At 70.0% G+C, this 57,518-nt stretch carries 53 protein-coding genes and 1 tRNA gene; 9 read left to right on the top strand and 45 right to left on the bottom strand.

The features are described from left to right. Positions 1 to 88 precede the first annotated feature (88 nt). The 4 genes from GT042_RS04695 (at position 89) to GT042_RS04680 (ending at position 2,981) form a co-directional block, all read left to right on the top strand. The gene (locus GT042_RS04695) at positions 89 to 568 is read left to right on the top strand and encodes an Lrp/AsnC family transcriptional regulator (protein WP_161307426.1); all 480 of its coding nucleotides are present in this window, start codon (positions 89 to 91) and stop codon (positions 566 to 568) included. Between the two features lie 149 nt (positions 569 to 717). Then, a complete protein-coding gene (locus GT042_RS04690; RefSeq protein ID WP_161307419.1) occupies positions 718 to 1,314 on the top strand; it encodes a helix-turn-helix domain-containing protein in 597 nt (198 codons plus the stop codon). Between the two features lie 75 nt (positions 1,315 to 1,389). After that, positions 1,390 to 1,611 (top strand): hypothetical protein, encoded by a 222-nt coding sequence (locus GT042_RS04685; RefSeq protein WP_161307418.1) that lies wholly within the window; start codon positions 1,390 to 1,392, stop codon positions 1,609 to 1,611. Further along, complete coding sequence (locus GT042_RS04680) at positions 1,608 to 2,981, top strand: MFS transporter (RefSeq protein WP_161307417.1); 1,374 nt, start codon at positions 1,608 to 1,610, stop codon at positions 2,979 to 2,981. Before GT042_RS04685 ends, GT042_RS04680 begins: the two co-directional genes overlap by 4 nt. Here the strand turns inward: GT042_RS04680 and GT042_RS04675 are convergent. The 4 genes from GT042_RS04675 to GT042_RS04660 all read right to left on the bottom strand — a co-directional run bounded on the left by GT042_RS04675 (position 2,920) and on the right by GT042_RS04660 (position 8,314). After that, on the bottom strand, positions 2,920 to 3,708 hold the full coding sequence (locus GT042_RS04675; protein ID WP_161307416.1) for a S16 family serine protease: 789 nt from the start codon (positions 3,706 to 3,708) through the stop codon (positions 2,920 to 2,922). The genes GT042_RS04680 and GT042_RS04675 overlap by 62 nt on opposite strands. A gap of 114 nt (positions 3,709 to 3,822) precedes the next feature. Continuing rightward, the gene (locus GT042_RS04670) at positions 3,823 to 4,464 is read right to left on the bottom strand and encodes a helix-turn-helix domain-containing protein (RefSeq protein WP_161307415.1); all 642 of its coding nucleotides are present in this window, start codon (positions 4,462 to 4,464) and stop codon (positions 3,823 to 3,825) included. A gap of 440 nt (positions 4,465 to 4,904) precedes the next feature. Then, on the bottom strand, positions 4,905 to 6,692 hold the full coding sequence (locus GT042_RS04665; protein WP_161307414.1) for a DEAD/DEAH box helicase: 1,788 nt from the start codon (positions 6,690 to 6,692) through the stop codon (positions 4,905 to 4,907). A gap of 164 nt (positions 6,693 to 6,856) precedes the next feature. Then, positions 6,857 to 8,314, bottom strand: a complete 1,458-nt coding sequence (locus GT042_RS04660) for an MFS transporter (RefSeq protein ID WP_161307413.1) — start codon at positions 8,312 to 8,314, stop codon at positions 6,857 to 6,859. Positions 8,315 to 8,528: 214 nt separating this feature from the next. Between GT042_RS04660 and GT042_RS04655 the strand changes: the two genes are divergently transcribed. Next, positions 8,529 to 8,600, top strand: a tRNA-Cys gene (locus tag GT042_RS04655). 82 nt (positions 8,601 to 8,682) lie between these two features. Here GT042_RS04655 and GT042_RS04650 read toward each other — a convergent pair. The 15 genes from GT042_RS04650 to GT042_RS04580 form a co-directional block, all read right to left on the bottom strand. After that, the gene (locus GT042_RS04650; protein ID WP_161307412.1) at positions 8,683 to 9,966 is read right to left on the bottom strand and encodes a site-specific integrase; all 1,284 of its coding nucleotides are present in this window, start codon (positions 9,964 to 9,966) and stop codon (positions 8,683 to 8,685) included. Positions 9,967 to 10,051: 85 nt separating this feature from the next. Next, a complete protein-coding gene (locus GT042_RS04645; protein ID WP_161307411.1) occupies positions 10,052 to 10,267 on the bottom strand; it encodes an excisionase family DNA-binding protein in 216 nt (71 codons plus the stop codon). Positions 10,268 to 10,756: 489 nt separating this feature from the next. Then, a complete protein-coding gene (locus tag GT042_RS04640) occupies positions 10,757 to 12,232 on the bottom strand; it encodes an ATP-binding protein (protein WP_161307410.1) in 1,476 nt (491 codons plus the stop codon). A gap of 2 nt (positions 12,233 to 12,234) precedes the next feature. Beyond that, a complete protein-coding gene (locus GT042_RS04635; RefSeq protein ID WP_161307409.1) occupies positions 12,235 to 13,083 on the bottom strand; it encodes a bifunctional DNA primase/polymerase in 849 nt (282 codons plus the stop codon). Between the two features lie 182 nt (positions 13,084 to 13,265). Further along, positions 13,266 to 13,556 carry a hypothetical protein gene (locus GT042_RS04630; RefSeq protein ID WP_161307408.1) on the bottom strand — a complete coding sequence of 97 codons (291 nt, stop codon included), beginning with the start codon at positions 13,554 to 13,556 and terminating at the stop codon, positions 13,266 to 13,268. 18 nt (positions 13,557 to 13,574) lie between these two features. Further along, complete coding sequence (locus GT042_RS04625; protein WP_161307407.1) at positions 13,575 to 14,042, bottom strand: hypothetical protein; 468 nt, start codon at positions 14,040 to 14,042, stop codon at positions 13,575 to 13,577. Positions 14,043 to 14,062: 20 nt separating this feature from the next. Then, positions 14,063 to 14,257: a hypothetical protein gene (locus GT042_RS04620; RefSeq protein ID WP_161307406.1), complete on the bottom strand. Its 195-nt coding sequence runs from the start codon at positions 14,255 to 14,257 to the stop codon at positions 14,063 to 14,065. Positions 14,258 to 14,274: 17 nt separating this feature from the next. Continuing rightward, complete coding sequence (locus tag GT042_RS04615) at positions 14,275 to 14,526, bottom strand: hypothetical protein (RefSeq protein ID WP_161307405.1); 252 nt, start codon at positions 14,524 to 14,526, stop codon at positions 14,275 to 14,277. A 141-nt stretch (positions 14,527 to 14,667) separates the two neighbouring features. Beyond that, positions 14,668 to 16,896 carry a cell division protein FtsK gene (locus tag GT042_RS04610; RefSeq protein WP_161307404.1) on the bottom strand — a complete coding sequence of 743 codons (2,229 nt, stop codon included), beginning with the start codon at positions 16,894 to 16,896 and terminating at the stop codon, positions 14,668 to 14,670. 157 nt (positions 16,897 to 17,053) lie between these two features. After that, complete coding sequence (locus GT042_RS04605; RefSeq protein ID WP_161307403.1) at positions 17,054 to 17,395, bottom strand: RRQRL motif-containing zinc-binding protein; 342 nt, start codon at positions 17,393 to 17,395, stop codon at positions 17,054 to 17,056. Continuing rightward, positions 17,392 to 18,006: a GGDEF domain-containing protein gene (locus GT042_RS04600; RefSeq protein ID WP_161307402.1), complete on the bottom strand. Its 615-nt coding sequence runs from the start codon at positions 18,004 to 18,006 to the stop codon at positions 17,392 to 17,394. The genes GT042_RS04605 and GT042_RS04600 overlap by 4 nt, the downstream gene beginning before the upstream one ends. Beyond that, entirely contained in the window at positions 18,003 to 19,133 is a 1,131-nt protein-coding gene (locus GT042_RS04595; protein ID WP_161307401.1) for a conjugal transfer protein, read from the bottom strand. The genes GT042_RS04600 and GT042_RS04595 overlap by 4 nt, the downstream gene beginning before the upstream one ends. Further along, a complete protein-coding gene (locus tag GT042_RS04590) occupies positions 19,130 to 19,420 on the bottom strand; it encodes a hypothetical protein (protein ID WP_161307425.1) in 291 nt (96 codons plus the stop codon). The genes GT042_RS04595 and GT042_RS04590 overlap by 4 nt, the downstream gene beginning before the upstream one ends. 94 nt (positions 19,421 to 19,514) lie before the next feature. Further along, entirely contained in the window at positions 19,515 to 19,964 is a 450-nt protein-coding gene (locus tag GT042_RS04585) for a transcriptional regulator (RefSeq protein WP_161307400.1), read from the bottom strand. Between the two features lie 53 nt (positions 19,965 to 20,017). After that, a complete protein-coding gene (locus GT042_RS04580) occupies positions 20,018 to 20,830 on the bottom strand; it encodes a DUF4097 family beta strand repeat-containing protein (protein WP_161307399.1) in 813 nt (270 codons plus the stop codon). 477 nt (positions 20,831 to 21,307) lie between these two features. Here GT042_RS04580 and GT042_RS04575 point away from each other — a divergent pair, with 477 nt between their 5' ends. Then, positions 21,308 to 22,102 (top strand): GntR family transcriptional regulator, encoded by a 795-nt coding sequence (locus GT042_RS04575; protein WP_161307398.1) that lies wholly within the window; start codon positions 21,308 to 21,310, stop codon positions 22,100 to 22,102. Beyond that, complete coding sequence (locus GT042_RS04570; RefSeq protein WP_161307397.1) at positions 22,099 to 22,857, top strand: glycosyltransferase; 759 nt, start codon at positions 22,099 to 22,101, stop codon at positions 22,855 to 22,857. The genes GT042_RS04575 and GT042_RS04570 overlap by 4 nt, the downstream gene beginning before the upstream one ends. 78 nt (positions 22,858 to 22,935) lie before the next feature. Here the strand turns inward: GT042_RS04570 and GT042_RS04565 are convergent, their stop codons facing one another. From GT042_RS04565 to GT042_RS04490, 16 genes are all read right to left on the bottom strand, one after another. Continuing rightward, on the bottom strand, positions 22,936 to 23,541 hold the full coding sequence (locus tag GT042_RS04565; protein ID WP_237530458.1) for a hypothetical protein: 606 nt from the start codon (positions 23,539 to 23,541) through the stop codon (positions 22,936 to 22,938). Positions 23,542 to 23,590: 49 nt separating this feature from the next. After that, positions 23,591 to 24,514, bottom strand: coding sequence for an FkbM family methyltransferase (locus GT042_RS04560; RefSeq protein WP_345943680.1), 924 nt, complete (start codon positions 24,512 to 24,514; stop codon positions 23,591 to 23,593). 361 nt (positions 24,515 to 24,875) lie between these two features. Next, positions 24,876 to 26,141 carry a DNA sulfur modification protein DndB gene (locus GT042_RS04555; protein WP_161307396.1) on the bottom strand — a complete coding sequence of 422 codons (1,266 nt, stop codon included), beginning with the start codon at positions 26,139 to 26,141 and terminating at the stop codon, positions 24,876 to 24,878. A gap of 764 nt (positions 26,142 to 26,905) precedes the next feature. Then, positions 26,906 to 27,562, bottom strand: coding sequence for a hypothetical protein (locus GT042_RS04550; RefSeq protein WP_237530457.1), 657 nt, complete (start codon positions 27,560 to 27,562; stop codon positions 26,906 to 26,908). A 17-nt stretch (positions 27,563 to 27,579) separates the two neighbouring features. Further along, positions 27,580 to 29,898, bottom strand: a complete 2,319-nt coding sequence (locus tag GT042_RS04545; RefSeq protein ID WP_161307394.1) for a DUF6571 family protein — start codon at positions 29,896 to 29,898, stop codon at positions 27,580 to 27,582. Between the two features lie 12 nt (positions 29,899 to 29,910). Continuing rightward, on the bottom strand, positions 29,911 to 30,390 hold the full coding sequence (locus GT042_RS04540; RefSeq protein WP_161307393.1) for a hypothetical protein: 480 nt from the start codon (positions 30,388 to 30,390) through the stop codon (positions 29,911 to 29,913). Between the two features lie 45 nt (positions 30,391 to 30,435). Beyond that, complete coding sequence (locus GT042_RS04535; RefSeq protein ID WP_161307392.1) at positions 30,436 to 31,605, bottom strand: glycoside hydrolase family 3 N-terminal domain-containing protein; 1,170 nt, start codon at positions 31,603 to 31,605, stop codon at positions 30,436 to 30,438. A gap of 89 nt (positions 31,606 to 31,694) precedes the next feature. Next, a complete protein-coding gene (locus tag GT042_RS04530; protein WP_161307391.1) occupies positions 31,695 to 34,004 on the bottom strand; it encodes a xanthine dehydrogenase family protein in 2,310 nt (769 codons plus the stop codon). Further along, complete coding sequence (locus GT042_RS04525; RefSeq protein ID WP_345943678.1) at positions 34,001 to 35,491, bottom strand: 2Fe-2S iron-sulfur cluster-binding protein; 1,491 nt, start codon at positions 35,489 to 35,491, stop codon at positions 34,001 to 34,003. Before GT042_RS04525 ends, GT042_RS04530 begins: the two co-directional genes overlap by 4 nt. Next, a complete protein-coding gene (locus tag GT042_RS04520; protein ID WP_161307390.1) occupies positions 35,488 to 36,384 on the bottom strand; it encodes an FAD binding domain-containing protein in 897 nt (298 codons plus the stop codon). Before GT042_RS04520 ends, GT042_RS04525 begins: the two co-directional genes overlap by 4 nt. Before the next feature lie 331 nt (positions 36,385 to 36,715). Then, positions 36,716 to 38,347, bottom strand: coding sequence for a beta-N-acetylhexosaminidase (locus GT042_RS04515; protein WP_161307389.1), 1,632 nt, complete (start codon positions 38,345 to 38,347; stop codon positions 36,716 to 36,718). 80 nt (positions 38,348 to 38,427) lie between these two features. Beyond that, entirely contained in the window at positions 38,428 to 39,267 is an 840-nt protein-coding gene (locus GT042_RS04510) for a carbohydrate ABC transporter permease (protein ID WP_161307388.1), read from the bottom strand. Next, the gene (locus GT042_RS04505; protein ID WP_161307387.1) at positions 39,264 to 40,259 is read right to left on the bottom strand and encodes a sugar ABC transporter permease; all 996 of its coding nucleotides are present in this window, start codon (positions 40,257 to 40,259) and stop codon (positions 39,264 to 39,266) included. Before GT042_RS04505 ends, GT042_RS04510 begins: the two co-directional genes overlap by 4 nt. A gap of 5 nt (positions 40,260 to 40,264) precedes the next feature. After that, positions 40,265 to 41,566, bottom strand: a complete 1,302-nt coding sequence (locus tag GT042_RS04500; protein ID WP_161307386.1) for an extracellular solute-binding protein — start codon at positions 41,564 to 41,566, stop codon at positions 40,265 to 40,267. Positions 41,567 to 41,830: 264 nt separating this feature from the next. Next, on the bottom strand, positions 41,831 to 42,130 hold the full coding sequence (locus tag GT042_RS04495; RefSeq protein ID WP_161307385.1) for a DUF3039 domain-containing protein: 300 nt from the start codon (positions 42,128 to 42,130) through the stop codon (positions 41,831 to 41,833). A 134-nt stretch (positions 42,131 to 42,264) separates the two neighbouring features. Next, positions 42,265 to 42,825, bottom strand: a complete 561-nt coding sequence (locus tag GT042_RS04490) for a YqgE/AlgH family protein (RefSeq protein ID WP_161307384.1) — start codon at positions 42,823 to 42,825, stop codon at positions 42,265 to 42,267. A 262-nt stretch (positions 42,826 to 43,087) separates the two neighbouring features. On the opposite strand from GT042_RS04490, the gene murA reads away from it, so the two are divergent. Continuing rightward, a complete protein-coding gene (gene murA, locus GT042_RS04485) occupies positions 43,088 to 44,428 on the top strand; it encodes a UDP-N-acetylglucosamine 1-carboxyvinyltransferase (protein WP_161307383.1) in 1,341 nt (446 codons plus the stop codon). Positions 44,429 to 44,702: 274 nt separating this feature from the next. On the opposite strand, the gene GT042_RS04480 is transcribed toward murA, so the two are convergent. The 8 genes from GT042_RS04480 to GT042_RS04445 form a co-directional block, all read right to left on the bottom strand. Further along, complete coding sequence (locus GT042_RS04480; protein WP_003954777.1) at positions 44,703 to 44,984, bottom strand: HU family DNA-binding protein; 282 nt, start codon at positions 44,982 to 44,984, stop codon at positions 44,703 to 44,705. Between the two features lie 385 nt (positions 44,985 to 45,369). Beyond that, entirely contained in the window at positions 45,370 to 46,812 is a 1,443-nt protein-coding gene (locus tag GT042_RS04475; RefSeq protein WP_161307382.1) for an NAD-dependent malic enzyme, read from the bottom strand. A gap of 483 nt (positions 46,813 to 47,295) precedes the next feature. Then, positions 47,296 to 49,749: a UvrD-helicase domain-containing protein gene (locus GT042_RS04470; protein ID WP_345943682.1), complete on the bottom strand. Its 2,454-nt coding sequence runs from the start codon at positions 49,747 to 49,749 to the stop codon at positions 47,296 to 47,298. A gap of 152 nt (positions 49,750 to 49,901) precedes the next feature. Beyond that, entirely contained in the window at positions 49,902 to 50,855 is a 954-nt protein-coding gene (locus tag GT042_RS04465) for a zf-HC2 domain-containing protein (RefSeq protein WP_161307380.1), read from the bottom strand. Continuing rightward, a complete protein-coding gene (locus GT042_RS04460) occupies positions 50,852 to 51,469 on the bottom strand; it encodes a sigma-70 family RNA polymerase sigma factor (RefSeq protein ID WP_161307379.1) in 618 nt (205 codons plus the stop codon). The genes GT042_RS04465 and GT042_RS04460 overlap by 4 nt, the downstream gene beginning before the upstream one ends. A gap of 99 nt (positions 51,470 to 51,568) precedes the next feature. Then, a complete protein-coding gene (locus tag GT042_RS04455; protein ID WP_161307378.1) occupies positions 51,569 to 52,168 on the bottom strand; it encodes an ABATE domain-containing protein in 600 nt (199 codons plus the stop codon). Positions 52,169 to 52,278: 110 nt separating this feature from the next. After that, positions 52,279 to 53,418: a uroporphyrinogen-III synthase gene (locus tag GT042_RS04450; protein ID WP_161307377.1), complete on the bottom strand. Its 1,140-nt coding sequence runs from the start codon at positions 53,416 to 53,418 to the stop codon at positions 52,279 to 52,281. A 216-nt stretch (positions 53,419 to 53,634) separates the two neighbouring features. After that, the gene (locus tag GT042_RS04445; RefSeq protein WP_161307376.1) at positions 53,635 to 54,207 is read right to left on the bottom strand and encodes a TetR/AcrR family transcriptional regulator; all 573 of its coding nucleotides are present in this window, start codon (positions 54,205 to 54,207) and stop codon (positions 53,635 to 53,637) included. A gap of 240 nt (positions 54,208 to 54,447) precedes the next feature. On the opposite strand from GT042_RS04445, the gene GT042_RS04440 reads away from it, so the two are divergent. Continuing rightward, positions 54,448 to 55,983, top strand: a complete 1,536-nt coding sequence (locus tag GT042_RS04440; protein WP_161307375.1) for an MFS transporter — start codon at positions 54,448 to 54,450, stop codon at positions 55,981 to 55,983. 45 nt (positions 55,984 to 56,028) lie between these two features. On the opposite strand, the gene GT042_RS04435 is transcribed toward GT042_RS04440, so the two are convergent. Continuing rightward, positions 56,029 to 56,214 (bottom strand): hypothetical protein, encoded by a 186-nt coding sequence (locus tag GT042_RS04435; RefSeq protein WP_161307374.1) that lies wholly within the window; start codon positions 56,212 to 56,214, stop codon positions 56,029 to 56,031. A gap of 166 nt (positions 56,215 to 56,380) precedes the next feature. After that, a partial coding sequence (locus tag GT042_RS04430; protein WP_161307373.1) for an acyltransferase occupies positions 56,381 to 57,518 on the bottom strand: 1,138 nt, incomplete at its 5' end.

Below are 57,518 nucleotides of genomic sequence, written 5' to 3'. Positions count from 1 at the left end.
GAATGACGGGGCGATCTGCACAGAGTGACCATGGAGCGGCCATGGAGCGGCCATGGAACGGCCATGGTTCGACCTCGGGGAGACGGTCTTGGGTATCGACGGGCTCGACGGCAGGCTGATCGTGCTGCTGGCGCGGGAGCCCCGGATCGGGGTGCTGGAGGCCTCGCGACGGCTCGGGGTGGCGCGCGGGACCGTACAGGCGCGGCTGGACCGGCTCCAGTCGCAGGGGGTGATCCGGGGGTTCGGCCCGACGGTGGATCCGGCGGCGCTCGGCTACCCGGTGACGGCCTTCGCGACGCTGGAGATCAAGCAGGGGCAGGGCGCGGACGTTCGGGCCCACCTGGCGACCGTTCCCGAGGTGCTGGAGCTGCACACCACGACGGGGCAGGGCGACATGCTGTGCCGGCTGGTGGCGCGCTCGAACGCGGATCTCCAGCGGGTGATCGACCGGGTGGTGGGGTTCGAGGGGATCATGCGGGCGTCGACGGCGATCGTGATGGAGAACCCGGTGCCGCTGCGGATCATCCCGCTGGTGGAGCAGGCGGCGGGGGATTCGGCGCTCGACTGATCGGTGCACTCGGCCGATCGGGTGCACCGGCCGATCGGGTGCATCGGTCGACCGGGTGCATCGGTCGACCGGGTGCAAAGGAGTGGCTGCAAAAGATTGGTTGCAAAGAAACCCTTGCATCGAGTTCTTTGCATGTCTATCGTGGAGGCATGTCAGAAGCTCAGCAGCCCCCGGCCGGTGGCGACGTCCACGACCTTGATCCGCGCAGCCTGCGTGGACTCGCCCATCCGATACGGATGCGTCTGCTCTCCACCCTGCGACACCAAGGTCCCGCCACCGCCTCCCAGTTGGCCGAGCGGCTCGGCGAGTCCAGCGGTGCGACCAGCTACCACCTGCGGCAACTGGCGACGTACGGATTCGTGGAGGACGTGCCGGAGCTCGGCAAGGGTCGGGAGCGCTGGTGGAAGGCGGCCCGGCGGGGCGTCACCTTCGACCGCTCGCTCTACACCGATGTCGACCCGGAGACCCGTACCGCCCTGGAGGTGTTCCTCCAGGAACTGGCGAACTCCCACACCAGGGAGTTGTCCACCTGGATCGGCTCCATCGGTGACTGGCCCGTCGAATGGCACGGAGCCGCGAACGTCAGCGATTACACACTGCGGCTGACGCCCGAGCTGGCGACGGAGATGAACGCGAAAGCCCACGCCCTCATCGAGAGCTACCGGGACCGTGCCGTCCCGGAGGACGCAGAGAACGTGGCACAGGTGCGTGTCCATCTCCACGCGCTGCCGCAGACCGAAGACTGACGAGACCGTACCGACCGTTCCTCACGGCGCCGGGCACCTCGGCGCCCTTCATCGATCGCGACCCGGGGGTTCCTCATGCATGCCGACATTCACCTGATGCTGCACAGCGAGCACTCCACCGAGCTACGCGGGCAGGCCGACGAGAACCGGCGTGCCATGGCCGCCGCGCGCGCCGCCTCACCCGGGGAGCCGGACCCCGCGTCGCACGATCTCCGGGCACGGCTGGGCTGGACGATGGTCGAGCTGGGGCTGCGCCTCGCGAGCCGTCCCCCCGCGCGAGAAATCCCCCTCGCGTGAGCCGCCGGGAGGCGGCGCCCGCGGCCGGGTACGACAGGCGACCGCTGGCCGCGGTCCTCGCCGCCAACACCGTCTCCATCGCCGGGAGTTCGCTGACCCTGATCGGGGTCCCCTGGTTCGTCCTCCAGACCACGGGCAGCGCGGGGCGGGCCGGGATCGTCGCCTTCTGCGCGACGCTCCCGGTGGTGATCGCGGCCGTGGTGCTCGGCCCGGTCATCGACCGGCTGGGCCGGCGCCGGGTGTCCATCGCCTCCGACCTGGTGTGCGCGGTCGCGGTGGCCGCCGTCCCGCTGCTGCACTTCGCGGGGGTGCTGGAGTTCTGGATGCTGTGTGTGCTGATGGCCCTCAGCGGTCTGGTGCACACGCCCGGCCTCACGGCGCGTTCCGTCCTCGTCCCCGACCTCGCCGAGCGCGCCGGGACGACCATGCCCAGGGCCGCCAGCCTCCTCGACGCCGTCTCGCGCGGGGCCCGCATGCTCGGGGCGGCGCTCGCGGGTGTCCTGATCGCGTTCCTCGGCGCCGAGACGGTCCTGCTCCTGGACGCGGCGACCTTCCTGGTCTCGGCGGGGCTGACAGCCGCCGGGGTACGGGGCGTGCGCGCGGCCGAGCCGCAGCGCCTGGCACCCGTCTCCGTGAAGCGGTACCGCACGGAGCTGCGCGAGGGCTACGCCTTCCTGGTCCGCACGCGCCTGCTGCTGGGGATCACGGTCATGGTGATGATCACCAACGGTATCGACCAGGGCTGGGGCGCGGTCCTGCTGCCGGTCCACGCGCGGGAGGAACTGGGCGGCCCCACCGATCTCGGGCTGCTGACGGCCGTGTTCGGCGGGTGCGCGCTGCTCGGGGCCCTGCTGTACGGGGCGTTCGGCGACCGCTTCCCCCGGCGCGTGGTGTTCGCGGTGGCGTTCCTCATATGCGGGGCGCCCCGGTACGTGGTCGGGGCGCTGGTGGACGGGACGGTGCCGCTGGCGGTGACGATGGCGGCCGGCGGGCTCGCGGCCGGGGTGCTCAACCCGATCCTGACCACGGTCATCTTCGAGCAGGTGCCGGCGGAGCTGCGCAGCCGGGTGTCGGGGGTGACCATGGCGGGGGTGGAGATGACCATGCCGCTGGGCGGGCTGGTGGCCGGCCTCCTGGTGGACCGGGCGGGGCTGGGCGACGCGATGCTGGCCTTCGGGGGGATCTACCTGCTGGCGACGCTGAGCCCGCTGGTCTTCCCGGCCTGGCGGGACATGGAGCACAAGCCGGAACGGGACCGGGCGGGTGGCACTTCCGAGGAGGTGGCGGGCGCCGCCCCGGCCGCCGGGGTCAGCAGCCCGGGACCGAGCCGCCCTTCTCCAGCGCCCGCAGGGCCGACACCGCGCCCTTGAGGGTGGTGACGGGCACGAGCCGCATGCCCTTGGGCAGTTCGGCCTTGGCGTCCCCGCACTCGGCCTTCGGTACGAGAAAGACCGTGGCCCCGTCGCGGCCCGCGGCCTGGGTCTTCAAGGACACCCCGCCGACCGCGCCGACCTTGCCGGTCCCGTCGATCGTGCCCGTACCGGCGATGACACGGCCCCCGGTCAGGTCGCCGCCCGCGCCGTCACCGTCCAGCTTGTCGATGATGCCGAGGGCGAAGAGGAGCCCGGCGCTGGGGCCGCCCACGTCGGCGAGGTGCAGGCTGACGTCGACCTTCGCCGGGTCCTCGCCCAGGAAGCCGAGGGCGGCCTCGGTCGCGGAGTCCTGCGAGTCCACCATGTCGCGGGTGTTGTGCTGCTGGATCTCCCGGTCGGACTGGCCCGACGGGTAGACGGCGTCACGCGGCAGGACGGCCTCGTCGGTACGGAACCAGCCCTTGGCCACGTCCGCCAGGTCGACGTCGGCGGACGGGCCGGTCGCCACGATGGTCGTCAGCCGCAGCTGCCCCTTCGTCGTGCGGGTGGGCGCGCCCTTGATGGTGATGACCTCCTGCCCCTGGTCGGACCCGAGGACGTTCGCGGTCAGTCCGGGCTGCGCCACGGCGTACGGCAGCGGCGCGGCGCCCGCGACGGCGAGCAGCGCGACCACCGGGAGGGCGCAGAGACCGACACTGAGGGGGCGCGAGAAACGAGGAGGCACGCTGCCAATGTATCGGCCATCGCGGTGACGGGTTCGGGGTGGCCGGGGTCGGGGCGGGTCCGCCCCGTACCGGCCCGCCGCTCGCCCGCCACTCCCCCGGCGCTCCCCCACCCCTCAGCGCAGGGCGTCGGCCACCTCGCGGGCCGCGTCCACGACGCGCGGACCGACCCGTTCCGGCACGGAGTCGGCGAGCATCACCACTCCCACGCTGCCCTCTATGCCGGTCACCCCGATCAGCGCGGCGGCGGCGCCGCTGGCGCCCGCCTCCAGCTCGCCCTGGGTGAGGGTGCAGAGGGGCTCGGTGAGCGCGTTCTGCCGGGCGGCGAGGATGGCCTTGCCCGCGGCGCCCCGATCCAGGGCGTGCCGGAAGCCGGCCCGGTAGGCGACGTGGTAGTCGGTCCAGGTGGGTTCGACGACGGCGACGGCCAGGGCCTCGGCGCCGTCGACGAGGGTCAGGTGCGCGGTGGCCCCGATGTCCTCGGCCAGGGAGCGCAGGGCGGGCAGCGCGGCTTCCCGTACCAGCGGATGGACCTGGCGGCCCAGGCGCAGCACTCCGAGGCCCACCCGGGCCCGGCCGCCCAGGTCGCGGCGGACCAGCGCGTGCTGCTCCAGCGTGGCGAGCAGGCGGTAGACGACCGTCCTGTTGACGCCGAGCTTGTTGGACAGCTCGGTGACGGTCAGGCCGTGATCGGTGTCGGCGAGCAGTTTGAGGACACGCAGTCCCCGGTCGAGCGTCTGGGATGTCTCCGCGGTCACGACGCCCTCTCCTTCGGAGTGAGTGGCGACGGCTCTCTCATGGTGTGACGGCACCGGTCCCATCGGCGACGCACGGAGAGGCCGGCGGCGAGCCTTGGCGCACCGGCTGCGCTCCGAGGCGGTCTTGCCACGGGGCGTATGCATTGCGGGGACAGTAGCGATCGGCACCGCTGAGCGGAAGACCTCGTCCAGAATCCGGTCACGGGAGGTGAGTTACGCCGCGTTCCGCACCCAAAACGGAATGAAAAAGCACTTCTGAGGAACAGTCGGCTTATATCGGGCGCGGGATCGCACACCCTTCCCCGGCGCGGTCCTCGCACCGGGGAGTGCTCCTACCGGGGTGTCCTCGTAGCGGGAAGTCCTCGTACCGGGGTGTCCTCGTAGCGGGAAGTCCTCGTACCGGGGTGTCCTCGTACCGGGGAAGGGAACGGGCGGCGGAGTCACCGCATCCGGGTGGCCCACTCCTGGACCTTCTTGACCCGTTCGCGCAGCTGGCCGGCGGTCGCCTCGGCGCTGGGCGGTCCCCCGCACACGCGGCGCAGTTCGGTGTGGATGACGCCGTGCGGCTTGCCGCTCTGGTGGACGTACGCGCCGACCATGGTGTTCAGCTGCTTGCGCAGCTCCAGCAGCTCCTTGTGGGAGACCACGGGCCGCCGCTCGGCGGGCAGTTCCAGCAGGTCCGCCTCGGTGTCGGGCTTCTTGCGGCTGTGCGCGATCTGCCGGGCCTGGCGCTTCTGGAGCAGCATCTGCACCTGGTCGGGTTCCAGCAGTCCGGGGATGCCGAGGTAGTCCTGCTCCTCCTCGCTGCCCGGATGCGCCTGCATGCCGAACTCGGCACCGTCGTAGAGGACCCGGTCGAAGACGGCGTCGGACTCCAGGGCCTCGAAGGGCAGCGACTCCTGCTCGCCGGTGTCCTCGTCCTGCTGCTTCTCGGCCTCCGCCATCTCCTTCTCGGACTCGGCGTACGGGTCGTCCTCACCGGCCTTCTTCGGCTTGTCGAGGACGTGGTCGCGCTCGACCTCCATCTCACCGGCGAAGCCGAGGAGGTTCGGGATGGTCGGGAGGAAGACGGACGCGGTCTCGCCCCGGCGCCTGGAGCGCACGAAACGGCCGACGGCCTGGGCGAAGAAGAGGGGCGTGGAGATCGTGGTGGCGTACACGCCGACGGCCAGGCGCGGCACGTCGACGCCCTCCGACACCATGCGGACGGCGACCATCCAGCGGTCGCCGCTGTGGGTGAAGTCGTCGATGCGCTTGGAGGCGCCGGTGTCGTCGGAGAGCACGACGGTCGCCTTGTCCCCGGTGATCTCCCGGATGAGCTTGGCGTACGCGCGCGCCGAGTCCTGGTCGCTCGCGATGACGAGCCCGCCCGCGTCCGGGATGCTCTTGCGCACTTCGGTGAGCCGCTGGTCGGCGGCGCGCAGGACGTTCGGCATCCAGTCGCCGCGCGGGTCGAGCGCGGTGCGCCAGGCCTGGGAGATCGCGTCCTTGGTCATCGGTTCGCCGAGCTTGGCGGCGATCTCGTCGCCGGCCTTGGTGCGCCAGCGCATGTTGCCGCTGTAGCTCAGGAAGATGACGGGGCGGACGACGCCGTCGCCGAGGGCGTTCCCGTACCCGTACGTGTAGTCGGCGGACGAACGGCGGATGCCGTCGTTGCCCTCCTCGTACGCGACGAAGGGGATGGGGTTCGTGTCGGACCGGAACGGCGTACCGGTGAGGGCGAGGCGCCGGGTCGCGGGCTCGAACGCCTCCAGGCACGCTTCGCCCCAGGACTTGGAGTCACCGGCGTGGTGGATCTCGTCGAGGATGACGAGCGTCTTGCGCTGCTCGCACTTGTTGCGGTGGAGCATGGGCCGGACGCCGACACCCGCGTACGTGATGGCGACGCCGTCGTACTCCTTGCTCAACGGACCGGCGCTGTAGTCGGGATCGAGCTTGATCCCTATCCGCGCGGCCGCCTCCGACCACTGCTTCTTGAGGTGCTCGGTGGGCGCGACGACGGTGATCTGCTGGACCACGTGGTGGTGCAGCAGCCAGCTGGCGAGGGTCAGCGCGAAGGTCGTCTTCCCGGCGCCGGGCGTCGCGACGGCGAGGAAGTCCCTGGGCTGCTCCTGGAGATACCGCTCCAGCGCCCGCTCCTGCCAGGCACGCAGCTTGTTGGCGGTACCCCAGGGGGCCCGGCCGGGGAAGGCGGGTGAGAGGTGGTGGGAGGAGGCGGTAGTAGTCACGGTCTCCGGTTCGGACGTGGGTGTACGGGCGATCGCGCCGCGCGGGGCTCGCCCGACCGGCTTACGTACGACAACCGGGCCACCCTATCGGGGGCCCGGGGAGATCCTCGTACGAACGGGGGCCGGGTCGCACGGGTGCGGCGAGGGTCACACCCGCGGGCCCCTCAGGCCCGTACGGGACGTACGCGGGTCGCCACCCACACCCCCACCAGCGCCACCGCGGCCATCGGCAGGAAGACCGCCGCGAACGCCGTCGGGTGGGAACCCGTCGCGGTGGAGACCGCGTGGCCGCTCATGGAGCCGCCGCCCAGTGCGGCGAACGCCGCGCCGCCCACCGCCAGCAGCAGCACGTTCGACAGGCCGTCGGCGATCTGGAGCGCGGCCGAGTTGAGGCCCGCCTCCTCCGGCGCGGAGAGCTTGAGGAGCAGCACGCTCGTCGAGGCGAGGACGAGGCCCATGCCGAGGCAGCCCACCCCCCACGCCACGCCGACGATCCAGACGGGGACGGACTGGATCAGTACGGTCGGCGCGGTCGCGATCGCGGCGGCGACCAGCACCATGCCGCCCGTCATGAGCCGCACCCGGTACGGCTCCGCACGCGGCCTGGACTGGATGTACGAACCGAGCGCCCAGGTCAGGCCGCCCACCGCGAGCGAAAGGCCGGCCATCGTCGGCGACAGTCCGCGCTCGGTGACCAGCATCAGCGGTACGAAGCTCTCGGCGGCGATGAACGACCCGGCGGACACCCCGCGGAGCAGGATCACGGCGGGCAGACCACGAGTGGCGCGCCAGGTCCCGGCCGGCAGCAGCCCGAGAACGGCGGGGACCAGAAAGGCCGTCCCGGCCACGGCGGGAAGGAGCGACAGAGGACGCAGATCCTGGGCGGCGTACTGAAGGAGCGCGGCGCCGAGCGAGATCCCGAGCGCGAGGCGGATCCGGCGGCGGTCGAAGGCGGGCGCGGGCCCGGAGGCGTCGGCGGGCCCGGAGGCCATGCGCCGTATCGCGGGCAGGGCGAGGACCAGCGGCAGCACGATGAGGACGGGAATGCCGAGGAAGACCCAGCGCCAGCCGAGGTGCTCGGTGACGGTGCCGGAGGCGAGCGGCCCGACGACGGAGGGGATCACCCAGCTCGCGGCGAACGCGGCCATGATCGCGGGCCGCAGCCGTTCGGGGTAGGCGCGGCTGATGGTGACGTACAGCGCGACGATGACCAGTCCCCCGCCGAGCCCCTGCACGGCCCGGCCAAGGATGAACAGCGCCATCGTGCCGGCCGTGCCGGAGAGCAGCAGCCCGGCGGCGAAGGCGGAGATGCCGGTGGTGAGGGGGGCGAGGGGCCCGTTCCTGTCGGCCCACTGACCGGACAGGACCATCGCGAAGAGGCTGGTGGTGAAGTACGACGAGAAGGCGAAGGCGTACAGCGAGATCCCGTGCAGCTCCCGCGCGGCCACCGGCATCGCGGTCCCGACGGCGGTCGCCTCGAAGGCGATGAGCAGCACGACGGACACGATCCCGATACTGAGCGCCCGGTGAACCGGCCCCAGCACCCCGTCCTGCCCGGGAAGCTCTCGTGCGGGCAGGTCGGCGGAGGCGACGGCGGCGTCGCCGGGTTCCAGGGCGGTCATAAGGCCAGGGTAAGGGGCATGAGCCTCATTGATACCTGTCGGAGGACGGATCCCCCTGGTCCCTTGGTCGTACACCCACACCCCCACCTCCCCACCCCACCCCGCCCTCCCCTCCCCACCCCGCATGAACGGAGTGTGGCAGTCCCGTTGCACACCCCCCACGCCCCTTGAGCGTGACGACGCGCACGCCTACGGTCATCACCAGTGAGAGCACGGCCGTGTGCCCGAGTGGTTCAGGGGCTCGCCTGCAAAGCGAGTTACGTGGGTTCGATTCCCGCCACGGCCTCAAATGACCTGACCAGGCAAAAGAAAAGGGCGGCACCCATCCGGGGTGCCGCCCTTTTCAGTGGTCCGTCTCAGTTCCCGTCTCAGTTGGCCGGTACCAGGGCCCCGGCCGCACCGTCGTCGTCATCGTCCGGCCGGCGCGTCTCAGGCTTCCAGATCAGACCATCGACCTGCCGCGCGATGTCGGTCCGTACAGCGTCCACCATGTGCTGATACCGGGCGGCCATGGCCGTGGTTGACCACCCCATGAGACCCATGACGGCGCGCTCGGGGACACCGAGGATGAGCAGGACCGTGGCGGCCGTATGGCGCGCGTCGTGCAACCGACCGTCCCGTACGTTCGCCTCCGTCAGGAGAACCTTCCACTCACTCCAGTCCCGACGATGGGACGGACTACGCCCGTGCTCGTCCGGGAACACCAGGCCGTTCTCCTCCCATCGCTTCCCGGCCGCGCCGCGCTCGGCTTCTTGCGCCCTCAGGTGGGCCCGGAGCAGGTCAACGAGCTGTTCGGGAAGTCCGACCGCCCGACGGCCGGCGCGCGACTTGGTGACGGACAACTCCGGGTTGATCCGGCGTTTCTGCGGGCAGTACCCGGCGGCCTTGCGTCCGCAGGGCTCGGGGCACCCGTGGGCGTACTGCGGACGGTGGCGACTACGGCGGACCACAAGAAACCCGCCGTCAAGGTCCACGTCCACCCACTGCAACGCCAGCACTTCCCCTTGGCGCAGACCGAGGGCGAGAGCGACGGCCCACCGCGCGGAGTTGCGGCGTTGGCCAGCGGCCTTCAACAGCCGCTGAACGTCTTGGACGCTGTAGGGCTCCACCTCGTAGTCCCCGGTCTTCGGCGCCTTAGCCAACTGAACCGGGTTCTTGCCGAGATGACCGCGCCGCACGGCCTCGTTCAGCGCGGTACGGAAAGTTCGATGCACCTGGTGAGCAGTCGCAGGCTTGCTGCCGTTGGCCTGCATCTTGGCGTAGAACACTTCGATGTGCTCGGGCTTGAGCCTGTCGAGACGGTGGGACCCCAAGCCGGGAATGAGGTGCTTCCGGACGGCCACGCCGTACCCGACCATCGTGTTGTCGTTAACCGCGAGGGGCGCGACGTTCTCGATCCAGTGCGTCAGCCACGCCTTGACCGTCCATGCCTTGCCGGGCTTCCGCACGGTCTTGGCGTCACGCTGTTTCTCCAACTCGCTTACGGCGGCTGTTACTTCGGCGCGCGTCTTGCGCTCGACATGACGGCGGTCCGGCGAGCCGTCGTCGCGGACGCCTACGGTGACACGGCCGTGCCATTTGCCGTCCTTACCGAAGTAGATCGAGCTTCGGCCGTTGGGCTGGCGAGTGCGCTTCTTCTTGTCCTCTGCCACTGGCAGGCTCCTGTTTCTTGGGTGTCGGGATGGGGACCGGGGCGGCGGGCTGTCCTGTCCGGGAGTGCTGCCGCCCCGGGCGTGGTCAAGCGGCTCGTTTGGCCGCACGTCGGCGGGCGAGGTATGCGGCCGGTGCGTCTGCGGGGACGCGACGGAGACGGCCGATGTCGATGGACTCCAGTTCGCCGGCGCGGATGAGCGCGAAGCACGTGGTGCGGCCGATGCGGAGTCGGCGGGCCGCCTCCTCGACCGTGAGCAGTACGAGGGTGTTGTCGAATGCGTCGGCAGGGGCCGTGTCCATGCGAGATCTCCCAGGGGGCGAGGAGCGGACTTTCGGGGGCCTTGCGGAGGTGGCGGATGACGCCTCTGTCCGAGGTGCGGATTTCTGCGTCATTGCGTCATCCGCGTCATTCGGGCTTCTGACCTGCGGTTTTAAGTGACGCAGGAGGCGAGTCCTGCGTCATGGGTGCGTCATGGGCTGCGTCATCCGTGACGCAGCCCATGACGCAGATGACGCAGGATGACGCAGGCACGGCCGTCTGCGTCATGGCTGTAGCCGCAGCTCAGGGGCCGTTTCCCGGCTCGCATGACGCAGATGACGCAGCGTCTTCCCTCTTAGGAAAGAGAGAGGGGGTGTCTGCTGTAGTGCGGTGCCGCTCAGAACGTGAAGAAGGTGCCGCTACGCGGCGCGACCTTGGCACGGCGCACGGCGCCGAACAGCAAGAAGAGCACCCCGTCGGGCTGGGCGATGGTGCTCTTCTTGCTTGTCCGCGTGAGCGTGGGGGCGGGGTCAGTACATCCGCTGTTGCTCGTGTGGGGACGCCGGGGCGGGGCGGGTCATTTCCAGGTATCGGCCCTCGCTGGTGCGGCCCGTGTCGATGAGGACGCCCCGGGCAGCGAGAGTGGGTTGTAGGCGCTTGAGACGGTCGGAGAGCACCTTGCCCGTGGTCGGCCAACCCTTGGGCAGCGGGCGGCAGTCGTCGCCGCTGTACAAGCGACTGAGACAGCTGAGCCACTCCGTGGACGTCATCCGCTGCACCGTGCCCGGCTCGATGGTCTCGGCGTGACGGAGGACAGTCTGTGCCAACAGGTCGCCCTCGATCACGTCGTCGTTCAGATCGTCCAGCCTGGCCCGGTACGCGGCCAGAGCCCCGAGCCCGGTGGCCGCATCGAGCTGCGCGCACAGATGGGCGAAGTCGGCCATCCGCAGGTCGGTGGGGGTCTCCGCCTGCGCCGCGCGGACCCTGACGGTGAGGTCCAGCAAGGACCCGAGCACGACGGGCAGCACTTCCGCGTACTCCGCCCACAGTTCGGCCTCGGTCCGCCTCACCTTGGGGCGTTCCAGGCGGAGCGGTAGGAGGCGTTCGGCGAGGTCGGGACGGATGACGCCGACGTCAATGCCGGTCAGGAGCAGCGGGCGGCGGTAGCCGACGCGGAAGACGTCTCCGTCGGTGAACAGGGCGCGCTTGACGCTCTCGGCCCCGGTGACGATGCAGCACATGGCGTCGGACAGGTCCGGCGTCATGTGCGAGAGGTTGTCCAGGGCGGTGACCCATCCGGCCGCCACCGCCGCGATCAGGTTCTCCTCATCCTTCGGGGCCCTGCGCAGATCACCGCTCATGCCCTCGATGATCCGCACGAGCATCCGGCCGCCCGTGGACTTCCCGGCGCCCTGGGGGCCGGTGAGGAACGGGGCGGGGACGGGCACGGACGGACCGAGACAACCGATCAGCCACGCAATGGCCAGGCACTCGGTTTCCGCGCCGGCGAAGTTGCACAGCCGCATCAGCAGATCGATGCCCTTGCCGTTCGTGTCCTTGACAGGCAGAGGGAGCTCCCCGGTGAGCTGGGTGCGCCGCCAGCACACCTCCTGCGGGTTGGGAGTGACGATGTCCCATCCGGTGGGGTGGATGCGGACGGACTGCCCGTCGTCGCGGCCCAGGTCCAACCAGGTCGCCCCGTCGAATCCGGGGGCGACGCGGATGTGCACGGGCTGCACGTCCTCGGACAGCGCGAGCGCCTCGATCAGGTCCAACGCCTCTTTCAGCGCGGTCCCGTTGAACACGCCTCGCCCGTCGCGGAAGAGACCGACCATGAGTTCCTGCCGGTGACTGCCGGTCGTGCCCTGGGAGCGGATCGGGCGGGCAACGGGCTGGCCGTTCTTCTGCGCGTATACGGTCCCGTCCGGCGTACGGAAGTACCGGAAGTGGGACTGCGCGTAGTCGGTGATGATCTCGCGGGCCGGGTTCTTCTCGTCGTCAGCCATGGTCACAGTCCCAACCTGGTGAGGGCGTTGGTCCACGCGTCCGTGCAGTGCCGGGGCGATTCGCCTTTGGCCTGCGCGGCGGCAAACAGCCGGGCGACGTGCGTGTCGGTGAGGCAGCCGCACTGCCCGTGCGTGGCCAGCACCGCGAGGAACGTCCGGTACACAGTCGCGTGCACCGCCTCCCGGGCGCCGGTAATCTGCCGCTCCGCCATCGCAATGCCACGATCCAGGAACACGGACGTACGGTGTCGGCACTCCCCGTTCCCGCCCCCCAAGGGCACTGAGACGGCCTGTGGCGCCCTGCGGGCCGGAGGGGGGTCCGTTAGTGCCAAGGCGCGCACAGAGTCCGGGAGAGCGGCCATGGCGCCGACGCCCCATCCGAGCCAACGGGCGTATGCCATAAGGGACTTGATGTCGACCCCGGGCCGTACGGCGTTGGCGGAGGGCATGGCGCCCCGGTAGATCCAGTGGTCCCCCCGGGTCGTTGCCACGGTCCGGGTCGCGGGCAGTGTCGCGCGGGCCCACGCGACGGCCGCCGCGTTGTCGAGGTCGACAACGGTCAGCCCGGCACCTCCGGGGTGGTAGGCGACCGCCGCCGCCTGCCGCCATGCGGCGCCCCACTGGGGCGAGTTGAGGACGTGCGGGTCGGTGGTGGCGGCGGCCCACGCGTGGCACGGCGCGGGGCACCGGCAAGGGCCCGCCAACTTCATGTTGGGCCGCCCACCGCAGGCGCCGTCCTTGCAGGAACGGCAGTTACCGAACGGTACCTTTCCCGCCCGCAGGGGCAGGACCGGGATACCGGCCGCCGCGAGGGCGAGGGCGGCACGCGCTGTGTTCGTGGCCGCGTTCACGAGAGCAGATCCAGAGGACGTGAGCGAAGCACTCGCCCCGTTCGAGTGGCAGGGGCGAAAGCGTCCTCGCCGATAACGCGCTGTTGCGTCATGCTGTAGGTCTCCTGTCTGCAACGTCGGGATACGGAGACCGTGGGCGGCGGGCTGTCCTTGTCCGGGAGTGCCGCCGCCCACGGGCAGAGCTAGAAGGGCGGTTCGTCGCTGTAGCCGCCGGTCCCCCACGGGTCACGGCCGCTGTGACGGCGGCGCAGCCACCGGGGCCGGCGCGGGAGCGGCAGCAGAACCATGTGCCACTCCGTCCAGCAGTGGCAGGTCTCCCACTCGGTGCCCTCGTACTCGCCGGTCTCGGGGTGGCCGTAGTCGTGCGGGATGCCACCCACGCCGTCGCAGTCACGGCAGTCCGGGCGGGGCGCGTCGGTCAGGGCCAGCGCGCGGCGCGGCCAGTCAATGACCTTGATGCGCAGTCGGATCACGGGTGTTGGACTCCCTTATCAGCCGTAGAACTTGTTCCGCTTGATGACGGCCTTGCGGATGTTGACCGTGGTCCCGCCGCAGTGGCCGCGCACGCCGAAGACCTGCACGGCGATCCAGCCGCCGAAGATGACGGCGGCGAGGATGACGAGTTGGGTGATCAGGGCGGTGAGGGCGGTGATGAACGCGGTGAGCATGAGCAGTCCGCCGCACACGGCGAGGAACCCGACGCCCCCGAGCGCGATGTTCACCACCGCCCGCGAGACAGCCGGCTTGGCGGCGAGCGGTTCGGGCTGGGCGGGCTCGATGGCGTAGCCGGTGACGACGCGGCCGTCAGGGAGGACGATGGTCGCCACGGTCGGGACGGTGTCCGGCTGTACGGGCATGAGCGGAGCCGTGCGGGCGGGGACGATCGGGGTGGGTGTGTGGACTTCGACGGCCGCCGTCTCGTGTCCGGTCGGACGGCCGTACGCGGTGGGTTCGTTCACGGTGCTGGTCTCCCTTGGGGTCAGCGGCCGATGCCGGGCACGGCGTGGGTGAAGTCGGTGACGAGCTGGTTGACGGTGTCGGCCGCGTCGGTACCAGCGAGGTAGAAGCCGAAGAGCGCGACAACCACGGCCGCACCGGCGCCCACGGCCTTGAAGCGCAGCAGCAGCACGACGACGACGGCGAGCAACACAACGAGCGAGATGGTGATTTCCACGGGGCCTCCGGGTGGGGTCAGCGGGTGCCGGCGCGGTAGGTGCGCGCGGCACGGTTGTAGATCCAGCGGCCAATGCGTATGCGCTTGCCGGTGGCGTCGCAGCGGCGGCAGTCACGGCCGCGCTTGGTCTTGCCCTTGCGGTCGGTCTTGAAGTCGTGGCCCATGCCGTCGCACTTGCGGCAGTCCCCGAAGGGGCTCAGCCAGCACTTGACGACGTAACCGAGGGTGACTATCAGCAGGAAGGCGACAGCGAGCGCGACAAGGCTCATCAGGGGGCCTCTCAGGGGGTGGGAGGGGGTTTCCGCAGGTCGGCCGCTATGCGCTAGCGACCTGATCAGGGGCGGTTTGGGTCGCTAGCAGGGTTGCTACCGGTAGCAACGTCCGCCGCTACCGGTAGCAGGTTGCGAGACCTATCCGGCGTCCCGCTTCTGGTTGCGCTGCGTAATGGCAGTGGCGATGTCGTCGCGCTTGATGCCGCGCTTGTTGACCTGCTCGCCCTCGATGCGCCGGCTGATCTGCATCGTGCCGATGCCGTGCGGCTTGAGCGCGGCGGTGAGTGCTTCCGCCTTGGGCTTGGGCTCCAGCTCCGCCCACGGGCCGTAGACGTCCGGGCGCAGGTCGGCGAGCCGGTCCACGATCGTCTCCGACCACACCTTGGCCTCGCCCTTGCCGAGGACGGCCGCTACGTCGTCAAGGATCGTCGCGGACGTCTCCGCCGCCGGGACCTCGCCGACCGCGTCGCCCGACAGGGTTCCCTCCGCCTCGCGCAACGCGGCGGCCCGGGTCAGGACACGTTCGGCGTCGCGGCCGTCGGCGAGGTAGGTGCGCACGATGCCGGAGTCGTCGGACATGCCCTTGAGCAGACCGACACCCTTGTGGGACTTGAGCAGCTTGGACGCGTCCAGCCCTTCCGAGTACGACCCCGCACCGAGGATCGTGTCCGATACCTGGTAGGCGCCGACCCGCAGGGCGAACCGGGCCTGATGCTGGTCACGCAGCTCTGACGGGCACGCCTTGTCGTCCGGCTTCTGCGTCGCCGTCATCACGGACACGCCGACGGCGGGGGCGACCCGGGCGAGGTAGACCATCAGGGACAGGATCTCTTTGCCGTGCTCGGGGTGGGTCAGGTACTCCTGCACCTCGTCCACCACGAACAGCGTGAGGGGCATGTTCAGCTTCTTGTCCCGGCTGATCTCCGGGGTGAGCTTGCCCTCGGGGCAGACGTGCAGGGGCAGTTCCGAGAGCCGGTGGTACCGGTCCTCCACATCCGCCTTCAACTCCCGCAGGGAGGCGAGCAGATGCCCCACTGGGTCGATCCCGTTCTTGGGGACGATGCCGAACCCGATGCGGTGCGCGACCAGCGCGAACTTGCGCCAGTCCGGCGACGCCTTGCCGTCGAACAGGTACAGGCGCACGTACGGGTCCAGCGCGGCGGCGAGCGCGATCGTGCGGGCGGAGAACGTCTTGCCCTGGCGCGGCACGGCGCCTACCAGCAGGGACAACCACAGCATGGTGGCCATGACCGGGTTGCCGCGCTCATCCACGCCCCACGGGAACGGCTTCCAGAAGTCGACCCGCGTGGCTCCCAGCAAGGGCGACTTGCCCGACGGCACGGCGAGCGGGTCACGGTCGGCGATCCAGTACGACACCCGCCGTCCGCTCGTCTCGTCCTTGTCGAGAAAGAGTTGAGTGGGGGCGATGTCCATACCGGAGGCGAGACGGGCGTGAGCCTTCATCGCGTCCTCGAACGTCTTGCCGTACGGGAGATCCACGACCACACGCCAGCCGTCCCCGTCCCGGCCGATCGGCCGCGGAAAGGCAATCGTCTGATCCTTGGTAGTCAGTCCGGACGCCTCGTGTGCGCGGATGACGATGTCCGACGACAGCTTCCGCTTGCGGAACGTCACCTTGGCCAGGTCGATGAGCGGCCGGTCCGCCGGCGCCCCCACCACACCGAGGGTGGTGGCCAGCGACGCCATGGCCAGCATGAGCAGCCACGACGGCGCCATCACGTACAGGGTCAGCGCGGCGGCCAGACCGACGAAACCGGCGACCGTCGCGACGATCCCCCGCATCCGGACGCGGTCGTTGCGCTGCCGGGACAGCTTCAGGTACTCCGCCGCGTCCTCGTTGGCCACGGAGGCGAGCCGCAGGCCCTTGCCTTCCGCGTCGAAGACCCACCGGCCGATCGCGGTCGACCACCGCCACGCGCCACGCGGCGAGTACATGCAGATCTTCGGCGTGTAGACCAGCGGGAGCCGGACCGCGTGGTAGCCGACCACGGCCGAGTAGTGCCGGACGGCCCACTTGCGGACCGCCGTGCGCTGGTCAGGGAGCTTCACCCAGTCCGGCAGCACCGGCAGACGGGCCTTGTCCTTGCCCTCCATCCATTCGGCGACCGAGGGCGGGTAGACCTCGCGCGGCGGGTCGACCGGCGCCCCCTCGCTCAGCCCTTCGGCCTCCGGGTCGTCAGTGTCGGGGAGTTCGGCCTCCCACTCCCCCGGCTTCACCACACCCTCACCCGGGGCGGTCGGGTCGGAGTCGGTCTCCTTCTTCAGCGGGAACGGCACGATGTCAGCCGTCGGCTGTTCGGCGCCCTCCGGGTCCCCGGCGGGCGTGAACGTGGTCGTCTCGGTCACGATGTACGTACTCCTTCGGGAGTCGAAGGGTCCGGCCGGCTTGCTGTGGAAGGTCGGGCGGCCGGACCCGGTGCAGAGATGATGAGGGCTCTACTGCGCGGTAACGGGTACAGTCCGTACCCCTTCGCGGAGGGGTACGGTTTGTACCCCTCGCAGGTCAGGCAGCGCGCTGTTCTTCGGGATAGGCGCAGGTCACGCAGGTCCCGAGCGTGGGCGGGATGACGTATCCGGCGTCCCGTTGGCACTCGGGGCAGGTACGGCGGGCGCGCATCATCGCGGCGTGGGCCCGCCACCGGCCCGGCGTCATCGGCCGGACCGGTTGGGCGAGGTCGACGCGGTACAGATAGGCGACCAGCGGCGGACGCCCCCGCCGGCGGGGGCGTTCGAGCTGCGCGGCAACGTCTTGCCCACCGGGGCGCAGGTCGCGGGCCCGCAGTTGGCGGCGGGTGGCGTAGCCGTCCGGGGCGAGGTGCCACCGGAAAACCGGCAGCGTGCTCATGCCGCGCCGCGCCGTCCGGGACGACGGCCGGCCACCGACCCGAGCAGCCGCCCGAGACGGGCCCGGCGAGGACCGGACCGGCCGGACCGCTTGGCCGCGTACATGGCCTCATCAGCCCGGCGCAGCAGGGCGGACAGGTCCTCGCCGGGGTGGTCGGCGGCCCGTACCCACCCCAGCGACACCGTGGTGTGCACCTCCGAGGTGCTGTCGACCGGCCGGGCGAGGACGCGGGTCAGGGTGTGCAGCCGGTCGGGCATCGTGCCGCCGCGGTCGATGACGACGGCGGCGAATTCGTCCCCGCCGAGCCGTCCCACGACACCGCCGGGGGTGGTGCCGTGGGCGAGGCGGGCGGCGACCGTGGCGAGCAGCACGTCACCGGCGGCGTGGCCGTGGGTGTCGTTGATCTGCTTGAAGTGGTCGACGTCCGCCAGCACGACGACGGCGCGGGGGTCGCGCAGCAGGCGGCGGGCCCGGCGGGTGAACGCGTCCCGTGTCCACAACCCGGTGAGCGGGTCGCGACGGGCGGTGGTCAACCGGCTGTGGAGCCATCGGGCGTGGACCGCCCATCCGAGGGCGGGCAGGGCCGGTAAGAGCGCGGCGAGGGTGTTCACGGTGTCACCGCCGTGGTGGCGCGTTCGGCGAGCAGGGCGTCACGCAGCTTGCGGGCGTTGGCGGGCGAGGTGCGCAGGGCCCGGCGGATGCCCTCCCCGGTCACCTCGCCGTCCGTGAGGCCGGCCGTTGCCTTGCGCGCTTCCGCCATGAGCTGTTCGGGAGTGCGGCGGGTGCGGGTCGACTTGGCGGCGACCGGGACGCGGCCCGTCGCCCGGCGCGGCGCGGTCGACGCGGCGGGAACCGGACGGGAGGGTGCCGGGGCGATCGGGACCGGCTTCACCATGGGAATGGCGGCGTACATCGGCTTCATGCCGATACCCGACTTTCCGAGATCGACCGGCGCAGGATCGGGCACCGCAAGCCGCGTCAGCAGGACCGTGGGAGTGCTCGATACACGCAGGTCAGAGGTAGACCGTTCTCGACTACTTCCAGTCGATTCCTCCGCATTTGCGGCGACGTCGGGAACCGGGGCGAGAACGGGGGTCGTGCCGCCGAACATCGAGGCGAGCGCGGCATCCGCCCCGTCCGTGATCCGGTCCCGCTGGACATCGAGCAGCCTCGATCCGAGGGCGGCGTCCCCGGCCCCGACCTTGCGGGCCAGACGCCACGACGCCCGATCCGAACGCTTCCGCACCCGGTCGACCGGGTGGTGCGCGGCGCGCGCCCGGTGGTAGGCGAGGGCCTGCACGATGTCGGCGGTGTGCCGCTCGTTCTCCGCGTCGCGGCCGTCGGTGTGGACGACGATCCGGCGGGCGAGGAAGGCCATGCCCTCGGCAGAGACGGACATGCCCATCGGGGTCAGCGCGTAGACGACCGTACGGCCCGGGTCCGGCGCGGCCATGGCGCCCATGACGGCGGCGGCGGCCGGCAGGGCCCACAGTCCCGCCCGCACGACGCGCGGCGAGGACTGGCCCAACATGGTCAGCCCCAGCAGGACCAGGGCGAGAACGGCCGTGGCGCCCTCACCGGCACCGAGCGCACCGAGCGCGGTCCCCGTGCCGTAGGCGTGACCGATGTTGCTGTACGTGCCGATCCCGCCGACCACGCCCGTAGCGAGCATCGGCACGAACGCCGTCGTCAGCACACCGACCTGAATCCTCGTCAGAGGCTTGCGGGTCTCGCTCATGCCGCTTCCCCCGTCCCCGCCCGGTGTGCGCGAACCGAGCGCAGGAACGGAATGGTGTGGGTCAGCGCGTCCGCGTACAGGGCGTCCCAACCGGCGACCTCGTCACCAGCCTCCGCCTCCGCACGCAGGTCGGCGAGGATGTCACGGGCCGCGTCCTCACGGGCGGCACGCTCGCCGTCCGTCTCGAACTCCAACGACCCCCGGAACAGGTCGACGTCGATACCGAGCGCCAGTTCCGCGAACTCGAAGTCGCCGTGCGCTTCCTGGCCGGCGACGTACATGCGCATACGCATGGTGGATCTCTCCTTGGATGCGTCGGGATAGGCGCGGGGCGGTCGGCTGTCCTGTCCGGGAGTGCGACCGCCCCGCGAAGAACGGGGGTCAGACAGAGGCGATGATCAGCGCGGCAACCAGCAGCCACAGGTAATGGAAGGACTGGTCAAGCGCGTAGGCGCCGGTACCGATGTGCGGGTTGTCGTCGCGGCCGGCGCGCGGGGCACCGAGCCGGTAGAACTCGCCCTTGCCGGTCACCCGGGCCAGCCACGCGAGCGTGGTGCGCCGGTCGGCCCACCCGTGCGAGGCCGCGTCGACCGCCAGGCCGACAACGACGCCGGGCACCGTCAGGTGCAGTCCCAGCAGCGCGGCGGCCGGGATGAGCACGGCCAGCTTGGTGAGCGTCAGGGTGGCGACGTGCCGCGCATCCGCGAGACGGCCGACCCAACCGGGACGACCCTTGTGCGCGGACTGATGTGAGGTCTGAACCCAGTGGTCACCCACGCTGTGGGCGACGTACAGGGCGATGAACACGGCGGCGAACGTGGCAGCGGGCATCGGCGGCGGACTCCTGTCCGGAAGAAGGGAAGGGGCGCGGTCCGGGGCGGGTGCTAGCTGATCTGCACGTGGCCGCTGGTCACCCGGCGGCGGACGTCCAGGTGACCGGCGCCGGTGACGCGGACGCTGCCGGAGGTGGCGTTCACGGACAGACGGCCCGTGGCCTGCGAGGTCGCGGCCATACGGACGCTGCCCGAGGTGAGGTTCAGCCGGGCGTTGTGGCCGCTGTAGGCGCCGACGTTGACGCTGCCGGACGTGAGGTTGATGTCCAGCGGACCGCTCACCTCGCCGACGATGACGCTGCCACTGGTGACGGTGGCTTCCAGGTCGCCGACCCGCTCAGCGGTCAGCGTCCCGGACGTGCCGTCGTACTCCAACCGGGCCAGCGAGCCCGTGACGACGGTGTTCGCGCTGTTCGTGCTGATGGCGGCCACCGAAAGCTTGGGCAGGTATACGACGGCGCTGATCGGCGTCACCGCGTCCCCGGCCGGACCGGTGGCGGTGACCTCGCGGCCGTTGACGAAGACCTTGCCGCCACCGTGGCCGGTGATGTGGACGTTGCCGTTGACGATCTGCACGCCGTTGCCACCGGAGAACGTCATGGTGTTGCCACCCATGCGGATGGTCGTGCTGCCACCGACGCCGCCGGCGACGTCCGGGACGCGAACCCTGAGGTTCAGTCCGGTAAGGCTGACGGTGGTGTCGCGGATCGCGTCGGCCGACGGGCCGGAAGCGGCGTCCGTCGTCAGCACTATGCGCGCCTGCTTCAGCGCGGAGTCGACAACGACGCGGATGCTGCCGGTGTTCATCGTCAGGTCCAGGGCGATCGGACCGGCGATGTCCACAGGAATGATGCGCTCGGTCATTCAAATACTCCTGACTGCGTCGGGATGGAACTTCGGCGCGGCGGGCTGTCCTGTCCGGGAGTGCCGCCGCGTCCGAAGATGAGGGCCGGCGCCGCACGTCGCAGCGGGCCACGTGACCCCGGGCGGAAGTCGACTCCGCGCCCTCGCGGCTGGATACCGGGGCCGACGGACCTCACCCGGCCGTCACGGGGACGGGGTCGAGCCCCGTCAATCTCAAAGCACTCTGTTGAGTTCTCAAGGAACGAGCGCTTCCTTCGGGCTCACTCCCGCTCTTGGCGGGACCCTCGGGGCGCTTGCTCGGTACACCCAGCCGCGAGAGCGGGCATAAATGAGAGACCACAGACGCTCATAATGAGGTCCTGTCCTCAACTCCTCCTTAGGAGTTCCATGACTATGACGGTTCCACCCGGGAGTCGTCAACACCTCATGAGGACTTATGCTGAGCAGGCCCGATCAACCAGGGACGGTGAGCACTACATGGCCAAGCGCTACGAGCGGATCGCTGACGCACTTCGCTCCGAGATTCGTGCAGGTCAACGAGTTCCAGGGGAGCGCCTGCCCTCCGAGACTGCGCTTGCGACGCAGCACAAGGTGAGCCTGCCAACGATCCGGCAGGCGCTTGGCGTGTTGCAGGTAGAGGGGCTTGTTGAGAAGCGTCACGGGCGCGGCAACTTCGTTCGTAAGCCCCGGAAGCGCGTGGAGCGGACCAACGAGCGTCACCAGTGGGAGAAGGACCGCGCGCGGGGCTCCGTGGAGGTTCGGCAGACGACCGGGGCAACCGAACACGACACCGGGCTGACGATCAATGACCTGGTGTTCCATGCCGAGTACGGCAAGGTGGACGCCACCGAGGAACTAGCCGAGATCTTCGGCGTGCCTACCGGGACTCCGCTGCTGGAGCGGCTCTACCGAACCAGGTACCGCGAGGAAGACTCGCCCTTCAACCTCGTACGGTCGTACCTCGTCCACGACGTGGTCGCGCGCAATCCGGAACTGCTCGACGCCAGCAAAGAGCCATGGCCCGGCGGTACACAGAACCAGTTGCACACGATCGGCATCGAACTTGAACGGATCACCGAACGATTCACTGCGCGCCCTCCCACCGTGGAAGAGACCGAAGCTCTCGGCCTGACGGCCGGCGTCTCGGTGCTCATCCTCTGGAAGACCTCGATCGACGTCACCGGGCGGGTGGTAGAGGTATCGCACGTGACTCTGCCCGGCGACCGTACAGAGTTGGTGTTCACCACTCCCCTGAACAGGTGGCAGTCATGACCGGTCTCATCACCGTCGTCACCGCAATGCACGAGCCAAGTGCCCACTTCCTGCCCGCGGCCTACTCGTCTCTGCGTGAACAGAAGCTCCCGGACGGTTGGGAGTGGCAGTGGCTCATCCAAGAAGACGGGGAATCCGCGGGGGTCTCCCCGCACGTCCCTGACGATCGCCGAATCAGCTTTGAACAGGGCCGCTCCGGTCGTGCCGCCATGGCCCGCACCATGGCTCTCGCCCGCGCTGAAGGCCAGTACGTGAAGGTGCTTGACGCGGACGACAAGCTCACCCCGGGATCGCTCGCGCGGGACCTTGCGGCGCTGACGGACAACCCCGACGTCGGTTGGGCAACGTCCCGTGTGCTTGATCTTCTGCCGGATGGTTCGACGCTCGGTTTCGACCAAGACCCCCCGCAGGGCGTCTTGGAGCGAGGCACCGTTCTGACGCACTGGAAGGCACACGACTTCCGTGCTCCGGTCCACCCCGCCACGCTGTTCGTCCGGCGGGATCTCCTCCTAGCCCTAGGCGGCTGGATGGCATTGCCGGCCTCCGAGGACACTGGACTGTTGCTCGCACTCGACGCGGTAAGTCGGGGATGGTTCACGGCGGAGACCGGCCTTCTCTACCGGAAGTGGCCCGGCCAGGTGACGGGTCAGGCCGCCCATACCCACAAAGGTGAGCGCGAAGCTCGCATGGCGGTTGTCGAGGCGAGAGCAAAAGCTCTTGCAGCGCTCAAAGGTTGGCGCTTCAAAGCGAACTGAATGCAGACAGTCAGGGGCGTGCCGGGCCAGTCAAATTCCGGCACGTCCCTTTTGTATGTACCGAAACGGGTCTGCGGCTCAAACGCCCTCATCCCTCCTAGGGCCAGGAAGGATCAAATCCTTGGAGGAGTGCTGGTCGCCGTGAAACTTCCCATTGACGCCGAGATCATCACGCGCGGCCTCGTGGAAACCGTTGATAGCAGCAAAGGCAACCTTGTGCAGTTCCCGCCACTCCTCCAAGGTTCCCTGTGTCGCCCCGCGTGCACGCCAGTCAATAGCAAGCGAAGCGGCGTTAAGTTTATGTGCCGCTTCGATCACCCCATCTTCAGCCAGCAACATTACGCGCTCGAAGGAACGAGCGCGACCGCCCTCAGCTTCAGCAAGCTCAAGCGTCAATTCGTGTTCGCCGCGCTCGATCGCTCTCATGTTGTTTTGAACCTCATAGAGGAGCACTGCCGCATAAATACAAGTGCGGACCCTGTCGATGTATTCCGCGTAAGAATCAAGCTTCTTTTCATCCCAGCGCGTGAGTAGGGCATCACGCTTGCGCTGGCGCTCCATCAAGTGGTTGGTGACGTGCGTCGTGATCGCACCAAGAAGGACAGCGGCGATCGTGACAAGCTGACCGAGGATATCCAACAGTCCCCCTACATAAGGCACTTCGACTAGCGACTGCCTGATCATAGAGGGCCCGGCACTGTTGGCGGGAGACCACCCCTCGCGGTAGGCGAGGTCAGGGCAGAGTGTCAGCATCCACCCGGGAGAACACCAGGTCGCTTTCCTCCACTACCGGCCCGCGCCACCTAACAGGGGCTAGAGAGGCTCGTCGGAGAGTTGCCGGATAGGCCGATGCGTCGTAGTCATTGGCGAGCCGGTATACGTGAAAACCGCGCCCCTTGAAGGCGTCGATCAACTCCGTAACGGAATATCCGAGTTCCGCCATTCGACTGGGCGTTACCTCGACCACAATTTCAGCATCTGACCGCAAATGGTCGAGAATCGGAAGAAGACCTCTTACAGCAGCCCCTTCGGCGCCCTCGACATCAATCTTCATGACGCGAATTCGGGCCACTTCTTCGCTGGTGAGGATTTCCGCCAATGGGTGAGCATCGATTCCGAAAGTGGATTCTATGGGGCCGTCGTACGGCACAATGCTATTTGCCCCCATATTCCGCGAGCTGGCGAGCGTAAATCGCAAGGTCTCCGATTTATCTGACACACCGCAGTTTACAGCGCGAATATTCTCGCACTCGTTCAAATGAGCCTGAATAAGCAGCCGCCGGTGAAACTCAGGTGACGCCTCGACCGAGACGACCTTTCCACTCGCACCAACAAGCCGCGACCCAAGAACGCTGAAATAACCAATGTTGGCCCCAACGTCCACGAACACGTCGCCCGGCCGCAAGCGAGCCCGAAGCCAATGCGATAGGTGCGGTTCCCACACACCGAACATGTAAATGAAACGCTGGATCAAGTCCACCGTATCGACAGCAAACCGGTCACCGAAGACAGTGCGTGCCACAGCATGCCGTGGCTGTTCCCGTAGGCCGACGTTCAAGGACCGCGCGATCAAGGGGGCCTTGCCGAGCGTCCCCGGCACGTAGCGAACGTACCAACGACCCAAGCCGAGGGCGGACCGCGTAAGTGAGAGCGTCACGCCAATCACGGTACTCGCCGGCTGGGAGGGCGGATGACAGCCTCATAGTGCGGGCCAGGGGCGAGGCGAGCCGCAGGCCCTTGCCTTCCGCGTCGAAGACCCACCGGCCGATCGCGGTCGACCACCGCCACGCGCCACGCGGCGAGTACATGCAGATACCCCGAGCCTCGGTACGGTCGGCGCCCATGGCAGACCGCGTGGCCGTCTCAGATTCCATCGCATTCGCCCGCGGTCCAGAGCTACCCTAGACCGTCTAGCGGGCCGCTTGGTTGAGCAGATGCCGCGTAGCGGGACGTCCCATTACATGACGAAGGGCGTCGCTCCTGAAGTCGGAGGACGCCCTTCGTCATGCACCCCTCAGCTAGAGGGCCGCGGGGGCCTTCTTGTACCAGCTGGCGATGACCCCTACCAGGTGGACGATGTTCTGGGTGCGCATGATCGGTGCAGCGGCGTTCGGCTCGAAGTCGTCGTTCGCCGCGGTGATGCGCCAGATGCTGGTCTCGGCGATGGGCGAGGCCATGTGCGGGTCGAGGCGCTTGAAGAACTCGGTGATGTCGTCGAGCTCGACAGGGTTATCGCCTGCCCGCAGCTCGCGGAACACGCCAGCAAGAACGCGCAGCATGCCCACCGAGCCGAGGAGCGAGGTGCGGCGCAGTTCCTGGGACATGGTCAGTTCCCCGAGCTTGCGCTCCGCGTTGGGGTCGTCCTCGGTGATAGCGGCGAGGTCAGAGAAGGCATTCGAGATGACGTCGAGGAAGTCCTTGACCTGCTCGATGACCTCGCCGTCGGTCAGGGTCTGTTCGGCCTTCTTGCTGATCCGGCCGCCGGCCCCGGCGATGACGGCGCGGGTGATGTCAGCGACGTGCTTGGCGCCCAGAAGGTTCGGGTTCTTCAGGGTCATGCGGTCCTGCTCGGCGTCGACCCGGCCCTTGAGTAGCGGGTGGTCGATGACGTCGGACAGGGTGCGGTTGGCCACCTTGTAACTGTCGAAGCGGGCCCGGACGGCGCTGCTGATGCCCTTGGCGTTGTCGGCGACATCAACAAACATCTGCTGCGACTTGATCGGGTCCGGCTCGACGTAGATGTCCAGTCCGACGAACTCGGACTTCAGCCGGTTCATCTGGCTAACGAGCTTCTCGCGCTCGGCCTCAAGCTTGGCGGCCTTGTCCGTGCTGACCTTGCGGGACACCTCACGGTCGATGCCATTGATGGCGTCGGTGATGCGCTGCTTCTCGATGGAGACGCCGAGCACGCGGTGCTGACCGTCGATGGTCCGCAGCGAGGAGATGCCGCCGATAGCCCACGGGACGGTGAGGTAGCCGACGGCGCCGAGCTCGTCCAGCTTCTCGAAGGTGCAGCCGCCACCGTCCCGGGCCAGAAGAGCAGGGGCGACCCAGTCCTGCTTGGTGTCGAGGTACTCGCCAAACTGCTTGGCGTGCAGACGATCGACCTTGCGGTTGTCCTTGTCGACGTTGTTCGGGTCAGGGACGGGAAGGATGGTCGGGAGGTCGAGGAGGGGAACGCGCGTGGTGTAGACCGGGCGCCCCCCCTGCATCGTCTTGATGGCCAGGTACGTGCTGGAGTCCTGCGGCTTGGACAGCCGCAGAGGATCGACGTTGATGCTCACGATAAGCCCCCACCTAGGTCAGTTACGCCCTTGGTGGGCGCAACAAGAGCCCTAGGCTAGCACTCAGTTAGCAACGTGCACGAATAAGTTCTTATCTTTCCAGGCAAGTTGGTGTCCGTCGGCTGATCGCGGCCGGCCAACGCCAGCCCGCTCAGGGACTGTCGGTTCGACAGGTGACCCCAAAACCCTGCTGACTGCGGGGTGATGGCGGAGCTGCTGACGATGATTTACGGACGAGGGACGCCGCCTGGCTCTCAGGGCGGCCTGTGTGCAGCGCTACGAGTCAGATGCTTCTCGTCCTAGGCGTCGGCCCAAAAACAACAGCGGTGAGTGTCTAACTGCGTGACAACGCCCCACGAGCAGCCGTGGACGAGCACGGACGTCCACAGTCCATCAACCCAGGTGAGGAGCGTACAAACCCGAGGCAACAACGCTACCCAAGTTGCTTGGGGGAGAAGAGGTCGCTGCCACCTGAAACAGCCGTAGCGTGAGGGGGTAGGGGAAGTTCACCACTTCTCATCTGCCCGCGGGCCGTCTCAGTTTCCGTCTCGTTCACCTACGTCCGGCGGCGTTCGCGCGGGTGCATGGCCTGACTCGGGATGGCGCTCAGGTGCCACCATGAACGGCTATGAATAACCACGTACACGGCGCTGACCTGGGAGGACAAACCTGCAAAGCGAGTTACGTGGGTTCGATTCCCGCCACGGCCTCCACGACACGACCGGCCGCCCCCATATACGGGGGCGGCCGACCGGCGTCACGGCCTACGCCAACCCCGCCGTCTCCGGCAGCCCGGCCCGGTCCTCGCAGCCGAGTTGCTCGACGAGCGCGAGCGTGACCGAGTGGAGGAGGGTCAGGTTGGCCTTGCGCAGTCGCTCGGCGTCGCCGTCGGGTTCGTCGCGGTTGTTCAGCGCCGCGCGAAGCATGACGGGACCGCCCTCGAACTTCTCGCTGACGCACTCCGCGTAGAGGACCGCCTTCCGCGGCGAGGCCAGCCCTTCACGCCCGAGGTCGTACTGCTTGAAGCTGCCGGCGAACTTCCCGTCGCCGACCCCGTCGCCGTCCTCCAGCGACACGTCGATACCGACATCGGCGAGCGTGGACCCCGGCAGGTAGATCCCACACACCCGATGGGTTTCCCCACCCACCCCGTCCGCCAGGTAGTCGTCAACAACGGCCTGGGCAAGGGACTCCAGCTTGTCACCACTGTCGAGCGAGGAGAACTCCTCGGCCCCGGTGATGAGTTGTACGGCATCCACGGCGTCGCCCGACAGGTTCCCCCGGCACAGCTCCCTCGCCTCGATCCGGCCCTGCGCGGACTTCCCCTGCTCCTTCCCGCCGTCGTCGCCGCATCCCACCAAACCCACCAGCGCCACTACCGCCACCACAGAAGTGAACGCGCCACGCGCCCGGCTGACCATCACAACCGCCATACTCCTTATCCGCCTGTCTGAGATGACTGACCCTGCTGGGAAGCGCGGGACGTTCCCTTTTCGTAACCGCTGTTCCAGGCCTCTTCCAGGTCCTGCCCAAAGTCCGAATCGTCGCGGTCGATCTGGTACTGCGCGATGAACTCCTTCATCGGCACTTCCGCATTGAGCTCACCGGCCGAGTAGATGGCGGCTCGCTGCTTCTGGGTGTCGTCACCGCTGTCCCGTTGGTTCGACTCGGTGTAGTCGCCCATCGCGTTACCGATCATGTGCTCCACGAGGGCCGGGCCGGCGTCCATGGCCACGGGGATCAGCGTCGCCGCGACACCGACCGCGGCGACCGGCGGCAGGAACGCGGCTCCGGCCGCCACCCCGACGCCTGCACCGAACTCCATCCAACCGGCCCGTTCCTCAAGGGCCTTGTTGTATTCCTCGTCCTTCTTGACGTTCTCCGCCGTGACCTGATCGGCGCGCGACTGGTCCAGCATGCCCTGCACCTCGGACCCGGTGCGCACCGCCTCCCGGGCGTGCGCCTCGTTGATGTTTCCGTTCGCGTCGACCGTCGCGCCGAGCACACTCGTGGTGTGGATCTTCTCGGCGGCACTCACTTCGGCGTACGCGTCCGGATGCTGGCCCAGGGTGGTGAGGAACTGGCGCGCGCCGTCCCGTCCGAACTCGGCATGTCCGTCAGGGTTGCCGTCCGGGGCGAACATGCTGCCCGGAGCATTTTCGTTCAGGGCCCAGTTGATGTCGTCGACATAGCCGGCTCCCATACGACCGAGGCTGTCGGAGAGCGCCTCTTGACTCTTGACCAGTCCGGCATCACCGCCGTACGTCTCGACAACCTGTTCCATGATTCGGGCCGACTTCTCGTCCTTGACGAGTTCAGGCGTCGAATCGTCGTACGCGTGCCCGAGAGTCGCCGACTCCAGGGCGTGCCCGAAGGAATCGGGCAGGTAGTCGGCCGACTTCTCCGTCGCGTCCGGAGCATGGCCGACGATGTCGGGGAATCTCTCGTAATCGCCCTTGGCGAAGTAGTCGAGGTAATTTGTGATGGGGTTGCCGTCCTTGTCCTTCCCCAGGTCCGGTATCCCGCCCTTCGGCGTCCCGTCCTCGTTGTACGTGCTCGGCTGGTCCGTGAAGAACAGCTTGGACGCCTCAGGGCTGTGACCGAGCGCCTCCAGCATGCTCGTCACCGGGTCATAACCCGCACCGTTCTTCCCCGAGGGATTGAACGGGTGGTCGTCCGGTGCGCCCATCATCATCTTGGAGCCGGCGAACATCATCGGATCCTTCTGGTGAAGCTGGATCACGTGCTCCGCGATCGGGTTCAGAAACCGAGGATCGTACTCGCCGTACCGCATGATGCCGCCGAGCAGCTGATAGCCGTACGGCGGGTTGTTGTCGTACTTGTAGAGGGAAATCCGCTGCGTGCCGAGTTTACGAAATTCCGTCGCCCAACTCGCCGGCAGATGCGACTTGTTGTCCGGATCGGTCGCCGACGCGAGAGCCACGCCCAGATTTCGTTGCAGCTCTTTGGTCAGATCTGTGCGGACGTTGTTGTCTACCATCACGCTGTCGAGAGACATCTGGCCGAAGAACTCCAGCGCCTTTTTCGGGCCACCGAGCCCTGTGTAGAAGTCCGTGGAGAAATCCGCGTCACTACGGTTGTACTTCATGATGCGGTTGAACTCGGCGAAGTCCTTGTCGCTCATCGCCTTCCCCTGCTTGGCGATTTCGACGGCCCGCTCGGCCTGGGCATCGTCGAGCGACTCGTAGTTCGTGTGCCCGAAGTTGTGCCGATCGTTCCCGTGCGTCTTCCCCAGCGCCCGTGTCACCGACGCGTCGATCTCGCTCGCATGAGCTGTGAGCCCGGCAACACGATCGGCGAGGGCCTGCGCCTGGTCGCGTTGCTCCTGCGTGCGCTCGTCGCTGTCACCACGGATGTGCGGGAAGAACCAGCGGACCGAACCTCCGCCGATGTCCTCGATCCTGACGCCGAGGTTGACCGCGTCGACCTCGATCGCCGTCTTCATCTGCTTCTGAATGCCTAGGAGTTCGACGTGTGCGTCATCGAGGAGTCTGTACGTGCTGTCGGCCTGCTGGTGCGCGTCAGCGAACTCCTTCTTCGTCTTGCGGACGAATTCACGCGTCACGGTCGCGTTCGCACCGGCCCAGCGGGCACTTTCCGACTTGGCGTACATCCCGTCCGCGGCGCTCTGAGCCAGCTTCTTGAGACTGGCGGCCGCCTGCTTCCAGTCCTCGACTGCCGAACCGAGCTTGCCGAGATCCAGTTCCTGGACATCCTTGAACGAAAGGTCACCCACCGCTGAGCCCGCTCACTTGAAGTAATCGTTGATCTTGGACGAGGATTCCGCGCCGCCGTCGCCACCCGTCAGCGAGGCCGCGACCTTGGCGTCGTCGCCGGCGTGCAACGCCTTGGTGTAGTCGAGTTGGTTCGAGATGTGCGCACAGGCCTGGAGCAGGGTCTTCAAGGAGCTGTCCCACATGGTCAGTGCCGTCGACAGGGCCGAGCCGAGCGCGAAATTGTGGGCCGAGAGCTCGCTGGACGCCCGGAGCGTGGAGCCCGCGCCATGTTGGTCCATACCCGCGCCGGCGAGGTCCGCGCCCTTGCTCAGGCCGCTGTGCAGAATGAAGGCCTCATGCCCTACGGCACCCAGGTCGTCCTGGTTCACGATCAGATCGCCCGAGCCGGGGCCTGTGCCGCCCGGCCCCGCCGGCGCCTGGTTCAGCTGCGTCCCGACCGAAGGCCGTTCCTCCGCCGCACTCTTGAGCTGCTCCCACTCGTCCCACGCCATCAAGGCTTCTCCCCCGTACGCACCCATCGAATGAGCAAGCTTAGGTCAGCGCAGGGCCGCGCGGAGGGCTGTCACGCGCGCTGCCGCGTCGTGGAAGGGGGTGGCCGGGAGGGTCTTGTTGTGGAGGGCTGTTGTCAGGGACGTCACCGCTGACTCTCCTTGGGACACCTCTCGCGATGAGCAGAGCAGGAGGTCCATGCCCGCCTCGGCGGCCAGGACCGCGCGGTCGCCCGTGGTGAGGGTGGGGCTGATGGCCTTGGCCTCCAGGGCGTCCGTGATCGTCACTCCCTTGAAACCTACGTGGGTGCGGAGTTCCTTGACCACGGCGGCCGACAGGCCCGCCGGGTGGTGGGCGTCCAGGGCCGGGTAGACCGCCCAGGACAGCATCACGAGTTGCGTGCCCGCCGCGACCGCCTGTTTGTACGGGGCCTCGTCGACGGTTCGCAGGGTCGTCAGGGACTGGGTGAGCGTCACCGGGCCCAGGTCCGTGTTCTGGTGGGCCGACGCCGCGCCCAGGCCCGGGAAGTGCTTCGCCGTCGCGGCCACCACCGTGTGCTGTTGGGCCGTGATGAACGCCGCGCCGAGCTTGCCGACCTGCGCCGCGTTCTTGCCGTACGAACGCTGGGCCTGGTCCGTGAAGTCGCCGGTCTTGCGGTAGACGTCCAGCACCGGCGCCAGGTTGAGGTTCAGGCCGGCCCCGGCGAGGTTCTTCCCCGCGCCCGTGCCCGCCGCCTTCGCCGCCGCCACCGGGTCGGACGCCAGCCCTATCTGCTTCTCCGACAGCGCGGGAGCACCCGGCAGGCGCCGTACCTGGCCGCCCTCCTGGTCGGTCATGAGCAGGAGTGGGAGGCGGACGGGGCTCGACCTGTTGGCCTTTTCCAGTTGTTTGACGACCGTCGCCAGCTGCTTCGCGCTCGTGATGTTCTCGGCGAAGAAGATGACCCCCGCCACCTCACCCGCGCCGATCTTCTTGAGCAGGGACGCCGGCGGGGTATGGCCCGGGTAGGAGTAGATCACCCGCTGGCCCGCCAGCTGCCGTTCGGTCAGGCCGGCCGGCACCGCCCCCGCCTGTGGATAAGCCGAGGTGGAGGAGGCGGTAGCGGTGGGGGAGGACGAGGCCAGGGCCCTACCCCCTACCGCCAGCGCGGCGACCGCCGCCCCTGCCCCGGCCAGTACGGTCCTGCGTCCTATGTGCGGCGAGTCTGATACGTCCATGGGAGTTCCTCTCTCCCCACACCCTACGACCGTCCCCGGACGACCGTCAGGAGCAGTGGCGGGCGTCACGCCCTACGCCAGGGCATTCTCTACGCCCCCGCCACCGCCACCGCCGCCTGGGGGCGGATCGGGAGGCGGCTGATCGGGCGGCCCGTGGCCGCGCGGACCGCTGAGGCGACTGCCGCCGGGGACGTGACGACCGGGGCCGCGCTGGCCGGTTTGGCGCCGAAGGGGGCCACCACGTCGCGTTCCTCGACCAGTTTGACGATCCGGATGTCCGGGGCGTCCAGGGACGTCGGCAGGGCGTAGCCGGTGAGGTCGGGGCGGCGGACCACGCCGCGGGTCGTGCGGAGGTTCTCCGTCAGGGCCGTACCGATGCCCTGGGTGACGCCCGCCTCGATGCGGGTCGCCAGCTGCGCCGGGTTCAGGACGCGGCCGACGTCCTGGGCGACGGCCATCTCGACCACGCGGATCGAGCCGAGTTCGATGTCGACGTCCACCACCGCGCGGATCGCGCAGAACGCGAGGCCGACGAACGCGTCGCCCTGGCCCGCCTCGTCCAGCGGCTCGGTGGGGTGGGGGCGGCACTGTGCCGTCGCCCACAGCTCCTTGCCGTCCATCGCCTCCGTGACGGTGGTGGACAGCACACCGTCGTACGAGGTGATCTTGCCGTCCGTGATCTGGAGCAGCTCGGTGGACATCCCGAACTTGTGGGCCAGCGGCTGGAGCAGCTGCGTACGGACCATCTTGGCCGCCCGCTCCACCGCGCCGCCCGAGACCCACGTGTGCCGGCCGTGCGCGGCCGGGCCCGCCGGGGGCTGGTCCGTGTCGACCGAGGCGACGTGGACCTCCTCGATGCCCAGCGTCTCCTGGACGATCTGCCGGGCGAGCGTCGAGAAGCCCTGGCCGGTCTCGACGGCGGCGCAGATGACCGTCGCCACGCCGTCGTGGACCTTCACCGTGGCCGTGGAGACCTCGTCCGCGCCCTCGGCGCCGAGCATGTGGACCATGCCGAGCGCGTAGCCGACACCGCGCCGTACCGCCCCGGGCTCCCCCGCGCCCTCCGGTCCGCCGGGCAGCAGCCAGGCCGCCTCCGGGGTGTCCTTGGGCAGGGCGGGCAGCGGGAAGTCCCGTACGGAACGCAGCAGTTCGGCCACCGGGGCCGGGCAGGTGACCGTCTGGCCGGTCGGCAGGATGTCGCCGGTCGCGAGCACGTTGCGCAGCCGCAGCTCCGCCGGGTCGAGCCCGAGGGTGTTGGCCAGCTTGTCCATCTGGCCCTCGTAGGCCGCGCAGACCTGCATGGCCCCCTCGCCCCGGACGTGCCCGGACGGCGGGTTGTTGGTACGGACCGCCCAGCCCTCGATGAAGGCGTGGGGGACGACGTACGGGCCGCAGGCGAACGCGACGGCGGCGGCGAGGGACTCCGACGAGTCGTCGGCGTACGCGCCCGCGTCCAGCAGGATCTGGGCCTCGACCTTGATCAGGCGGCCCTCGCTGTCCGCGTGGTGGCGGTAGCGCAGCAGGGTGGGGTGGCGGTGGGCGTGGCCGAGGAAGGACTCCTCGCGGGTGGCCGCGAGCTTGACCGGGCAGCCGGTGCGCAGGGCGAGCAGGCCGAGCGGGATCTGGAAGCCGGGGTCCTCGCGGTCGCCGGTGGCGCCGGGGACGCCCGTGACGACGACCTTGACCCGCTCGGGGTCCAGGCCGAAGCAGGCGGCGGCCAGGTCGCGGTCGGTGTGCGGGTCGGTGGAGGCGGTGTAGATCTCGACCCCACCGTCGGGTCTGGGGACCGCGAGGCCGGCCTCGGCGCCGATCGGGGCGGGGTCCTGGCGGCCGATGCGGTACAGGCCCTCCACGACGATCTCGCCCTGCACGCCGGGGTCGCCGTACCGCAGCGGGATGTGCCGGATCAGGTTGCCGTCGGGGTGCAGCGGCTCGGCGGCGAACGCCTTCTCGGGGTCCGTGACCGGGTCGAGGACCTCGTACTCGACGGCGATCGCGGCGGCGGCCATCCGCGCCGTGTCGGGGTGGTCGGCGGCGACGGCGGCGATCGCCTCGCCGTGGTGCCGTACGACCTCCGAGGCGAAGACGGGGCGGTCGGCGACCCTGCGGCCGTACGCCGAGTCCCCGGGGACGTCCTCGTGGGTCACGACGGCCCGTACGCCCGGCATCTCGGCGGCGGCGGTGGTGTCGATGGAGACGATCCTGGCGCTCGGGTGCGGGGAGCGCAGGATCGCGGCCCACAGCAGGCCCTCGGCCCACAGGTCGGCCGCGTACGGGAACGTGCCCTCGGTCTTCGCGCGGGCGTCGGCCGGGGGGAGGGAGGCGCCGAGGCCGTGCGCGGGAGGCTCCTGGCGGGGGCCGTCGAGCGTCGGGGTCCCGGTGGCCGCGTCGTTGCTCACGCCATGCCTCCGTCGTGCGAGTGCGGGTGGGAGTTCGCGGACGAGTGGGAGTTCGCGGGCGAGTGGGGATTCGCGCGCTGGTGCTGCGCGCCGCCCGCCCCGGCGGACGCCTGGTGCGGGACGCGTGCCTCCTCGGAGGCGACCGCGGCGGCCTCCGCGCTGGCGGCGCGCTCCGCGGCGACCTCGTTCACGGCGTCGAGGACGCCCCGGTAGCCGGAGCAGCGGCAGAGGTTGCCGCACAGCGCCTGCCGGGTCTCCAGTTCGGTGGGGGCGTGGTTGCCCTCCAGGAGGTCGTGCACGGTCATCGCCATGCCGGGGATGCAGAAACCGCACTGCACCGCGCCGCACTTGGCCAGCGCCCGCTGGACGTCGGAGGGTTCGCCGTCGACCGCGAGGCCTTCGACCGTACGGACCTCGGAGCCGGCCGCCGTGGCGGCGGGCACGAGGCAGGAGGCGACGAGCCGGCCGTCGACCTGCACGTTGCAGGCGCCGCACTCGCCCTGGGCGCAGCCGTCCTTGGCGCCCGCGAGGCCGAGGCGCTCGCGGAGCACGTACAGCAGGGACTCGCCGATCCAGGCGTCGGTGACGGGGCGGTCGGCGCCGTTGACACGCAGGACGTAGGAGCCGGCCGGGTGTTCGGTGCTGTTGTTGCTGCTGGTGAGGGGCGCGGGCTCGGTGTCGGTGTCCGGTACGGGCTCCGCGTCCGCGTCCGGTACGAGGTCGGCCTCGGGCGGCGCGGTGTCGGCGGCGGCGTCGTCCGAAGGGTGCTGCTCGGGCTCCGCCGAAGCGTCCCCCGGGGCATCGGCCGGAGGAGGGCCGTCCGCGTACGCGTCGGTCTCGGGGAGCGGCGCCCACGGGGCCGCCGCGCCGCCGGGGAGGGTCGCGGGCGGGGTGCCGCCGCCCCACTGCGAGGCGAGGACCGAGGCGCTGAACTCCCCCGACTCGTCCGGAAGGTCGCCCTGGGCGACCGGAATGGTCCACTCGCCGGTCAGCTCGGAGGGGGCCCCGCCGCCCTGCGCGGGACCGTCCGCGAGGGCGCTCCCCCGGCCGTCCGTCCCCCCGCCCTGCCCCTGGCCTTGTCCCTGGCCAGCAGGCTGACCAGCGCCCTGACCCGTCGGCCCGGCGCCCTGCCCCTGGCCCGTCTGCTGCCCGCCGTCGCCGAAGCTCCAGTGCCCCGTCGCCCGCGGGTCGTACGACGTGTCGTACACCTGCCCCTGCCCGCCCTGCTGCTGCGGCTCGGGCCAGCGCATGTGATCCGGTACGGAGGGGTCCGCGGCGGGCGTCAGCGGGACGATCTGCGGCGGTACGTAACCGTGGCCCGGCGCGGCCAGCGGCGCGTCCATGAAGTCCTCGGGCGGCAGCTGCACGAACGCGGTCGACTCGGCGTCGTACTCGCCGCCGTGCTCGACCGGCTGCCAGCCGCCGTGCCCCTGCTGACCGCCGGGACCGGATCCGGAACCCGTACCGGAATGCTCGTTGGTGCTCACGACAGGGCCCTCCCCAGTGCTCGCCGGGCCAGCGCGGCGACGGTACGCCGCAGGTGCAGTACGGCGGGGGCGAGCGCGGGCGGCTCGCTCCCGTCGGCGGGTGGCGCCGGGTCCGGGACGCACGCGGCGGCCACGTACTCGCCGAAGGCCGCCAGGGCCTCCTGCGTGAGCCCGCGCGCGCCGTCCCAGTCGATCAGCGAGCCGATCCACCGCTCCGCCTCCAGCGGGCGCAGGGGCATCGGCGCGATCGCCCCGACCGCGCAGCGCACGCCGCGCCGCGCCGGGTCGAGGACCACGGCGACGGAGGCGGTGGCGCGGCCGGGGCCGGTCCGGCCGGTCGCCTTGAGGAAGACCTGGGGGGCGTGCAGCAACGGCACGCGGACGAAGCCGATCAGCTCGGCGGGCGCCAGCATCTCGCGCCCGGCGAGCAGGTGCGTGACGGGGATCTCGCGGCGCGCGCCGCCCGGTCCCGCGACCACGAGGTCGGCTTCCAGGGCGGCGAGCACGGGCAGGGCGTCACCGGTCGGCGCGGCGGTGGCGATGTTCCCGCCGAGCGTCCCGGCGTTGCGGATCTGGGGCGGGCCCGCGGCGCGCGCGGACGCGGCGAGCGCGGGGATGAGGGCCGCGAAGTCGGGCCTGCCCATGCGCGCGTGGGTGAGACCGGCGCCGAGGAGGGCGTGGCCGTCCTGGTAGTGCCAGCCGCGCAGCTCGCTGATCCGGCCGAGGCCGACGAGTCCGGCGGGCCGCAGGAGGCCTCTGTTGACGGCCGCCATCAGGTCGGTTCCCCCTGCGACGGGTACGGCGGCGGGCATCGCGGTGAGCGCCGCCACGGCCTCGTCGAGCGAGGCCGGCAGCGTCACGGACTGCGCCGTCTGCGGTGCGTGCGTGGTCAACCCAGCTGCCCCTTTCCGGTGTCCCGCATGTGTTGCCGTACCGGTACCTGTGTTGCCGTACCGTACGTGCTCACAGCCCGGACGTGGCAACTCTGGCACATCTTCGGAGCCGACCGCCGCGAGGGTCCACGAAGGGCTGATCCGTCCCCGGCCAGGGCAAAGGTCCGGTTCACCCCGTCTTCCGCACCTCACGCACCCCACCACTCCCCGGCGTTCGCGGCGCCACGCGCCCTTGACGGGGATACGGCGGGCATGCGTCGGGACACGTCGGGGAGCCGCGGGGAACAGGGCCCCGGCGGGGGCGGGGACGGGGCGACCACCCCCGCACGGCTCACACGATCGGAGGCAGCCCCTCGATCGGGCGTCCGAGCACCCCGGGCCTCCGCTGCCACGGCAACGGGCCCCCGGGCGGCCGGTATTCGACCCCCAGGACGTCCAGCCGCCGGTAGTGCTCGGTCATCCGCTGCTCGAAGTCCTCGAAGTCCCGCTCGGCGGGGGCCGGGAGTTCGGACCACGCGACCTCGGCGAAGGCCGCGAGCCGGGGGAAGACCTGGTAGTCGACACGCGAACGGTCCTGCATCACCTCGGTCCAGACGTTGGCCTGCGTGCCGAGGACGTGCTTCGCCTCCTCCTCGGTGAGGTCGGCGGGCACGGGTTCAAAGCGGTAGACGTCCTCCAGGGTCCTGACGTACCCGATGGGCATCGGTTCGTCCTCGCCCGCGGCCTGACGGTGGTCCAGGTAGACGTGCTGCTCCGGGCACATGACCACGTCGTGGCCGGCCCGGGCGGCCGCGATGCCGCCCCCGTAGCCGCGCCAGGACGACACGGCGGCGCCGGGCGCGAGGCCGCCTTCGAGGATCTCGTCCCAGCCGATCAGCCGCCGGCCGCGCGCGGTGAGCCACGCGTCGAAGTGGTGGATGAACCAGGCCTGGAGCTCGTCCTCGTTGGCCAGGCCGTTCTCCTCGATGCGGAGTTGGGCCGCCGCGGAGTCCTTCCACTGCTCCTTGCGGCACTCGTCGCCGCCGACGTGGATGAAGGTGGAGGGGAAGAGGGCGAGCACCTCCTCGAAGACGCCCTCGTAGAAGCGCAGGGTGTGGTCGGTGGGGGCGAGGACGTTCGCGTTGACGCCCCAGGTGTCCCAGACGGTGAGCGCGGCCGTGTCGACGACATCGGTGTTGCCGAGTTCGGGATAGGCGGCGATGGCGGCCTGCGAATGCCCGGGGATGTCGATTTCCGGGACGACGGTGATATGCCGTTCGCCGGCGTACGCGACGATCTCGCGGATGTCGTCCTGCGTGTAGTAACCGCCGTGCGGTTTCTCCTCCCACAGCTCCGAGGCGCGGTGTCCCCATTTGGTACGGCCCCGCCAGGCGCCGGTCTCCGTCAGTTTCGGATAGCGCTTGATCTCGATGCGCCAGCCCTGGTCGTCGGTGAGGTGGAAGTGGAAGACATTCAGCTTGTGGGCGGCGAGCAGGTCCAGATAGCGCAGGACGCCGTCCTTGGACATGAAGTGGCGTGACACGTCGAGCATCAGGCCGCGCCAGCCGAAGCGGGGGGCGTCCTCGACGACCGTGGCCGGGACGGACCACTGCCGCGCGGGGTCCACCGGGGCGGCGCGGTACGCGTCGGGCCCGAGGAGCTGGCGGAGGGTCTGGGCGCCCCAGAACACGCCGGCGGGGCCGCCGCCCTCGATCCGTACCGCCCGCGCGTCGGCGGTGATCCGGTAGCCCTCGGGGCCGAGCCGGCGCTCCACTTCGGGGCTGATCTCCAGGGCGATGCTGTTGCCGTCCTCGGCGCCGTCCGCGAGCGGCAGCCCGGTCGCGGCGCCGACGGTCGTACGGAACCAGCGGGCGACGCCCTCCGTGCCGGGGCCCGCGTCGATCGTCGTGCCGTCGTCGAGCGGGAACGGGTCGGTGCCCTGTGGGGCCGGCCAGGTGTGCCGGGGGTCGGGAATCAGATCCATGGGTCGGTCCTCACTGGGTTCTCACCGGGTTCTCTCCGGGGGCTTTCTGGGGGCTCTCTGAAGGCTCTCTGGGGTCTCTGTCAGTCCTTGACCGCGCCGCCCAGTCCGGAGACCAGCCGCCGTTGTACGAGCACGAAGAAGACGAGCACGGGAACGGTCATGACGGTGGAGCCCGCCATGATCCCGCCCCAGTCGTTCTCGTCGGGTTTGAAGAAGACGAGCAGCGCCATGGGAAGCGTCGACTGGGACGTGTCACTGATGATGAAGGACTTGGCGAAAAGGAAGTCGTTCCAGGTGGAGATGAAGGAGAAGACACTCGTCGCGACCAGCCCGGGGAACACCAGTGGGAAGAGGATCTGCCACAGGAATCGGGTACGGCTCGCGCCGTCGATGTACGCGGCTTCCTCCAGCGCGTCCGGGACCGCCTTGACGAATCCGCGCAGCATCCAGATCGCGAACGGCAGCGAGAACGCGAGATGCGGCAGGATCAGCGAGCCGAGCGTATTGAGCAGGCCGAGGTCACGCATCTGGAAGAACAGCGGGATGGTGAGCGCCTCGATCGGCACCATCTGCGCGACGAGGAACATGACGAGCAGGGTCGTACGGAAGCGGAAACGGAAACGGGTGACCGCCGTGGCCGCGAGAAAGGCGACCAGCGCGGAGACGATCACGACCGTGCCCGCGACGAGCAGGCTGTTGAGGAAGTACCGGCCGAATTCCTGCTGTTCGAAGACGCGGCGGAACGAGTCGAGCGACGGGGACAGCGTCCAAGGACGCGGCCGGGTGGATTGGATCTCACCTGCCGGTTTGAACGCGGAGAGAACCATCCAGTACAGCGGAAACGCCACCACGACGGCGATGACCAGGGCGGATGCCTCGGCGGCGAGGCGCCACGGGCGGCGGACGCGCGGCAGGTTCACAGTTCTTCCCCCCGGCGGCGCAGCAGCCGCAGATAGACGAGCGTGACCGCCAGCAGAATCAGCAGCATGACCACGCCGATGGCCGAGCCCAGGCTGTACTGGGAGGACGCGAAGGCCTTTTGATACGCGTAGACATTGAGGACGAGATTCTGGCCGGCGATTCCGCCGCCGTTGGTCATCACATAGATCTGGGTGAAGACCTTGAAGTCCCAGATGATCGACTGGATGGTGACGACGACCAGGATCGGGCGCAGCATCGGCGCGGTGACGGACCGCCAGATCCGCCACTGCGAGGCGCCGTCGAGCGAGGCCGCCTCCAGCACCTCGCCGGGGATGGCCTTGATGCCCGCGTAGACGGTGACCATGACGAACGGGAAGGAACACCAGACGACTTCGAGCAGGACGAGCGTGAAGGCGCTGTAGCGCCCGTACGTCCAGGAGAAGTCGCCGAGGCCGAACACCCGGTTGACCGGCCCGTAGTCGGGGTCGAAGAGGAAGACGAAGACCGTGGAGCCGGTGATCGCGGGGGTGGCCCAGGCGCCGAGGGCGGCGAGCATCAGCGCGAGGCGCGGCAGGGCCCGTACGCGGGTCAGGAGAACGGCGAGGGCGCAGCCGAGGCCGAGCGTGGTGACGACACACGCGGCGGCGAACAGCACGGTGGCGAGCAGGACCTGCCAGAACTGGCTGTCGCGGAAGAGCGTGGCGTAGTTCCCGAAGCCCTGGAAGGTGGTGGGCTGCCCGCCGCTGACCTGGGCCTGGGTGTACTCCAGGAAGGAGATCAGGCCCAGTTGGTAGATCGGGTAGACGAGCAGGCCGCCGAGGACGACGAGGGCGGGCGCGAGGTAGAGCCACGGGGTCCAGCCGCCCTGGCCGGCGCGCCGGGGGCCTCGGCGGGGTGTGCGGCGGGGGGCCGCGCCCCCGGCCGCCGGGAGGGCTTTTTCCGGCCTCTCCGGCGTCCGGGGGCGTGGCGCGTGGCCGGTGGGGGACGTCATCCGGTTCAGCCCGCGGACGCGAACGCCGCGTCCATCTTCTTCGCCGCGTCGTCGGACGCGGCCTTGACGTCCTTACGGCCGCTGACGATCTCCTGGAACATCGTCGGCAGGACCAGCGAGGAGTCGATCTGGGACCAGCCGGCGGAGGCGGGGACGAACTTGGCGCCCGCGCCGAGGGTCTTGACGAAGGGGGCGACGAACGGCTGCTTCTGGGCGGAGGCGGCGAGGACGTCCGTGTACGTGGGCAGGAAGCCCATCGCGTCGAACAGCTTGGCCTGGGTGTCCTTGCTGGTGAACGACTTCATCAGGTCGACGGCGAGGGTGCGGTGGGCGCTGCTCCTGAGGACGCCGATGTTGTTGCCGCCGGCGAACGCGGGGGCGATGGAGCCGGCCTCGACGCCCGGGAGCGGGACGACCGCGTACTTGCCCTTGACGGTGCCGGCCTCGACGGCCTGGTGGCTGAAGTCGCCGCCGATCGCCATCGCGGCCTGGCCGGAGGCGAAGGCGGTGACGGTCGCGTTGCCTCCCATGGAGGCGCACTTGGCGGCGGGACAGTTGTCGTCGCCGAAGAGGGAGGTGTAGGCGGCGATGCCCTTGCGGGCGGCGGGGCTGTTGACGGCGGCCTTGTACGTACCGCCGCTCTCCTCGGCGAGTTCGCCGCCGTTCGACCAGACGAACGGCATGGCGCCGTAGGTGTACGCGCCGCCGACGGCGAGGCCGTACAGGGCGGGCTTCTTCTTGTGGATCTTCTTGGCGGTGGATATCAGCTCGGCCTGGGACTTGGGGGCGGAGAGTCCCAACTCCTTGAAGACGTCGGTGCGGTAGTACAGGGCGCGGACGCCGACGAACAGCGGCGCCCCGTAGATCTTCCCGTCCACCGTGACGGACTGCTTCGCCGTGGGGTCGGTGTCCTTGGCCTCGTCCCAGGCGCCGAACTCCGCGGTGACGTCGGCGAGTCCGCCGTCCTTCACGTACCCGGCCGTGTCGGTGTTGCCGTACTCGACCAGGTCGGGTGCGCTCTTCGGGTCGTTGAACGCGGCCTTGATCCGCTGGGCGCGGGTCTCGACGGGGATGTACTCGATCTCGACCTTCGTGCCCTTGTGCTCCGCGCGGAACGCCTTGACGGCGCCGTCGACGACCTGCTCCTTGGGCTTGTTGTTGACCTCCTGGAAGAGCCACACGCGGAGCGTGCCGCTCTTCTCGTCCTTCGTCGCGGTGTTGTCGGACGTCTGCGGAGCGCAGGCGGAGGCCGTCAGGCCGGCGAGCACCAGCGCCGCGACGGGGGCGGCCATACGGGAAAGCTTCATCCGGGAGTTCCCTACGGGTCGGTGGGGACGACAGAGGCATACAGAGGCATCCGTTGCACCATGTGCAACGTGCGTTTCGTTCTGCACAACTCGCAGGAGATAAGCATGTCCGGAACACGTCGACAAGTGGTCTCTACCACTCTGTGACCCGCTGAAGCATCCTGTGCAACGGCCCGCCCCGCATGCCGGACAAAACGCGAACGGCCCCCCGGGCGCGCACGCTCGCGCACCCGGGGGGCCGTCACCGACGGACAGGACCAGAGGCTACTTCTTGCTCTTGTCCTTGCCGCCCTTGTCCTTGTCCTTGTCCCCGCCGGGACCCATGGACTCGTAGATCTCCTTGCACATCGGGCAGACCGGGTACTTCTTGGGGTCGCGCCCCGGTACCCAGACCTTCCCGCACAGTGCGACCACCGGAGTGCCGTCGAGGGCACTCGCCATGATCTTGTCCTTCTGGACGTAGTGGGCGAAGCGCTCGTGGTCGCCGTCGCCGTGCGACACCTGTGGTGCCGGCTCCACGAGGGTGCCCGTCCCTGCCCCGCGCTCGGGCTCAAGAGTGCTCATGAGCGCCAAGGGTACCCACGAAGAGGGCCGGACGGAGGCTCCGGGTCCCCGCTCTCCGGAACCATTCGCTCACGCATCGCTCCCGTGCACCCCTCACCGGGGCCGCGGCCCCGGTTCGGTCCTCGGTCCGGTCCTCAGTTCAACGAGGGATCGTCGGGGTAGGTGGCCACCATCGCCAGTTCACCGCGCTGCCTGCGCAGCACCGCCCGCCACAGTCCCTCGGGGCGCGGCGACGAGACGTCGCCCGGCTCCGACTCGACCACGTACCACGCCCCTTCGGCCAGCTCGGCCTCCAGCTGCCCCGGTCCCCAGCCCGCGTACCCGGCGAAGATCCGCAGTGAGCCCAGCGCCCGTACGAGCAGCTCGGGCGGGGTCTCCAGGTCGACCAGGCCGATCGCCCCGTACACCCTGCGCCAGCCGAGCGGCCCCTCGTCGCCGGGGATGACGGCGAGTCCGAGCGCGGAGTCGAGCGAGACGGGACCGCCCTGGAACACCACCCCGGGCTCCCCCGCGTGGTCCGCCCAGGACTCCAGGATGTCCCCGACGTCCACGGGCGTGGGCCTGTTGAGGACCACGCCGAGGGAACCCTCCTCGTCGTGGTCGAGCAGCAGCACAACAGCGCGATCGAAATTCGGGTCCGCCAGCGCGGGTGTCGCGACCAGCAACCGCCCTGTGAGCGAGGACACCTCGGTCATGCGACACATGATCTCGCACAATCGCCCCGTACGGGCCCCGCGCGGCAGAGTGAGCGCAGACGCAGCTCACGACGCACCGGGGCGGCTCGGACACCACGCGGCGGGAAAATGGGACGGTGACCCTCCGCGAGGAACGCGGAACGGAACGTGTCCTGCCGGATTCATTACGAGTCCGGGACGCCCTCGCCCTTACGGGGCAGGGGCCCCGGCCCCTTACCCTTTTGCTTGGCCACCTGCCCGCCCACTCCGGAACGCGAGATTCATGACCGTCAAAGACGATGTAATGCTTGTCCACGGCGGAACCCCGCTGGAGGGTGAGATCCGCGTTCGCGGTGCGAAGAACCTGGTGCCGAAGGCCATGGTCGCCGCACTGCTCGGCAGCGGCCCCAGCCGGTTGCGCAACGTACCGGACATCCGTGACGTACGGGTCGTACGGGGACTGCTCCAGCTGCACGGCGTCACCGTCCGCCCGGGTGACGAACCGGGCGAGCTGATCCTCGACCCGACGTACGTCGAGAGCGCCAACGTCGCCGACATCGACGCGCACGCGGGCTCGTCGCGCATCCCGATCCTGTTCTGCGGCCCGCTGCTGCACCGGCTCGGGCACGCCTTCATCCCCGGTCTGGGCGGCTGCGACATCGGCGGCCGGCCGATCGACTTCCACTTCGACGTGCTGCGCCAGTTCGGCGCGACGATCGAGAAGCGCGCGGACGGCCAGTACCTGGAGGCCCCGCAGCGGCTGCGCGGCACGAAGATCAGGCTGCCGTACCCCTCGGTCGGCTCGACGGAGCAGGTGCTGCTGACGGCCGTCCTGGCCGAAGGCGTCACGGAGCTGTCGAACGCCGCGGTGGAGCCGGAGATCGAGGATCTGATCTGCGTGCTCCAGAAGATGGGCGCGATCATCTCCATGGACACCGACCGGACGATCCGGATCACCGGTGTCGACCGGCTCGACGGCTACACGCACCGCGCCATCCCCGACCGGCTGGAGGCCGCCTCCTGGGCGTCCGCCGCGCTGGCCACCGAGGGGAACATCTACGTCCGCGGCGCGCAGCAGCGGTCGATGATGACCTTCCTCAACACGTACCGCAAGGTCGGCGGCGCCTTCGAGATCGACGACGAGGGCATCCGGTTCTGGCACCCGGGCGGCTCCCTGAACGCGATCGCCCTGGAGACGGACGTCCACCCCGGCTTCCAGACCGACTGGCAGCAGCCGCTGGTGGTGGCGCTGACGCAGGCGTCGGGGCTGTCCATCGTGCACGAGACGGTGTACGAGTCGCGGCTCGGCTTCACCTCGGCGCTCAACCAGATGGGCGCGCACATCCAGCTCTACCGGGAGTGCCTGGGCGGCTCGGACTGCCGCTTCGGCCAGCGGAACTTCCTGCACTCGGCCGTCGTGTCGGGCCCCACGAAGCTCCAGGGCGCCGATCTGGTCATCCCCGACCTGCGCGGCGGCTTCTCGTACCTGATCGCGGCGCTGGCGGCGCAGGGCACCTCCCGGGTGCACGGCATCGACCTGATCAACCGCGGTTACGAGAACTTCATGGACAAGCTCACCGAGCTGGGCGCGAAGGTCGAGCTGCCGGGCGGCTCGCTCGTCTGACGCACGTCTCTCTCGTCCGACGCACGTCCCCCGTCCGACCCGCGCTCCTCCCGCCGGGGGCACATGCCAGCGGAATCCCTCTGTACGGCGCTGATGGCCTCGCCCCTCCGGGCGGGGCCATCGGGCGCACCGGGGTGTTCTGGGCCGTACACGCCCGGTCTGTGGCCTTCTGGGGGACAACACAGGGCGTCGGTCCGGTGTCCCGGGGGACAACACAGGGGCGGCCATCCGGTTGGATGGCCGCCCCTGTGCCGTGCTTGTTCGCCTGTGGGTGTTACTTGCCCTTGGCGGCTTCCTTGAGCTTGGAGCCCGCGGAGACCTTCACGCTGTAACCGGCCGGGATCTGGATCGGGTCGCCGGTCTGCGGGTTACGAGCGGTCCGAGCGGCACGGTGGGTGCGCTCGAAGGTCAGGAAGCCGGGGATGGTGACCTTCTCGTCGCCCTTGGCGACGATCTCGCCGACGGTCTCGGCGAGAGCGGCCAGCACGGCGTCGGCGTCCTTGCGGGTCACCTCGGCGCGGTCGGCCAGGGCGGCCACCAGCTCACTGCGGTTCATGTTGTTACTCCCGTGTTCTTCTTGCCTGTGAGGCGTGAGATCGAAGCCGATGCTGCCAGGGCCCTCGGACAGTCCCCGGACCCGGGTCTGCTGACAGACCCTCGCGCCCGAATACGCATCCTGCCCCCACCAGCGGCGGGAAAGCCAATCCGGCACCCTCCGGAGTCACACGAAAAGCGCCACTGCCTCGTCGTCGTGACGTTCCGTCGACTCTGTGGAGACTCCTTGGAGCCTTGGCCGCCCTTTGGGCCCCCCGGAGGCCCTGAAAACCTCACTGGAGCGGCGGGGCCCATGGTCCGCCACCCTAGAGGGGGCCGTGACGCCCGGCGAATCGCGACGCGCCGGGCACAGGGCGGACCGTCCGTGACGTTCCCCGGGCAGACGCTCAGACGGACGTCGCCGACACGGAGGGTGACACCGTCACCCCGGCGGCCTTCGCCGCGTCGCGTACGGCACCGGCGACGGACGACGCGACCTTGTCGTTGAAGACCGAGGGAACGATGTAGTTCGGGTTCAGCTCGTCCTCGGTGACGACGTCCGCCAGGGCGGTCGCCGCGGCCAGCATCATCTCCGTGTTGACCGTCCTCGACTGCGCGTCCAGCAGGCCGCGGAAGACGCCGGGGAAGACCAGCACGTTGTTGATCTGGTTGGGGAAGTCGGAGCGTCCCGTGGCCACCACGGCCGCCGACTCGCGGGCGACCGCCGGGTCGACCTCCGGGTCCGGATTCGCGAGCGCGAAGACGATCGCCTTGTCGGCCATCGCCTTGACGTCGTCGCCGTCCAGCACGTTCGGGGCGGAGACGCCGATGAACACGTCCGCGCCGACGACGGCCTCCTTGAGGGTGCCGGTGACGCCCTCCGGGTTGGTGTTGTCGGCGATCCAGCGCAGCGGCGACTCGGCGGCGGCCTCGACCAGGTCCTCGCGGCCCGCGTGCACGACGCCGTGGATGTCGGCGACGACGGCGTGCTTGACGCCGGCCGCGATGAGCAGCTTGAGGATGGCCGTACCGGCGGCGCCCGCGCCGGACATGACGACCCGTACGTCACCGATGCCCTTGCCGACCACCCGCAGCGCGTTGGTCAGCGCGGCCTGCACCACGATCGCCGTGCCGTGCTGGTCGTCGTGGAAGACCGGGATGTCCAGCGCCTCGCGCAGCCGCGCCTCGATCTCGAAGCAGCGGGGCGCGGAGATGTCCTCCAGGTTGATGCCCGCGAAGCCGGGGGCGATCGCCTTGACGATCTCGACGATGGCGTCGGTGTCCTGCGTGTCCAGGCAGATCGGCCAGGCGTCGATGCCGGCGAAGCGCTTGAACAGGGCCGCCTTGCCCTCCATCACGGGCAGCGCGGCCATCGGGCCGATGTTGCCCAGGCCCAGCACCGCGGAGCCGTCCGTGACGACCGCGACGGAGTTGCGCTTGATGGTGAGGCGGCGGGCGTCCTCGGGGTTCCTGGCGATCGCCATGCAGACCCGGGCGACCCCCGGGGTGTAGATCATCGAGAGGTCGTCACGGTTGCGGATGGGATGCTTGGACTGCATCTCGATCTTGCCGCCGAGGTGCATCAGGAACGTACGGTCGGAGACCTTGCCGAGGGTGACGCCCTCGATGCCGCGCAGCTGCTCGACGATCTGTTCCGCGTGCCCGGTGGAGGTCGCCGCGATCGTGACGTCGATCCGCAGCTTCTCGTGGCCGGACGCGGTCACGTCCAGACCGGTCACCGAGCCACCGGAGGATTCCACGGCCGTGGTCAGCTGGGACACAGCCGTCCCGCTCGCGGGGACCTCCAGCCTGACCGTCATCGAGTACGAGACGCTTGGCGCCGTTGCCATGACCGTGTTCCTCTGCTTTCACTGGCTTTTGTTCGAAAGGCACCGTCGCGCGTCGGAGCGCTGGGCCCGACGCGCGTACCGATGGTCGCACCTACCGGCGCGTAGCCGGTAAAGGTCCCGCGTCCCCCGCGTCCGTGGAAGGTGCCTTCCATCAGGCGGGTGAGCGTAACAAGCGGTCCCGCCAACAGAAGCAGGCCCCCACCAACCATCGGTGAAGGCCCGCTGAACGGAAACCCCGTCGCCGGACTCGGCGGAGAACTCAATGAACTCAATGTGCCGGGGCTCGTCGAACGACGAGGGAAACCGGAGAACGACGAGAGAAACCGGAAGTAAAGGCGGCACCGACCCGCCATGCTCGCCTCGCGGCAAGAGGTCGCTCTAGGCGACGAAGGTTGGGCCCGGGGGCTTGGATCGGGTCGGTGCCATGACCAGGCTAACAAACCACTCCCGAAAGTGATTCCTTCCTGACGAGTTGACCGGGAATCAATCCCGGAGCAGGTCCGGCACCCCCTCCGCGTCGGGCTCGTCCCGGAGCCCCGACACGACCGTGAGCTGCTGCGTCGCCCGGGTGAGCGCCACGTACAACACCCGCAGCCCGGCCGGGGACTCGTCGGCGATCTCCGCCGGGGAGACGACGACCGTCGCGTCGTACTCCAGGCCCTTGGCCTCCAGGCTGCCCAGCGCCACCACCCGCGGCCCCAGTTCGGCCAGCCAGCGGGCCGCCTGCTCACGGCGGTTCATGGCCACGACCACGCCGACCGTGCCGTCGACCCGCTCCAGCAGGTCCCGCGCCTCCGCCCGTACGGTCGCGGCGAGATCGCCGTCCCGTACGACGGTGAAGCGCGGGCGTACGCCGGTGGAGCGCACCGCGGACGGCGACTCCATCCCGGGCATGGCGAGCGCCAGCACCTTCGCGGCCAGCTCGGCGATCTCGGCCGGGTTGCGGTAGTTGACGGTCAGGGTGAAGCGGCGGCGCGGGCGGTTCCCCAGCGCCTCGTCCCTGGCCTCCGCCGCCTCGTCGGGATCCGTCCAGGACGACTGCGCCGCGTCGCCCACGACCGTCCAGGTGGCGTGCCGGCCCCGGCGGCCGACCATGCGCCACTGCATCGGCGTCAGGTCCTGCGCCTCGTCGACGATGACGTGCGCGTACTCCGTGCGCTCCGCAGCCAGCCGCTCGGCCCGCTCGCGCTGGGTCTCCTCGCGCTGCGGCATCAGCTCCTCCAGACCGGTGAGCTGGTCCAGCGGGTCGAGCTCACGGCGCTGCTTCCTGGGACGCGGCGGCGAGCCCAGGAGGGTCTCCAGTTCGTCGAGGAGTGCCACGTCGTGCACGGACAGCGGTCCCTTGCCGTCGGCGCCCAGCCGCCGGAGCGAACGGGCCAGCCGGCGGTTCTCGCCCTGGTTGAGGACCCGCCGGCTCCAGCGGCCGAGGCGCCGCTCGTCCGCCATGGCGGCGAGCACCCCGCGCGGGGTCAGCTCGGGCCACCAGGCGTCCAGGAATTCGATGAAGCTGTCCTCGGACGCGACGTCCTCGTCGAAGCCGCCGCGCAGCTCGGCGGCGAGTTCCGCGTCCCCCCTCGACGCGTACTCCCCGGCCCGGGCCGCGGCGCCCGACTTGGACCACAGGGCGTCCAGGAGGAGCTTCCTGGCGCGCGGGCGCAGCAGGTTCACGGGGGCGGTACCGCTGAGCGCGGACTGCCGTACGCGGTTCAGTTCGTCGGCGTCCAGCTCCAGGCGCCGCCCGAAGGCGACGACCCGCAGCAGGTCGGTCCGTACGGCCGGGGTGCGCGTGCCGTCCTCGGGCCCGCCCTCCCCGCCGGAGTCCGCGGCGGATTCCTCACCGAAGGCGAGCTGTCCCGTACGGGGACCACCGCCCCGGCGCCGGTCACGGCCGCCCCGGCCCTCCTGCGCCCCTGCCCGCCCTCCCGCCGCCCCGCCGGACCCACCGGGATGCGCGGAGGGCTCCAGGGCCCCCCTGACCGCTGTACGCAGCACCTTCAGCATCCTGGCCGAACCCTTGACACGGGCGACGGCCGGTTCGTCGTACGCCGTGGCCTCGGCGCCGTCCACCAGGGAGCCGACCGCGCGGATCGCGACCTGGCCCTCCTCGCCCAGGGACGGCAGCACGCCTTCCGTGTACGCGACGAGCAGCGGCGTCGGCGAGACGATCAGGATGCCGCCCGCGTACCGCCGCCGGTCCTGGTAGAGCAGGTACGCGGCCCGGTGCAGCGCGACCGCCGTCTTTCCCGTGCCGGGCCCGCCCGACACCTCGGTGACGGAGGCGGCGGGGGCGCGGATCACCAGGTCCTGCTCCGCCTGGATGGAGGAGACGATGTCGCGCATGGTGTGGCTGCGGGCCTGGCCCAGCGCCGCCATCAGCGCGCCGTCCCCGATGACGGCCAGGGCGCGGCCGTCCAGCGAGGCGGTCAGCCGGGGGCGCATCAGGTCGTCCTCGACCCCCAGGACCCGACGGCCCTTGGAGCGGATCACGCGCCGGCGCACGACCCGGCCGGGATCGACCGGGGTGGCGCGGTAGAAGGGCGCGGCGGCCGGCGCCCGCCAGTCGATGACCAGCGGCGAGTAGTCGGAGTCGAGGACCCCGATCCGGCCGATGTGCAGCGTCTCGGCGATGTCGGCGGTCAGATCGGCCCTGATGGCGTCGTCGGCCGGGTCGACCGAGGTGTACGCGCCGTCCGGGCCCTTCTTGCCGTCCTTGCCGGGCAGCAGGTCGATCCGCCCGAAGAGGAAGTCCTCGAACTCGTTGTTGAGCCGGTTGAGGTGGATCCCGGCCCGGAAAACCTGTGCGTCGCGCTCGGCGAGGGCGCCCGGCGTACCGACCTGCCCCCGTTTGGCGGCGTCGTTCATCAGGAACTCCGCCTCGTGGATCTTCTCCTCGAGGCGGCGGTACACCTGATCCAGATGGTGCTGTTCGACGCCGATCTCCCGGTCGCGTACGGAGTCGTTCCCCGTGTCGCGTCCGGGATCTACAGCGGGTCCAGCGGATTCAACAGCGGCATCCTGCGCGGCCACCGAGGCCCCCTTCGTGACGTGCAACGGGCAGCCGTCAACCGTACGCGAAGGGGGCGGCTGTGTCAGGCGTCGACCTTCACCAGTGACTTGCCGTCGAACGTCCGGACCTCGAAGTGATCGATGTCCTTGGCCTGCATGGCCGTACCGCCGTGGACGTACAGGGGCGCCCTGGACCACTTGTTCGGCCCGTCCGGGATGCCGTACCCCCACGCGGGGACCGTCCAGGAGCTGGTGGTCTCCTCCTCGCCGGTCTTGGAGACGGCGATCAGGCTGCACTTCTCCGGGCCTTTGAGGTTCTTGAGCTCCAGCACCGTGTCGGTGCCCCAGCCCTTCTCCCCCATGGCGACGGTGGCGGTGACCTTGGTGGTCGGGTCGGTCGCCGTGACCTTGTCGGCCATCCCGGCGAAGGCGGCCTTGGCCGTGTTCGCCGTGTCGACCGACGGACTCGGCTCACCCACCGCCACATTGCCCGTCTTGCCGTCGTCGGAGGTCGCGACCACGGCCGCGAGCGGTCCTCCGACGATCAGCGCGGCAGCCGCCGCGACCAGGTACATGCCCCGGCGCTTGCGCTTGGCGCGTTTAGCCGCGACCTCGTCGACCAGCCGGTCGAGGAGCTGCGGGCTCGGCTGTACGGACACGCTGGGGGTCGCCTGCCGCGAGGGCGGGGCCGGCAGCTGCGCGAACGGGTCCAGGCGCCCGGAGGCCCCGGCCTGTCCGAAGGGCAGCTGTCCGAAGGGGGACGCCCCGGGCGGGGCCTGCCCGAAGGCACCCTGCACGACCGACCCGCCGCCGGCGGCACCGGGCGCGCCGAACGCCCCGGGTCCGTCCGCGAGCATGGCCAGCATCGGCTCCATCCCGGAGAACTCCTCCAGGTGGACGGCGCAGATCTGGCAGCCGGCCAGGTGCTCCTCGAAGGCGGTGGCCTCGGCGTCGTCCAGAACGCCCAGGACGTACGCGCCGACGGTTTCGTGCACCGCGCTGTCGTCGCCCGGTCCGTACTGATCGTGCGTGGTCATGCGGAGACCCCCCTCTCCTCCAGCGCGAGCTTCATGGAACGCAGTGCGTAGAACACACGTGAACGCACGGTCCCGCTGGGTATGCCGAGCGTCTCTGCGGCCTCGTTGACCGTACGACCCTTGAAGTACGTCTCTACGAGCACTTCCCTATGGGCAGGGGTCAAATCATCGAGCGCATCTGAGAGCGTCATCAGCCACAACGCCTTGTCGATCTCGTCCTCCGCGGGCATGACCTCCAGCGGCGACGGATCGACCTCTTGTGGCCGGGCCTGCCGGCTGCGGTGACCGTCGATGACGATACGCCGGGCGACCGTCACCAGCCAGGGTCGGACAGAGCCGGTCGCCCTGTTGAGCTGACCGGCGTTCTTCCAGGCACGGATGAGCGTCTCCTGCACGACGTCCTCGGCCCGCTGCCGATCGCCTGCGACCAGACGCAGTACGTAGGCGAGCAACGGTCCGGCGTGTTCCCGGTAGAGGGCGCGCATCAGCTCTTCGTCAGGTGCTGAGGAAGAGTCGGTACGGGGTGCCTCGCTCCGGTGTCGGGCCCGGTGAGGACGGTCATCGGCCACGGCCGCATCCTTGCGCACCTGGAACCTCCCGGTCGAGACCTTCATGGCTGCTTCTCATGCATCACTACGGTCACGGTGGGAGGGTTCACTCAACGAGGAGTGAGAAAGTTTAAAAATCTTCTTCCTCGTCGCCCGGCCATCATGTCAGAGCACCGTGGCGGCCCTGCGCCGGTGGCGCGCGACCCGCTCGCGGTTGCCGCAGACCTCGCTGGAGCACCAGCGCCGCCGCCGGCCGCGCGAGGTGTCGAGGTACATCCGCCGGCAGCTGTCGCCGTCGCACTGCCGCAGCCGGGACCGGGCGGCGGGGTCGGTGAGCAGGTCCACGGCGTCCCGCGCGATCGCCGCGAGGAGCGCCTCGCACCCGGGCTCGCCGGCCAGCACCCGTACCAGAGCGCCGTCCTCGTCCCGTACGGCCCTGATCCCGGGCGGTGCCCCGGCGGCCAGCGCGTTGACCCGCTCCAGCGCGCCCCCGGCGTCGTACCCCTCGATCTCGGCCCGCACCAGCAGGTCGATGCCCTCGCGCAGCTCCGCGAACCGCCCGACCCAGCCGGCGTCGACGGCGACGAGCGCGGTGCCCTCCGGCACCAGTCCCGAGCCGACCAGCCACCGCTCCAGGCGCTCCACCCGGTCGAGCCGCTCGGCCCGCTCGGCGCCTCTGGGTGCGGGTTCCCCGGTCGCGACCAGGTCCAGACAGACCCGTCCTGAGTCGAACCGCCACTCGTACGAGCCCATGCCCGCCGCCATGTGCCTGTCACCGCCTCGGGGTTCACCGGTGAGCGCCGTCGCCGCGCCGTCCTCTCAGAGTGCCTGCCCCGAGGCGCGTCCGGAACCCCTGCTACCGGCACGCCGTGTTGTCAGCCGGTCCCGTACTTGGTGTCGGCGGACGGGTCCAGCGCCAGCCGGTATCCGCGTTTGACCACCGTGTGGATCAGCTTCGGGGCGCCCAGCGCGGTCCTGAGGCGGGCCATCGCCGTCTCCACCGCGTGTTCGTCGCGCCCCGCGCCGGGCAGCGCCCGCAGCAGCTCCCCGCGCGAGACCACCCACCCCGGCCGCCGGGTCAGCGCGTGCAGCAGCGCCATGCCCGCCGGGGGTACGGGACGCAGGTCGCCGTCGACCAGGACGGCGTGGCCCCGTATCTCCACACGCCGTCCGGCGACCGGCAACGTACGGGCGCGGGCGGGCAGTTCGGCGCAGAGCACGTCGACGAGGGGGCCCATGCGGAAGCGGTCGGGCTGGAGGGTGTCGATGCCCCGCGCCTGGAGCGGCAGCGCGGTGACCGGTCCCACGCAGGCCGCCGGCACGTCGTGGTGGAGGGCGTCGAGGAGGTCGGCCAGCCGGCCGCGGTGTTCGGCGCGGGCGAGCAGCGAGGCGGCGGCGGGCGCGCTGGTGAAGGTGACGGCGTCCACGGCGCGGGCGACGGTGGCGTCGATCAGCCGGTCGAGGGGTCCGAGGTCCGCCGGGGGCATCCACCGGTGGACCGGTACGGGCACGACGTCGGCGCCCCCGGCCCGCAGCGCCTCGGCGAATCCGGGCAGCGGTTCGCCGTGCAGCTGTACGGCGATCCTGCGGCCCTCGACGCCCTCCCCGAGCAGCCGTTCCAGCACGTCGGCCATGGACTCGGACGCCGGTGACCACGCCTCGACCAGCCCGGCGGCCCGGACGGCGCCCCTGACCTTGGGCCCGCGGGCGAGCAACTCGGCGCCGTGCAGCCGGTCGAGGAGTTCCTCCCCGCGTCCCCACCCGGCGGCGGCCTCCAGCCAGCCGCGGAGGCCGACGGCCGTGGTCGCCACGACGACGTCCGGGGCGCGCGCGATCACGTCCTCGGTGGCGGCGCGGAGTTCGGTGTCGTCGGCGGGCGGCACGATCCGCAGGGCGGGCGCGTGCAGGACGGCGCCGCCGCGGCGCCGGAGCAGCTCACCGAGTTCGGCGGCCCGCCGGGCCGCCGTGACGCCGATCGTGAACCCCGAGAGGGGGCCGTGCTGTTGTCCGTCCATGCCTCTCCGGCCATTCGTCCGTCACCCGTCACCGTCGATGGCGGCCGAGCCTGCCAAGGGTGCGTGACGGGCCCGGTGCGCGGGGATGTCGGCGGTGTTACGTACGGGCGCGGCGGACCGGTACCTCGGCGGGCCTGGGCTCGTACGGCATCCGTACGGGTCCCGGCGCGGGCGGGCGAAGGTATACCGCCCGCGTGAGGGGCGGCGGGCAGCGGATCAGACGCCCAGGGCGGGGAGGACCACTGCGTCGAGGTAGTCGGAGAGGAACGCGCGGTCGACCGGCTTGTCCTCGATGAGCTGCCGCGCGACGAACGCGCCCACCAGCATGTGGGTGACGAAGGGGAACGCGGGATGGTCCGCCGGCAGCTCGCCGCGGTCCACGGCGCGTCGCAGCAGTATGCCGAGCCCCGTCATCTCCGGCTCGACCAGCAGCTCGCGCAGTGCCTTGTGGAGATCGGGGTTCGCGTGCACGACGTGGAGCAGGCTCCGCATCAGGGCGGCGTCCTCCTCCATCTTGCAGTCGTCGCTGAGCTCGGCCATCGCGTGGAAGTCGCCGCGGAGCGATCCGGTGTCGATCTCCTGGAACGCGGCGGGCTTGTTGTGCCGCAGGGCGCGGACCACCAGCTCGGGCTTGCTCCCCCACTGGCGGTAGAGCGTGGCCTTGCTGGAGCGCGTACGGGCGGCGACGGCGTCCATCGTCAGCGCGTCGTACCCGACCTCACGCAACAGGTCGAGCACCGCCCCGTACATCTCGGCCTCGCGCTCCGGCTTGAGCCTGGTGCCTGCCACGGCCGATCACCTCCACCAACGAACGAAACTGTTTCGTACACTACTAACGTACCCCGGACCCGCCCCACCCCCGCGACCTGGAGCGTTGCACATCCGCGAACGGGAGCGTCGCACATCCAGGGCGTGAGGAGGTAGCCACCGGCAGTGAATCTTTTGCGTTTCGGCCGGGGCGGTCCTATGGTCAGTCGAGTACGAAACAGTTTCGTTCTCCTCTGTCGTCCCACTTCAGGAGTCCGGCCCATGGCAGCCAAGTCCCCCGCCGACACGTCCGTCGGTGACGTACCCCCGCAGAAGCAGGTCCCGCCCGATACGGCGCGGGAGACGGACAAGCCGGAGCGCGCGAACCACCGGTGGTGGGTGCTGACCGTCATCGCGCTGGCCCAGCTGATGGTCGTCCTCGACGCGACCATCGTGAACATCGCCCTGCCCTCGGCCCAGCAGGCGCTCGGCTTCAACGACAACAACCGGCAGTGGATCGTCACGTCGTACGCGCTCGCCTTCGGCAGCCTGCTGCTCCTCGGCGGACGCCTGGCCGACCTCATCGGCCGCCGGATCGTCTTCCTCATAGGCGTCGCCGGCTTCGCCGCCGCCTCGGCCCTGGCCGGCGCTGCCCAGAACTTCGAGGTGCTGGTCACCGGCCGCGCCCTCCAGGGCGTGTTCGGCGCGATGCTCGCACCGGCCGCGCTGGCCCTGCTCAACACGACCTTCACCGGGGCCAAGGAGCGCGCCAAGGCCTTCGGCATCTACGGCGCCATCGGCGGCGCGGGCGGCGGCGTCGGCCTGCTGCTCGGCGGCCTGCTCACCGAGCACCTGAACTGGCGCTGGACGCTCTACGTCAACCTCTTCTTCGCCGTGTTCGCCTTCGTCGGCGGCCTGGTCTTCCTCCGCAAGGGCGCCCCGGCCGACCGGCCGAAGCTGGACCTGCCGGGCACCGTCCTGGTCACCACCGGCCTCTTCGGACTGGTGTACGGCTTCTCCAACGCGGAGACGCACGACTGGAGCTCCCCGCTCACCTGGGGCTTCCTGCTGGCCGGCGCGGTGCTGCTGGCGGCGTTCACCTGGTGGCAGACCAGGTCGAAGAGCCCCCTGCTGCCGCTGCGCGTCCTGCTCGACCGGGACCGCGGGGCGTCCTTCACGATGCTCGCCATCTCCGGCGCGGGCATGTTCGGGGTCTTCCTCTTCCTGACCTACTACCTCCAGGCCTCGCTGCACTACACGCCGGTCAAGACCGGCCTCGCCTTCCTGCCGATGATCGGCATCCTGATGGTCTCCGCGACCCTGGTCACCAACACCCTGCTGCCGAAGTACGGCCCCCGGCCGATCGTCCCGGTGGGCATGGCGATGGCCGCCGTCGGCATGGCGTGGCTCACCGCGCTCGACCTGAGCAGCACCTACTCGGCCCATGTGCTCCCGCCGCTGCTGGTCATCGGCTTCGGACTCGGCCTGGTGATGCCGACCGCGATGAGCGTGTCCACCTCCGGGGTCTCCGTGGAGGACGCGGGGGTCGCCTCGGCGACCGTCAACACCATGCAGCAGGTGGGCGGTTCGATCGGCACCGCGCTGCTGAGCACGCTGGCGGCGAGCGCGGCGACCAGCTACCTGTCGAACCGGAAGCCGACCCCGGGGGCGCTCGCCCAGGCGCAGCTGGAGAGCTACTCGACCGCCTACTGGTGGTCGGCCGGCATCTTCGCCGTCGGCGCGGTGCTCGCCCTGGTGATGTACCGGGGCGGCCGCCCGCAACCGGCTCCGGAGGGCGTCCAGGCCGTCCACATGTAGACGGTCACGGACGGCACGCCGGACCCGGCGCGGACGGCGTGGCCGTCAGCGGGGGGCGGCGGCCGGGTGCGGGTGGTTCTCCAGCTCCCGGCCGTACGCGAGCGCCGCGCCGTAGTCGCCCACCCGACGCGCGTCCGCCCGCTGCTTGAGCAGGGCGGCGCAGACGTCACATCCGGGGAGCGCGCGCTCGCGCGCTCCCCGGTGGTCGCGGCCTTGTTCCGACTTTCGCATGTGCCTTCCGTCCTCGTGCCGATCCGTCCATTTCCGTCCTTCCACAAGGATCGGTACGTTTCGGGGCGTCCGGGCAGAGGCGGGCCGTAGCCGGGGCGACAGAGGACACAGACGGGGGACACGGGGCGCCGGAAGCGGGCGCGCGCCCCCAGGTCCCGTACCGGCGTCAGGTCGGCCAGAGCCGTGGGCGGCGGCGTGCCGCCACGTCCTCCACCCAGCCCATCGCCAGGATCATCAGGGCGATCAGCGGCCAGACCAGGAGCAGGGTCAGCACCCCGTACGAGGCGTCCAGTTCGGCCGAGAACGCGTCGATGCCCGGGATGTTCCAGAGCTGGTCGATCATCGGGACGGTCGCCATGATCAGCAGGTTGTGCCAGAGGTAGATCGTCACGGCGCGGTTGTTGGCCAGGGTGACCAGCGGGTCGAACCGGGCCAGCCGGCCGGGGAGTTCGCGCCAGGACGGGGCGTACTGGAGCAGGATCGCCACGAACCCGAGCGACCAGGTCGCCTCGGTGAGGGGCATCTCGTCGAGGTTCCACCCCTCGGGTCCCGGATGGCCCGAGGCCCACCACAGGCCGAAGGCCATGAGCAGCGCGGCCGACGAGACCGTCAGATAGCGCGGGATCCGCCGGAACAGCCCGTCCTGGTGGGCGAATCCGAGCACCCAGCAGGCGCCGTACACCGCGAAGTCGGTCACCGCGAGGCCGGTCTCGCCGGGGATCGTCAGCAGGCCCGTCTCGATCGCGGCGGTGAGGACGAGCGGGAACGCCAGCGCCGCCCACGGCACCTTGCGGAACGCCCACAGCAGCAAGGGGGACGCGAGGACGAACCAGAGGTACGCGCGGATGTACCAGAGCGGTCCCACCACCTGCTCCGCCCAGGACTCCTCCAGCCAGCCGCTCGCGGACCCGCTCACGTACGGGTACGGCGGCGCGCCCAGCGGCAGGAGGTAGTTGCCCAGCTTCGCCAGACCCCACATCCCCTCCTCCCGCGCCGGGTCCCAGCCCAGCAGGAAGATCACCGGTACGACCACCGCCGCGAACGCCCACATGGGCGGCAGCAGCCGGCGCAGCCGCCCCCGGATCACGCTCCACGGGGTGCGGTTCGAGAGCGAGCGGGCCATCAGCGAGCCCGCCAGCGCGAACATCACGCCCATCGAGGGGAAGACGATCGTCAGCCAGGCCCACCCGAAGATGTGGAAGACCACGACGCGGACCAGCGCGACCCCGCGCAGCAGATCGAGGTAGCGGTCACGGCCGGGAGCGGTCCGCGGGGCACCCGCCTCCGCCGCGCCGGCCCGCGCC

This window comes from Streptomyces sp. SID3212 (assembly GCF_009865405.1).
Classification (GTDB): Bacteria; Actinomycetota; Actinomycetes; order Streptomycetales; family Streptomycetaceae; genus Streptomyces.
The sequence above is the reverse complement of the archived record's forward strand: the minus strand, read 5'-3'. Positions and strand labels throughout refer to the sequence as shown.

Excerpts from the sequence above, each read along its gene's own strand:
- GT042_RS04465 (WP_161307380.1), bottom strand. The coding sequence starts at position 50,855 with ATGACCACGCACGATCAGTACGGACCGGGCGACGACAGCGCGGTGCAC.
- GT042_RS04450 (WP_161307377.1), bottom strand. The coding sequence starts at position 53,418 with ATGGACGGACAACAGCACGGCCCCCTCTCGGGGTTCACGATCGGCGTC.
- GT042_RS04500 (WP_161307386.1), bottom strand. The coding sequence starts at position 41,566 with ATGAAGCTTTCCCGTATGGCCGCCCCCGTCGCGGCGCTGGTGCTCGCC.
- GT042_RS04690 (WP_161307419.1), top strand. The coding sequence starts at position 718 with ATGTCAGAAGCTCAGCAGCCCCCGGCCGGTGGCGACGTCCACGACCTT.
- GT042_RS04570 (WP_161307397.1), top strand. The coding sequence starts at position 22,099 with ATGACCGGTCTCATCACCGTCGTCACCGCAATGCACGAGCCAAGTGCC.
- GT042_RS04565 (WP_237530458.1), bottom strand. The coding sequence starts at position 23,541 with ATGATCAGGCAGTCGCTAGTCGAAGTGCCTTATGTAGGGGGACTGTTG.
- GT042_RS04440 (WP_161307375.1), top strand. The coding sequence starts at position 54,448 with ATGGCAGCCAAGTCCCCCGCCGACACGTCCGTCGGTGACGTACCCCCG.
- GT042_RS04435 (WP_161307374.1), bottom strand. The coding sequence starts at position 56,214 with ATGCGAAAGTCGGAACAAGGCCGCGACCACCGGGGAGCGCGCGAGCGC.
- GT042_RS04580 (WP_161307399.1), bottom strand. The coding sequence starts at position 20,830 with ATGACCGAGCGCATCATTCCTGTGGACATCGCCGGTCCGATCGCCCTG.
- GT042_RS04615 (WP_161307405.1), bottom strand. The coding sequence starts at position 14,526 with ATGAGCCTTGTCGCGCTCGCTGTCGCCTTCCTGCTGATAGTCACCCTC.
- GT042_RS04585 (WP_161307400.1), bottom strand. The coding sequence starts at position 19,964 with ATGCCCGCTGCCACGTTCGCCGCCGTGTTCATCGCCCTGTACGTCGCC.
- GT042_RS04505 (WP_161307387.1), bottom strand. The coding sequence starts at position 40,259 with ATGACGTCCCCCACCGGCCACGCGCCACGCCCCCGGACGCCGGAGAGG.
- GT042_RS04475 (WP_161307382.1), bottom strand. The coding sequence starts at position 46,812 with ATGGCAACGGCGCCAAGCGTCTCGTACTCGATGACGGTCAGGCTGGAG.
- GT042_RS04605 (WP_161307403.1), bottom strand. The coding sequence starts at position 17,395 with ATGAGCACGCTGCCGGTTTTCCGGTGGCACCTCGCCCCGGACGGCTAC.
- GT042_RS04490 (WP_161307384.1), bottom strand. The coding sequence starts at position 42,825 with ATGACCGAGGTGTCCTCGCTCACAGGGCGGTTGCTGGTCGCGACACCC.
- murA (WP_161307383.1), top strand. The coding sequence starts at position 43,088 with ATGACCGTCAAAGACGATGTAATGCTTGTCCACGGCGGAACCCCGCTG.
- GT042_RS04685 (WP_161307418.1), top strand. The coding sequence starts at position 1,390 with ATGCATGCCGACATTCACCTGATGCTGCACAGCGAGCACTCCACCGAG.
- GT042_RS04575 (WP_161307398.1), top strand. The coding sequence starts at position 21,308 with ATGGCCAAGCGCTACGAGCGGATCGCTGACGCACTTCGCTCCGAGATT.
- GT042_RS04595 (WP_161307401.1), bottom strand. The coding sequence starts at position 19,133 with ATGAGCGAGACCCGCAAGCCTCTGACGAGGATTCAGGTCGGTGTGCTG.
- GT042_RS04535 (WP_161307392.1), bottom strand. The coding sequence starts at position 31,605 with ATGGACGTATCAGACTCGCCGCACATAGGACGCAGGACCGTACTGGCC.
- GT042_RS04550 (WP_237530457.1), bottom strand. The coding sequence starts at position 27,562 with ATGGTCAGCCGGGCGCGTGGCGCGTTCACTTCTGTGGTGGCGGTAGTG.
- GT042_RS04515 (WP_161307389.1), bottom strand. The coding sequence starts at position 38,347 with ATGGATCTGATTCCCGACCCCCGGCACACCTGGCCGGCCCCACAGGGC.
- GT042_RS04495 (WP_161307385.1), bottom strand. The coding sequence starts at position 42,130 with ATGAGCACTCTTGAGCCCGAGCGCGGGGCAGGGACGGGCACCCTCGTG.
- GT042_RS04660 (WP_161307413.1), bottom strand. The coding sequence starts at position 8,314 with ATGACCGCCCTGGAACCCGGCGACGCCGCCGTCGCCTCCGCCGACCTG.
- GT042_RS04540 (WP_161307393.1), bottom strand. The coding sequence starts at position 30,390 with ATGGCGTGGGACGAGTGGGAGCAGCTCAAGAGTGCGGCGGAGGAACGG.
- GT042_RS04590 (WP_161307425.1), bottom strand. The coding sequence starts at position 19,420 with ATGCGCATGTACGTCGCCGGCCAGGAAGCGCACGGCGACTTCGAGTTC.
- GT042_RS04480 (WP_003954777.1), bottom strand. The coding sequence starts at position 44,984 with ATGAACCGCAGTGAGCTGGTGGCCGCCCTGGCCGACCGCGCCGAGGTG.
- GT042_RS04455 (WP_161307378.1), bottom strand. The coding sequence starts at position 52,168 with ATGGCGGCGGGCATGGGCTCGTACGAGTGGCGGTTCGACTCAGGACGG.
- GT042_RS04460 (WP_161307379.1), bottom strand. The coding sequence starts at position 51,469 with ATGAAGGTCTCGACCGGGAGGTTCCAGGTGCGCAAGGATGCGGCCGTG.
- GT042_RS04645 (WP_161307411.1), bottom strand. The coding sequence starts at position 10,267 with ATGGACACGGCCCCTGCCGACGCATTCGACAACACCCTCGTACTGCTC.
- GT042_RS04640 (WP_161307410.1), bottom strand. The coding sequence starts at position 12,232 with ATGGCTGACGACGAGAAGAACCCGGCCCGCGAGATCATCACCGACTAC.